The 57,671-nt window shown below is 34.2% G+C and carries 61 protein-coding genes and 2 riboswitches (2 of these 63 cut by a window edge); of the genes, 7 read left to right on the top strand and 54 right to left on the bottom strand.

Annotation, left to right across the window (positions count from 1 at the left end):
• Together BUA73_RS02105 and BUA73_RS02100 are read right to left on the bottom strand one after the other, a co-directional pair.
• Positions 1–230 carry the 5' portion of a nitroreductase family protein gene (locus BUA73_RS02105; protein ID WP_072901800.1) on the bottom strand. It extends 292 nt beyond the left edge of the window, so the window shows 230 of its 522 coding nt (coding positions 1–230); it begins with the start codon at positions 228–230; its stop codon lies off the left edge, out of view.
• A 44-nt stretch (positions 231–274) separates the two neighbouring features.
• Positions 275–1,525 (bottom strand): methyl-accepting chemotaxis protein, encoded by a 1,251-nt coding sequence (locus tag BUA73_RS02100; protein WP_072901797.1) that lies wholly within the window; start codon positions 1,523–1,525, stop codon positions 275–277.
• Between the two features lie 289 nt (positions 1,526–1,814).
• Between BUA73_RS02100 and BUA73_RS02095 the strand changes: the two genes are divergently transcribed.
• Both BUA73_RS02095 and BUA73_RS02090 read left to right on the top strand, forming a co-directional pair.
• Complete coding sequence (locus tag BUA73_RS02095; protein ID WP_072901795.1) at positions 1,815–2,288, top strand: C-GCAxxG-C-C family protein; 474 nt, start codon at positions 1,815–1,817, stop codon at positions 2,286–2,288.
• A 26-nt stretch (positions 2,289–2,314) separates the two neighbouring features.
• Positions 2,315–3,253 (top strand): TDT family transporter, encoded by a 939-nt coding sequence (locus BUA73_RS02090; RefSeq protein WP_072901793.1) that lies wholly within the window; start codon positions 2,315–2,317, stop codon positions 3,251–3,253.
• Between the two features lie 49 nt (positions 3,254–3,302).
• Here BUA73_RS02090 and BUA73_RS02085 read toward each other — a convergent pair whose 3' ends face one another.
• The 36 genes from BUA73_RS02085 to BUA73_RS01910 form a co-directional block, all read right to left on the bottom strand.
• Positions 3,303–3,770: a cupin domain-containing protein gene (locus tag BUA73_RS02085; RefSeq protein WP_072901791.1), complete on the bottom strand. Its 468-nt coding sequence runs from the start codon at positions 3,768–3,770 to the stop codon at positions 3,303–3,305.
• 38 nt (positions 3,771–3,808) lie between these two features.
• Positions 3,809–4,909 (bottom strand): ethanolamine utilization protein EutH, encoded by a 1,101-nt coding sequence (gene eutH, locus BUA73_RS02080; RefSeq protein ID WP_072901788.1) that lies wholly within the window; start codon positions 4,907–4,909, stop codon positions 3,809–3,811.
• 35 nt (positions 4,910–4,944) lie between these two features.
• On the bottom strand, positions 4,945–5,490 hold the full coding sequence (locus tag BUA73_RS02075; protein WP_072901785.1) for a BMC domain-containing protein: 546 nt from the start codon (positions 5,488–5,490) through the stop codon (positions 4,945–4,947).
• 30 nt (positions 5,491–5,520) lie between these two features.
• A complete protein-coding gene (locus BUA73_RS02070) occupies positions 5,521–5,793 on the bottom strand; it encodes a EutN/CcmL family microcompartment protein (RefSeq protein ID WP_072901782.1) in 273 nt (90 codons plus the stop codon).
• A 24-nt stretch (positions 5,794–5,817) separates the two neighbouring features.
• Positions 5,818–6,582 (bottom strand): hypothetical protein, encoded by a 765-nt coding sequence (locus BUA73_RS02065; protein WP_143146962.1) that lies wholly within the window; start codon positions 6,580–6,582, stop codon positions 5,818–5,820.
• A gap of 11 nt (positions 6,583–6,593) precedes the next feature.
• The gene (gene pduL / locus BUA73_RS02060; RefSeq protein WP_072901776.1) at positions 6,594–7,277 is read right to left on the bottom strand and encodes a phosphate propanoyltransferase; all 684 of its coding nucleotides are present in this window, start codon (positions 7,275–7,277) and stop codon (positions 6,594–6,596) included.
• A gap of 36 nt (positions 7,278–7,313) precedes the next feature.
• Positions 7,314–8,015 carry a hypothetical protein gene (locus BUA73_RS02055; RefSeq protein ID WP_072901773.1) on the bottom strand — a complete coding sequence of 234 codons (702 nt, stop codon included), beginning with the start codon at positions 8,013–8,015 and terminating at the stop codon, positions 7,314–7,316.
• Between the two features lie 123 nt (positions 8,016–8,138).
• Positions 8,139–8,423 carry an ethanolamine utilization microcompartment protein EutM gene (gene eutM, locus BUA73_RS02050; protein WP_072901771.1) on the bottom strand — a complete coding sequence of 95 codons (285 nt, stop codon included), beginning with the start codon at positions 8,421–8,423 and terminating at the stop codon, positions 8,139–8,141.
• Between the two features lie 59 nt (positions 8,424–8,482).
• A complete protein-coding gene (locus tag BUA73_RS02045; RefSeq protein WP_093426662.1) occupies positions 8,483–9,964 on the bottom strand; it encodes an acetaldehyde dehydrogenase (acetylating) in 1,482 nt (493 codons plus the stop codon).
• Between the two features lie 3 nt (positions 9,965–9,967).
• A complete protein-coding gene (locus BUA73_RS02040) occupies positions 9,968–10,516 on the bottom strand; it encodes a BMC domain-containing protein (protein ID WP_072901769.1) in 549 nt (182 codons plus the stop codon).
• An 11-nt stretch (positions 10,517–10,527) separates the two neighbouring features.
• Positions 10,528–11,184 carry an ethanolamine utilization microcompartment protein EutL gene (gene eutL, locus BUA73_RS02035; protein ID WP_072901768.1) on the bottom strand — a complete coding sequence of 219 codons (657 nt, stop codon included), beginning with the start codon at positions 11,182–11,184 and terminating at the stop codon, positions 10,528–10,530.
• Between the two features lie 40 nt (positions 11,185–11,224).
• Positions 11,225–12,106, bottom strand: a complete 882-nt coding sequence (eutC, locus tag BUA73_RS02030) for an ethanolamine ammonia-lyase subunit EutC (protein ID WP_207649856.1) — start codon at positions 12,104–12,106, stop codon at positions 11,225–11,227.
• A 24-nt stretch (positions 12,107–12,130) separates the two neighbouring features.
• Entirely contained in the window at positions 12,131–13,498 is a 1,368-nt protein-coding gene (locus BUA73_RS02025) for an ethanolamine ammonia-lyase subunit EutB (protein WP_072901764.1), read from the bottom strand.
• A gap of 26 nt (positions 13,499–13,524) precedes the next feature.
• Positions 13,525–14,955, bottom strand: coding sequence for an ethanolamine ammonia-lyase reactivating factor EutA (eutA, locus tag BUA73_RS02020; protein WP_072901761.1), 1,431 nt, complete (start codon positions 14,953–14,955; stop codon positions 13,525–13,527).
• Between the two features lie 140 nt (positions 14,956–15,095).
• Positions 15,096–16,508 (bottom strand): sensor histidine kinase, encoded by a 1,413-nt coding sequence (locus BUA73_RS02015; RefSeq protein ID WP_072901758.1) that lies wholly within the window; start codon positions 16,506–16,508, stop codon positions 15,096–15,098.
• A 2-nt stretch (positions 16,509–16,510) separates the two neighbouring features.
• Complete coding sequence (locus BUA73_RS02010) at positions 16,511–17,086, bottom strand: ANTAR domain-containing response regulator (RefSeq protein WP_072902053.1); 576 nt, start codon at positions 17,084–17,086, stop codon at positions 16,511–16,513.
• A 58-nt stretch (positions 17,087–17,144) separates the two neighbouring features.
• Positions 17,145–17,573 carry a EutP/PduV family microcompartment system protein gene (locus BUA73_RS02005; RefSeq protein WP_072901756.1) on the bottom strand — a complete coding sequence of 143 codons (429 nt, stop codon included), beginning with the start codon at positions 17,571–17,573 and terminating at the stop codon, positions 17,145–17,147.
• Between the two features lie 12 nt (positions 17,574–17,585).
• Positions 17,586–17,930, bottom strand: coding sequence for an ethanolamine utilization microcompartment protein EutS (gene eutS / locus BUA73_RS02000; protein WP_072901754.1), 345 nt, complete (start codon positions 17,928–17,930; stop codon positions 17,586–17,588).
• 192 nt (positions 17,931–18,122) lie between these two features.
• The gene (locus BUA73_RS01995; protein WP_072901752.1) at positions 18,123–19,286 is read right to left on the bottom strand and encodes a 1-propanol dehydrogenase PduQ; all 1,164 of its coding nucleotides are present in this window, start codon (positions 19,284–19,286) and stop codon (positions 18,123–18,125) included.
• Between the two features lie 159 nt (positions 19,287–19,445).
• The gene (gene thiM, locus BUA73_RS01990) at positions 19,446–20,249 is read right to left on the bottom strand and encodes a hydroxyethylthiazole kinase (protein WP_072902050.1); all 804 of its coding nucleotides are present in this window, start codon (positions 20,247–20,249) and stop codon (positions 19,446–19,448) included.
• Positions 20,250–20,253: 4 nt separating this feature from the next.
• Positions 20,254–20,796 (bottom strand): energy coupling factor transporter S component ThiW, encoded by a 543-nt coding sequence (gene thiW, locus BUA73_RS01985; protein WP_072901749.1) that lies wholly within the window; start codon positions 20,794–20,796, stop codon positions 20,254–20,256.
• Between the two features lie 270 nt (positions 20,797–21,066).
• A complete protein-coding gene (locus tag BUA73_RS01980) occupies positions 21,067–22,044 on the bottom strand; it encodes a TIM barrel protein (protein WP_072901747.1) in 978 nt (325 codons plus the stop codon).
• Between the two features lie 53 nt (positions 22,045–22,097).
• Complete coding sequence (locus tag BUA73_RS01975) at positions 22,098–22,319, bottom strand: helix-turn-helix domain-containing protein (protein WP_072901745.1); 222 nt, start codon at positions 22,317–22,319, stop codon at positions 22,098–22,100.
• Positions 22,320–22,464: 145 nt separating this feature from the next.
• The gene (locus tag BUA73_RS01970; protein ID WP_072901743.1) at positions 22,465–23,805 is read right to left on the bottom strand and encodes an ATP-binding protein; all 1,341 of its coding nucleotides are present in this window, start codon (positions 23,803–23,805) and stop codon (positions 22,465–22,467) included.
• 192 nt (positions 23,806–23,997) lie between these two features.
• Positions 23,998–25,848 (bottom strand): heavy metal translocating P-type ATPase, encoded by a 1,851-nt coding sequence (locus BUA73_RS01965; RefSeq protein ID WP_072901741.1) that lies wholly within the window; start codon positions 25,846–25,848, stop codon positions 23,998–24,000.
• 60 nt (positions 25,849–25,908) lie between these two features.
• Positions 25,909–26,130 (bottom strand): cation transporter, encoded by a 222-nt coding sequence (locus BUA73_RS01960; protein ID WP_072901739.1) that lies wholly within the window; start codon positions 26,128–26,130, stop codon positions 25,909–25,911.
• A gap of 33 nt (positions 26,131–26,163) precedes the next feature.
• Positions 26,164–26,520: an ArsR/SmtB family transcription factor gene (locus BUA73_RS01955; protein WP_072901737.1), complete on the bottom strand. Its 357-nt coding sequence runs from the start codon at positions 26,518–26,520 to the stop codon at positions 26,164–26,166.
• Between the two features lie 302 nt (positions 26,521–26,822).
• Positions 26,823–27,410 (bottom strand): hypothetical protein, encoded by a 588-nt coding sequence (locus BUA73_RS01950; protein ID WP_072901735.1) that lies wholly within the window; start codon positions 27,408–27,410, stop codon positions 26,823–26,825.
• A gap of 38 nt (positions 27,411–27,448) precedes the next feature.
• The gene (locus tag BUA73_RS01945; RefSeq protein ID WP_072901732.1) at positions 27,449–31,138 is read right to left on the bottom strand and encodes a cobaltochelatase subunit CobN; all 3,690 of its coding nucleotides are present in this window, start codon (positions 31,136–31,138) and stop codon (positions 27,449–27,451) included.
• Between the two features lie 12 nt (positions 31,139–31,150).
• On the bottom strand, positions 31,151–31,942 hold the full coding sequence (locus BUA73_RS01940) for an ABC transporter ATP-binding protein (protein WP_072901730.1): 792 nt from the start codon (positions 31,940–31,942) through the stop codon (positions 31,151–31,153).
• Between the two features lie 12 nt (positions 31,943–31,954).
• Positions 31,955–32,950, bottom strand: coding sequence for a FecCD family ABC transporter permease (locus BUA73_RS01935; protein WP_072901727.1), 996 nt, complete (start codon positions 32,948–32,950; stop codon positions 31,955–31,957).
• Entirely contained in the window at positions 32,940–34,010 is a 1,071-nt protein-coding gene (locus tag BUA73_RS01930) for an ABC transporter substrate-binding protein (protein ID WP_072901725.1), read from the bottom strand. The genes BUA73_RS01935 and BUA73_RS01930 overlap by 11 nt, the downstream gene beginning before the upstream one ends.
• Before the next feature lie 207 nt (positions 34,011–34,217).
• A riboswitch (cobalamin riboswitch) is annotated at positions 34,218–34,401 on the bottom strand.
• A 95-nt stretch (positions 34,402–34,496) separates the two neighbouring features.
• Positions 34,497–34,838 (bottom strand): CGGC domain-containing protein, encoded by a 342-nt coding sequence (locus tag BUA73_RS01925; protein ID WP_072901722.1) that lies wholly within the window; start codon positions 34,836–34,838, stop codon positions 34,497–34,499.
• Positions 34,839–34,863: 25 nt separating this feature from the next.
• Entirely contained in the window at positions 34,864–35,634 is a 771-nt protein-coding gene (locus BUA73_RS01920) for an ABC transporter ATP-binding protein (protein ID WP_072901720.1), read from the bottom strand.
• Complete coding sequence (locus BUA73_RS01915; protein ID WP_072901718.1) at positions 35,631–36,704, bottom strand: FecCD family ABC transporter permease; 1,074 nt, start codon at positions 36,702–36,704, stop codon at positions 35,631–35,633. The genes BUA73_RS01920 and BUA73_RS01915 overlap by 4 nt, the downstream gene beginning before the upstream one ends.
• A gap of 106 nt (positions 36,705–36,810) precedes the next feature.
• On the bottom strand, positions 36,811–37,836 hold the full coding sequence (locus tag BUA73_RS01910; RefSeq protein ID WP_084671968.1) for an ABC transporter substrate-binding protein: 1,026 nt from the start codon (positions 37,834–37,836) through the stop codon (positions 36,811–36,813).
• 303 nt (positions 37,837–38,139) lie between these two features.
• A riboswitch (cobalamin riboswitch) is annotated at positions 38,140–38,323 on the bottom strand.
• Between the two features lie 166 nt (positions 38,324–38,489).
• Here BUA73_RS01910 and BUA73_RS01905 point away from each other — a divergent pair.
• Both BUA73_RS01905 and pduL (BUA73_RS01900) read left to right on the top strand, forming a co-directional pair.
• A complete protein-coding gene (locus BUA73_RS01905; protein ID WP_072901716.1) occupies positions 38,490–39,476 on the top strand; it encodes a hypothetical protein in 987 nt (328 codons plus the stop codon).
• Between the two features lie 170 nt (positions 39,477–39,646).
• Positions 39,647–40,213, top strand: a complete 567-nt coding sequence (gene pduL / locus BUA73_RS01900) for a phosphate propanoyltransferase (protein ID WP_072901713.1) — start codon at positions 39,647–39,649, stop codon at positions 40,211–40,213.
• A gap of 204 nt (positions 40,214–40,417) precedes the next feature.
• On the opposite strand, the gene BUA73_RS01895 is transcribed toward pduL (BUA73_RS01900), so the two are convergent.
• Positions 40,418–40,603: a DUF896 domain-containing protein gene (locus tag BUA73_RS01895; RefSeq protein WP_423230377.1), complete on the bottom strand. Its 186-nt coding sequence runs from the start codon at positions 40,601–40,603 to the stop codon at positions 40,418–40,420.
• A 106-nt stretch (positions 40,604–40,709) separates the two neighbouring features.
• On the bottom strand, positions 40,710–41,723 hold the full coding sequence (locus BUA73_RS01890) for a phosphotransferase (protein ID WP_072901710.1): 1,014 nt from the start codon (positions 41,721–41,723) through the stop codon (positions 40,710–40,712).
• A gap of 172 nt (positions 41,724–41,895) precedes the next feature.
• On the opposite strand from BUA73_RS01890, the gene BUA73_RS01885 reads away from it, so the two are divergent.
• A complete protein-coding gene (locus BUA73_RS01885; RefSeq protein WP_084671967.1) occupies positions 41,896–42,825 on the top strand; it encodes a DMT family transporter in 930 nt (309 codons plus the stop codon).
• A 41-nt stretch (positions 42,826–42,866) separates the two neighbouring features.
• Here BUA73_RS01885 and BUA73_RS01880 read toward each other — a convergent pair whose 3' ends face one another.
• Positions 42,867–44,462: an ABC transporter substrate-binding protein gene (locus BUA73_RS01880; protein ID WP_178139201.1), complete on the bottom strand. Its 1,596-nt coding sequence runs from the start codon at positions 44,460–44,462 to the stop codon at positions 42,867–42,869.
• Positions 44,463–44,741: 279 nt separating this feature from the next.
• Here BUA73_RS01880 and uvsE point away from each other — a divergent pair, with 279 nt between their 5' ends.
• Positions 44,742–45,704: a UV DNA damage repair endonuclease UvsE gene (gene uvsE / locus BUA73_RS01875; protein ID WP_072901706.1), complete on the top strand. Its 963-nt coding sequence runs from the start codon at positions 44,742–44,744 to the stop codon at positions 45,702–45,704.
• A 68-nt stretch (positions 45,705–45,772) separates the two neighbouring features.
• Here uvsE and BUA73_RS01870 read toward each other — a convergent pair whose 3' ends face one another.
• From BUA73_RS01870 to BUA73_RS01860, 3 genes are all read right to left on the bottom strand, one after another.
• The gene (locus BUA73_RS01870; RefSeq protein WP_072901704.1) at positions 45,773–46,840 is read right to left on the bottom strand and encodes a uroporphyrinogen decarboxylase family protein; all 1,068 of its coding nucleotides are present in this window, start codon (positions 46,838–46,840) and stop codon (positions 45,773–45,775) included.
• 15 nt (positions 46,841–46,855) lie between these two features.
• Positions 46,856–48,001: a double-cubane-cluster-containing anaerobic reductase gene (locus BUA73_RS01865; RefSeq protein WP_072901702.1), complete on the bottom strand. Its 1,146-nt coding sequence runs from the start codon at positions 47,999–48,001 to the stop codon at positions 46,856–46,858.
• A gap of 121 nt (positions 48,002–48,122) precedes the next feature.
• Positions 48,123–48,488 carry a DUF134 domain-containing protein gene (locus tag BUA73_RS01860; RefSeq protein ID WP_072901700.1) on the bottom strand — a complete coding sequence of 122 codons (366 nt, stop codon included), beginning with the start codon at positions 48,486–48,488 and terminating at the stop codon, positions 48,123–48,125.
• Between the two features lie 149 nt (positions 48,489–48,637).
• Here BUA73_RS01860 and BUA73_RS01855 point away from each other — a divergent pair, with 149 nt between their 5' ends.
• Positions 48,638–49,006: a NifB/NifX family molybdenum-iron cluster-binding protein gene (locus BUA73_RS01855; RefSeq protein WP_072901697.1), complete on the top strand. Its 369-nt coding sequence runs from the start codon at positions 48,638–48,640 to the stop codon at positions 49,004–49,006.
• Positions 49,007–49,476: 470 nt separating this feature from the next.
• Here BUA73_RS01855 and BUA73_RS01845 read toward each other — a convergent pair whose 3' ends face one another.
• The 10 genes from BUA73_RS01845 to BUA73_RS01800 all read right to left on the bottom strand — a co-directional run.
• The gene (locus BUA73_RS01845) at positions 49,477–49,680 is read right to left on the bottom strand and encodes a hypothetical protein (protein ID WP_072901693.1); all 204 of its coding nucleotides are present in this window, start codon (positions 49,678–49,680) and stop codon (positions 49,477–49,479) included.
• Positions 49,681–49,701: 21 nt separating this feature from the next.
• The gene (locus BUA73_RS01840) at positions 49,702–49,887 is read right to left on the bottom strand and encodes a hypothetical protein (RefSeq protein ID WP_072901691.1); all 186 of its coding nucleotides are present in this window, start codon (positions 49,885–49,887) and stop codon (positions 49,702–49,704) included.
• A gap of 50 nt (positions 49,888–49,937) precedes the next feature.
• Complete coding sequence (locus BUA73_RS01835) at positions 49,938–50,132, bottom strand: hypothetical protein (protein WP_072901688.1); 195 nt, start codon at positions 50,130–50,132, stop codon at positions 49,938–49,940.
• 64 nt (positions 50,133–50,196) lie between these two features.
• On the bottom strand, positions 50,197–50,592 hold the full coding sequence (locus BUA73_RS01830) for an HlyD family secretion protein (RefSeq protein ID WP_072901686.1): 396 nt from the start codon (positions 50,590–50,592) through the stop codon (positions 50,197–50,199).
• Positions 50,593–50,612: 20 nt separating this feature from the next.
• Complete coding sequence (locus tag BUA73_RS01825; RefSeq protein ID WP_072901684.1) at positions 50,613–50,849, bottom strand: hypothetical protein; 237 nt, start codon at positions 50,847–50,849, stop codon at positions 50,613–50,615.
• Between the two features lie 64 nt (positions 50,850–50,913).
• On the bottom strand, positions 50,914–51,285 hold the full coding sequence (locus tag BUA73_RS01820; RefSeq protein WP_072901682.1) for a hypothetical protein: 372 nt from the start codon (positions 51,283–51,285) through the stop codon (positions 50,914–50,916).
• Positions 51,286–51,325: 40 nt separating this feature from the next.
• Positions 51,326–51,451: a hypothetical protein gene (locus BUA73_RS14455; RefSeq protein WP_278319397.1), complete on the bottom strand. Its 126-nt coding sequence runs from the start codon at positions 51,449–51,451 to the stop codon at positions 51,326–51,328.
• A gap of 92 nt (positions 51,452–51,543) precedes the next feature.
• Positions 51,544–51,975: a hypothetical protein gene (locus tag BUA73_RS01810; protein ID WP_072901678.1), complete on the bottom strand. Its 432-nt coding sequence runs from the start codon at positions 51,973–51,975 to the stop codon at positions 51,544–51,546.
• A 12-nt stretch (positions 51,976–51,987) separates the two neighbouring features.
• Positions 51,988–53,547 (bottom strand): M1 family metallopeptidase, encoded by a 1,560-nt coding sequence (locus tag BUA73_RS01805; RefSeq protein WP_072901676.1) that lies wholly within the window; start codon positions 53,545–53,547, stop codon positions 51,988–51,990.
• Between the two features lie 228 nt (positions 53,548–53,775).
• Positions 53,776–57,671 carry the 3' portion of a cell wall-binding repeat-containing protein gene (locus BUA73_RS01800; RefSeq protein WP_072901673.1) on the bottom strand. Its footprint extends 97 nt past the window's final position, so only the last 3,896 of its 3,993 coding nucleotides appear in the window; its start codon lies beyond the right edge, outside the window — the gene reads right to left on this strand; its stop codon occupies positions 53,776–53,778.

The raw sequence follows: 57,671 nt of genomic DNA, 5'->3' as shown, positions 1-57,671 counted from the left end.
TACATATTGTACTCCTTTGTCATACCAAGAGCTGCTTTCATTGTCCCTGCTAAGTGTTGTATTTTTTCTCTATCTTGAACCACAGTGAACTGCCAGCTTTGTTTATTCATGCCTGTGGGAGCGTAAATGGCTGCTGTAAGTATTTCTTCTATAGCTTGTTTACTTACAGGCTCCTCTGTAAATGCTCTGCAGCTTTTGCGCTTCATAATATTTTCTAAAATTTTGTTCATAAAAACATCCCCTTATTTATTTAAAAATTTACTTATTTAATACTCTACTTCTTTAATGTTATACTATTTATTCTATCCTTTAATAAATCAGCTTGGCTTGTAAGTTCTTCACTTGCCGCTGCTGTCTCCTCTGAGGTAGAAGAATTGGTCTGAATTGTGGCAGATAACTGATCAACACCGTTTACAAGTTCATTGATGGATGTGCTCTGATTTTGTACGGCATCGCTTATCTCGTTTACGAGAATTGAAACCTGTTGTGCAGATTCCTTTACGTTGCCGATGGAATCCACTGTGCTGTCAAGAATCAATACACCATTTTTTACTGACTGTGATGATTTTCCAATTAAATCCACTATGTTTTTTGCTGCCTCTCCACTTTGATCTGCTAATTTTCTTATTTCATCCGCTACAACGGAGAATCCTCTTCCTGCATCTCCTGCTCTTGCTGCCTCTATGGCTGCATTTAATGACAAAAGATTTGTTTGCTCTGCTATATCGTTAATGGCATTTATTATATTGGATATTTCCTTTGATTTATCCTCTATGTCAGTCATTGCATCCACAAGAAGTTTTGTATTGTCAACGGTTTTCTGCAATTCACTTGCAGCTTCCATAGTTTTTCCATTAGCCTGCTTAGAGTTACTAGCTGTAACATTTGCCTGTTCTGATATTGTACTTAGAGTAGCGACTAATTCCTCTGCAAAACCAGCTTGCTCTGTAGATGATTCTGAAAGAACTTGAGCACTCTGTGCAATCTGCTCTGAGCCATTTGCCACTTCATTGGCTGCTGAACCAATATCAGACATAACTTCTGATAGTCCAGAAGTTATGTTTTTTATAGACTGAAGAATTTCATTAAACTGACCTACATAGGCTTCTTCATTATTAGATCTAACATCAAAATTACCCTCTGCCATTTCATTTAACATATTACTGATATCACTTATTATGGTTTTAAAAGTTTGAAAACCAACATCAAAATTTCTTGCCACCTTAACGATTTCATTGTTACCTTCATAGCTAATATCTACGTCAAAAACACCTTTAACCATATTATCTGCAGCTTTTTCCACTTGTTTTAAAGGTTCCATGATGGATGTTCTTATTGCCCTAGCTGCGAATACACAAGTTACAGCGAAGATAGAAATAGCCACTCCTACAACGATAAAGGCAATGGTAGGGTTCATTTTATATAAAAACATTCCGCCAAATACCGCTATTAATCCTATTACAGAGATAAATGCAAATGTACCTACAATTTGCTTTCTGATAGTTAATTCTTTAAACTTTTTCATAGTTATTCCTCCTAGTTATCTTTATCTCACAATCATATATTACTTTATCGTCATTTACAAAAAAAAATTAATATTAAATTTTAAATTTTTACTAGATTATAATAATAATTATAATATTAATTAACTTTTAATCAACTTCTTAACATCACAAGTATGTATTGTATTTTTCAATAAAAGTTAAGCTTTCTATTTGTATTATCTATAGATGTTATATAATTTTTTATTGAATGTAGGTGTAGTATTACTTATACTGTAAGTGTACAAAATATACTATTGGAGGTAAGAAGTTATGAATATTAAAAAAGAAGTTAGCGTAGAAAAAATAAGAAAGGATGCTGAAGAATTATTTAGAGGTGGTTTCTTCTGTTCTGAGGCTGTAGTAAGTGCTATAAGAAGCAACTTCGAATTGGATATTCCAGAAGAGGTTATAGCTATGGCATCTGGTTTCCCTGTTGGTATTGGTAGATCAAAATGTCTTTGTGGCGCTGTATCCGGTGGCGTTTTAGCTCTTGGTATTTTCTTCGGACGTACAAAGCAGGGAGATCCTAAGGTAGAGAAAAACCTAGCGGTTGCAAAGGAATTACACGATTATTTCAAAGAAAATAACGGGAAAAATGCTCTATGTTGTAGAATACTTACAAAAGAATTTGATATGGGTGCTGGCGAGCACAAAGAACAGTGCATAAGATTCACTGGCATGGTTGCTGCAAAAGTAGCTGAAATAGTTATAAGAGAGCTTAGCTTAACAAATCTTGATGCATAATTTTATATAAAAATAGGAGAAATACCATGAAAAAAATTATACAAGCTATTCCAATACCTTTTGCAGGGGTTATTTTAGGCCTTGCTGCCCTCGGAAACTTACTTCAAAGCTATTCGGAGAGTTTAAGGCTTGCCTTGGGCATTATGGCAATGATTCTAGCTATAGCATACATATTTAAAATTGTTGTCTGTCCGAGCTCCATAAAGGAAGAAATGAAAAATCCTATTATGGCCAGTGTGGCAGGAACATTTCCTATGAGCCTAATGCTTATTTCTGTGTATTTAAAGCCATATATGGGTTCTTTAGCAGTGTATTTGTGGTTTTTTGCCATAGGGCTCCACTGTGCCCTTATACTTTACTTCACATGGAAGTTTATTTTGAAATTTGACATAAAAAAAGTTTTTGCTAGCTACTACATAGTCTACGTTGGTATAGCAGTAGCGGGAGTGTCTGCACCAGCATTTAAGATGCAAAATATCGGAAGAATGTCTTTTTATTTTGGACTAGCTTCTTTAATTGTTTTACTTCCTGTTGTCACATATAGGCACATGAAACTCAAGGCGATTCCAGAGCCAGCAGCACCATTATTCTGCATATTTACAGCACCTGCTAGCCTTTGCCTTGCTGCCTATACTCAATCCTTTGCAACAAAAAATATCACCATGATTTACTGTTTACTAGCACTATCACTTTTAATATATTTAGTTGTGTTAGTAAAGTTGCCAAGCTTTTTAAAGCTTAAATTTTATCCAAGCTGTGCCGCTTTCACTTTTCCATTTGTAATCAGCGCTATTTCTACAAAGCAATCTATGAAAGCTTTAGCTACTATGAAAAGTCCACTGCCAGTTTTAAAATATGTGGTACTGGTGCAAACTATTATAGCTACTGTGCTTGTTGCTTACACTTTGGTTAGATTTATCATGGCAATTTACAAAAATAGTACAATAAAAACTGTGGAAAAATAGTAAGTAAAAAGACTGTGGATATTATGTATCCACAGTCTCTTCTTTTTTTCTATTGTTGTTCCGCCCAGTTTGCTGGATATACTACGTATATGAATTTTGCATGATTAGGGGCACAGAACTTAATCTTGCTGTTTTTAGGAATCAACATTATGTCACCTTGATTTCCCACAACTCTTCTGCCATCTATCTCAATTTCAAGGGTTCCTTCGATGATGTAATCAACTTCATCATATTTAAGTGTCCAGTCAAATTCTGTTTCCTTCATTTCCATGACTCCACAGCCAAGACGTGGACTTTCTTCTGTTGAAAATACATCTTTTAGATATACTTGGTCGCTTTCTTTGCCTGTATCGAATTTCTCCACCTTTACTGTGTTTGTCCGAACTGCCATGATGCCACTTGGATCTATCTGTCTCACCATTTCATCTTGGCCTTTGCACTGTCCAGACTTGCCAAGCTTTTCTTCTATTATTCTTCTTATAATCTGTTCTAATGCCTTTTCATCTATATTCTGCATATGTTATTCACCTCACACCTTTCTACAATGTCTATTTATTAAGCTTCTGCACTAGCTTCTACCTTGGGGTTTTTAGGGGTGATAATGCTTGCCAATACTACAGCTACAATACCTGTTACAAGCTTTGCAATAATCATAGCAGAAATCATACCCTTGTCCACTCCTGCTGTAAATCCAAGATGGTCACCTAATACAAAGCTAGCACCTACTGCAAATGCCACGTTTATTACCTTTCCTCTATCATCCATATCTTTCATCATTCCGAACATTGGGATGTTGTTTGCTAGTGTTGCTATCATACCGCCTGCAGCCACATCATTGATGCCTAAAAGTCCACCAACTTTCATAAGTGGTTTGCTGAATACTTTTGTTATAACGTAAACTAGTGGAAGTGCTCCTGCAAGTACTATAGCGATATCGCCAACTACAGATATACCATCGCCGATTGGCTTCATACCTGGGATTATTACTAATCCTGTTAGTTTCTCTATTATAGCTGCGGCAAGACCCACTGTGATTATTGCTGTAACACATTTACCAAATATAATAAAACCATTTATTATTGCCTTTGGTGCTTTCCAAAGACCTAATGCTATTAGAACTGCAAAAATTATGATTGGTACTAAATTTATAAGGATAGTTCCCACTGGAAGTCCCTGTACCAGTCCTCCCACAAAACATCCTACTGGAATAGCTATCATACCTGCTAAAATACCCTTTGCAAGGAATGGGCTATCTTCTTTCTTGATTATACCAAGAGATACTGGTATACTGAACACTACTGTGGCACCCATCATACTTCCAAGAATAAGTCCTGCAAATCTTGCCACTTCTGGATTTGTACCCATAGTTTTGGCAAGCTCATATCCTCCCATGTCATTGGCAAGGATTGCCGCTGCAAACATGGCTGGATCCGCACCTAAAAACTTTGCTATAGGTGTTACCACCGGTTGTAATACATTTGCAATAACTGGTGCTAAGCATATTACACCCACCATAGCTGCTGCAAGAGCACCCATAGCCATAAGGCCCTCGTCAAATTTTTCACCTAAACCAAATTTGTTGCCTATAACTTTATCTAAAGCACCTAAGGCCATGAACACAACCATTATATAAATAATAATATCGTTAATACCCATTAAAGCTACCACCTTTCAGATCTTTACACAGATCTCTATATAGATTTTAATAATTCTTCGCTAGGAGCTGGAATTACAGATATATTTATTAGCTTATTTCTTCCTATGTTTTTTAAAGCGTAATCCACAGCTTCTTGTACATTGCTGAGTTCACTGGAGATTATAAAATAACCTTTTCCACCTACCAGGTTTCCTGGCACAAATTTTACAAGGTTTACGTTGCAATATTTCAAAATACAGTCTAAATACTTTATGGAATAAGCTACTGAAGAATGTTCAACAATACCAATGGCTTTACTAATTTTTTTCGATATATATTTTTTTGAAATGCTGTTTATTATATCTTCATGGGGGTTAGTTATAATAAAATTTGAAAGAACATGCTTATCTTCTATGTGATTTACTTCATTTAATGCCATTTCCACATCTGCCACATATCCCGTTAATGCAATAAGAAATTTACCTGGACAGATACTTTTACACATAATCACATCTAAATCAGCTATCTTTAACATTCTATCCGCGATTTCATATCCCTTTGATACGCTGCTTAACTCTACAATTGCCAAAGCATCCCTCATATAGTTCACCTCCATATGCTGTATTCTAAGTTATTCCTGTATGTCTACAGAGTCTATTATACCTACAATGGCTGCATCTAGGGGAGCTTCTCTTCTAACGGAAACTCTAGCTGCTCCGCCCGTAGCTATAAGGACTTTATCGCCAATTCCTGCACCTATTATATCTGCTGCAACTATGGCATCTGATTTGTGTATTTTGTCCTTATCTGAATCACAAGGTACAACTACCATTAACTTCAAGCCCTCAAGTTTTTCATCTTTTTTTGTAGCCCATACATTTCCAATTACCTCACCAATAAACATAACAACGCCTCCAGTTACATTAAATCATAATTTACGCAATAAAGATATTTTGTTTCTTCTCACAAAGTCCATGGCAAGTGGTGTAAAAATCGCCTTTGCATCAATGCTTACTGATTTGATACCACTATATGATGCCTTTTTAAGCTCACCTTCACATATAACTTTTTTGTCAGTAAGGTCATAAATATTATTTTCTTCTTTTGCTTCTTCTTCTATAACTTTTTTATCTTCAGTTCTCTTTTTTCCAATTTCACTCAAAAGATTACTTTCGTTTACAAAATCCACGCCAAAAGATTGAAGGACTTTTTCATAAGTTCCGTACATATTATAGAAATTGTGATTGCAAGTGTTTTTATAATCCTTATACTCAACACCTTCGTTTATCACATATATTCTTTTGCCTTTAAGTATAGCATGGGAAATATACATTTCTCTACAGTCGCTTATTATTCCCAAGGAAATATTGGCAAGTTCTTTATTGCTAAGCCCATACACAACTAAATTCTGACACTGTTCTACAGCTTCCTTGCAATGGCCACACTGTTCACAGTTAAGGTCTATATTTTCACAGCTAGTGACAACATTGAATTTCTGTAAGCAGATTTTGTCTATAAGCTCCTCTGCTTTTCTTTCTTTGTATTGTTCCCTTGGCTTAAGAAAAAACACCTTATGGTCGCAGTTGCTTTTCTTTATATTTTCATCCTTAAGGAGTTGTAATACTCTTCTCATCACTTCGTCTGTGACACTTTGTATTAACTCTTTGTTGTCTGTCAATATTTTATTTTCCACAAGATCACCCGCTATTTTACAATTTTCCCTCTCATATTCTTCAAATAACCACATCCGTTGGCTTCATCGTAATCAAGGTGCATGGCTGTATTATAATCTGGGCTTACCCTTACGATTACATTGTCAAATATAAGGCTTCTTTCCTCACATCCTACTCTCACCATGACTTTTTCCTTATCCTCTACATTAAATTTTTTAGCATCTTCAGGAGTCATGTGTATATGTCTTTTGGCAACTATAACACCTTTGGACAAGGATACCACATTTTTGCCAGCCACCAATATGGCACTTTCACTACCCTCAATATCTCCTGACATTCTAACTGGGGCTTTAAGTCCTATACCTACTGCATCTGTCAGGGAAAGTTCCACCTGAGTTTCTTTTCTTACAGGCCCAAGCACTGACACTTTACTAAGAACTCCCTTAGGTCCAATAACCGTTACTTTTTCTTCGCAAAGGTACTGTCCTGGCTGTGAAAGTTCTCTAACCTGTTTTAGTTCATATCCCTTACCAAATAGCATTTCAACGTGCTCTTTGCATAAATGAACGTGCTTACCAGAAGCCTCTACAAGAATACTGTCCTCATCTTCCTTATTATTATCACATACATGGCAATGGGACTTAGATTTTTCACCTATCCTTTTTACAAGTTCATCCACTATTAAGTCTATATTATTTTCATACTCCGATTTCATGTTTTCACCACCCTTACCTGTTGCTTAACCACTTTTTTATTTGTTTTCACTGAGAATTTTGCACATTAGAACATACACATAGCTACTAAGCCTATTCAAAGCTTTTATGATGTCCTCCCTTGCAATTTCTTCTCCATTTCTGAGTGCCATCATGGCTATAACTTCTGCTTCTCTAACCTGGGTTCTTATTTCATTTACTGCAGCGAAAATCTCTCCATATTCATAGCTTGGATACCAAATATGATCCACGCCAAAGTACTTTTTAGGATTGTGAGACATAAGCCTTATTTCATCAAAGCTATAGCCCATAACATTATTATCTTCTATAGCTTCCTTCATTATTTCAGCTATCATAATCTTTCGCTCATACTCTAAAATAGACTGCAAATCCTTTGTTATATGGCTTTTACCAGCTTTGTGCGCCATTACTTGTGCACTTAATGTCTTTGCCTGAAGTGAATCCAGCTTTCCTCGCAACTTAATAATAGGGTGATCTTTATATGCAAGTTCTGTTCCATAAAGCGCTGTCATGAATTCAGGTTTTTTAAAAGGTTTACTTTCCTTCTTCTTTACCTCCACCGAAGTGTCAGCTTTTTCACCTACTGTAAGCTTTATATTCCTCTCCTGAAGATATTGTTTTGCTGAAGGCGTTATTATTACCCCCTTCTCCACTGTAAGCTCTTTTATGTCGGAATTTTTTAGCTTTGCTCTTAAATTATATTCAGTTAACACACCCATATTTTCACATCCTATCATAAACAAAATGGACAGCAAAGTGATGACACAGTGATGTTTTACCACATTCAGCCACTAAGCTATCCACTTTAACTTAAGGTATTATTAAACTATTTTATGCAATTGTTACTCAGTTACCTTTGGTAATACTATTTCAACATCTGTATGTGGTCTTGGAATTACGTGAACTGATACTAATTCTCCAACTCTTTCAGCAGCAGCTGCACCTGCATCTGTTGCAGCCTTAACAGCTCCTACATCTCCTCTTACCATTACAGTTACAAGACCAGCACCTATTGTTTCTTTGCCGATAAGTTGTACATTTGCAGCCTTTACCATAGCGTCAGCAGCTTCTATAGCCCCTACTAATCCTTTAGTTTCAATCATTCCTAATGCATTCATGTTTGCCATTTTTTATTCCTCCTAAGAATCCATTTAAAATTTTATATATTTTTATTTGTAATCGCAAATTATTTTGCAAGTTTCTCCATTAGTTTTTCTAAAATAGCTTCAATTAATTCATCTGAGATCTTAGCTTCTGTGACAGGCTTAGAACAACTTTCCATTGTGCAAGGAGATGCCTTTCTTATATCCTCAAGTTCTCTAATACCATAGGCAACTTTTTTAATGTTTATAAGATCCATTGGACCAACGTTGGCTGATGTTGAACTTCCACCTATGGCACCGCAGCCAAGTGTTAATGCTGGAACAAGGTTTGTTGTTCCACCTATACCACCTAAAGCTCCTGGTGTATTTACAAGCATTCTAGATATTGGTTGCTTTAGTGCAAACTTTCTTATGACATCTTTATCTTCGCAATGAACAACTACAGTATGACCTTTGCCTTCATTCATTAGAATTTCAACACATCTATCACAAGCTGATTCCATATCCTTCTCCACATAAAAAGCTAATATTGGGGTAAGCTTTTCCCTGGAGTATGGATTATCTTTGCTTACAGTAGTTTCTTCAGAAATAAGCACTCTTATACCCTTTGGTATATCAAGACCTGCAAGCTTTGCCAATGTTTCTACGCTTTTTCCAACTATGGCTGGATTCATTGTTCCGTTGGCTCTTAAAATAAAGCTGCCAAGTTTCTTTGATTCTTCTCTATTTAAGAAGTAACCGCCTTGAGCTTGTACTTCTAACATTACCTTTTCTCTCATACATTCCTCAATAACAATGGATTGCTCCGATGCACAAATTACACCATTGTCAAAGGTCTTGCTATGAAAAATTCTCTTTACTGCCATCTTTACATCTGCACTTTTGTCTATATATGCAGGGCCATTGCCTGGTCCAACTCCTATGGCTGGATTTCCTGAACTATAGGCCGCCTTTACCATGGCTTCTCCACCAGTGGCAAGTATAAGGGCTGTATCCTTATGTTTCATAAGCTCTTGTGTTCCTTGCAGTGTGGCAATAGAAATACATTCTATAATGCCATCTGGTGCCCCAGCTTCTTTCGCAGCCTTTTTAAGTATCTTTACCGTTTCCAATATACATCCTTGTGCACCTGGATGAGGTGATACAACTATGGCATTACCTGATTTTAGAGAAATAAGAGTCTTGTATATGGTAGTAGAAGTTGGGTTTGTAGATGGAATTATACCAGCCACAACACCTACAGGTACTGCCACATCCATGGTGCTTTTCTCCTGATCCTCAGCTATTATGCCTACAGTTTTCATATCTTTCATGCTTTCAAATACAATTTTACTAGCAAATAAATTTTTTATAACCTTATCTTCCCATATACCAAAACCAGTTTCTTCATTGGCCATCTTTGCCAATTTTATAGCTTGGGCTTCTGCAGCCTCTGCCACAGCCTTTACTATTCTATCTACTTGTTCCTGGGAAAAGTTTTTGTATTCTTCCTGAGCTTTCTTGGCTCTTGCTATACAACTTCTTACGTCTTGTATAGACATAAGATCTTTATCTAAAGTATTCAACTATTAACACTTCCTTTCCACAACCTCAAGTATGGCTTCTATAAGCTCATCTTTCCTTGCAAATTTAATCTGCTTTTTTGTAAGATTTGTTATTACCATTCTTGCAATGGTACGAAGCTGTAAAACTTTCATACTTTGAAGGTCTTCCCTTGTATATACCGAGGATTTTTCGCAAACTTTTTGAAGATCTTTATCCTCTTGAAGCTCTTTACTTTCTTTAAGTTCTTTATTTTCCTCAGTGTCACAACACTTATCTTCTTGTAATTGCTCCTTTGCTTTGGGCATGTTGTCACTTAATATAAATTCCATATCCTCTGCAGTTTTTGCAATTACATGGGTAGCTCTAAGTGTTCCTATTCTCTCCACAGCCATCGCTGCAGTTTCTACTGCTACCCTCACAGCCTCAACTTCGCCAGTAAGTTTTACTGTCACTATACCACCGCCGATGCATTCGCAACCTATTACTTCAACATCGGCAGTTTTTAGTGCCACATCAAGACCTTCAATGGCACACACAAGTCCCACAGTCTCAATTAAACCTAGTGAATTCATATTATATTAACCTAAAAATCAGTTGGATTAGCTGCTACAAATTTTACTGCATCTGCAAAAGCATCGCATGCTGCCTTACAGGCTGACTGGCTTCCTGTTAGCAACGCTCCTCCAAAGTTTGTTTCTGATGGAGGTCCAAAGAAACATTTCATATCTACTGAAGCGGCCTTCATAGCTGCATCAAGAGCGTACATTGCTTCCATTGGTGGAGCTATAAGATATGCAATGGCTTCTCCCTCTGTTATACCGCACTGCTCTGAAAGATAAGAACCAGTTCTCGACACGCAGTAAGCATAATATGGTATTGAACCGTCTTCATTTGCCATTCTGAAAGTTGCAACTCCACTTTCAATGAAATCAACTATGGCATTTAATCCACTTCTTACTTCTGCAGGTGATGGTCCTGAAATTATACCTATAACTTCACCTGCAAGCTTTGTACTAGCATTTCCCGCACCGCCATAAAAGGATCTTGCATAAACAACTTTTACGTCAGAAGCCTTTGTAGCTTCATCCAAGGCTGTATATGTTACATCATCGCAATCAGCTGTGATCATACCAATGCTCTTATGATTTGGATCTAAATTAAACTGTTTCACCATATCAGGGTTTACATTTGGTATCATTTTAACACTTAATATATTAACTGGAATTTGTTCACCTATCATTGACTATTCCTCCTAGTGATTTTTCACATATTCTAAGAAATTAAAGCTTTAAATCTACTCCGCTTGCTTTAGCTTCTAACATCTTCTTTATTATTTCTGCTAGATGAGCTCCAGCTTCAACGGCAGGAGTACCACCCTTGTGTATATTTGACAATACTGTTCTTCTTGATTCTGGCATACCAACTGTTCCCTTGTAAGTGATGTATGCACTCATACTTTCAGCTGTCACAAGCCCTGGTCTTTCACCAATAAGTACACATGTAACATCTGCACCAGTTATTTCAGAAATCTGGTCCATAACTGCAACTCTTCCAAGTCTCACAAAGAAAGGAGTTCCTGCATCAATGCCATAAGCTTTAAGTCCCTGTAATAATGCTGGCAATACATCCTTTACATTAGCTGCAATAGCAGTGGAGCTAAGCCCGTCAGATACGTATACCTGAACTGTAGGATTCATCTTACAGTTTTCCTTAATCATCTTAACAGCTTCATCATCAAGTTTTCTTCCAAGGTCTGGTCTTGTCAAATATTCATCCTTATCCTTGCACATAGTCTGTACTGAGAAGAATCCCATTTCTTTTATCAATTCCTCTGGAACGTCTGAGAATACTGCATCCTGAGCTACTGCATGGTCAGCTCTAAATCTTATCATTGTTTCAGTCTTATATCTTCCGCCAGCTCTTCCCACACCAAGTCTCGCTGGAGTGTACTGCTTCACCTTCATATATGCATCTCTGTCTTCTGGATTTTCTACTAATAACAATTTTTTTAAATCAACTTCTAATGGATCAGGTAACACTTCATCACTTACTTCAGTTACAGAGCTCACTGCAGCTTTCACAGCTTCCTCAGTATTTCCGCCCTTTCCTGCCATCTCAACTAATACCTGTTCAACTAATTCCTTTAAGTCCTTTTCTGACAACATTTATATTCACACCCTTTTAGATTATTTGTTTAGAAATACAGATGCATCTCCAGCCTTAGCTGTCAACTTACCATTCTCGTAAATTCCCATTTTCTCTAACCACATTTCAAATTCTTTTATTGGTCTAACACCTAAAGAATCTCTAACAGCAACCATTTCATGGTATCCGCTTGACTGGTAGTTTAGCATGATGTCATCTCCGTGAGGAATACCTATAAAGTAATTACATCCTGCATTGGTAAGAAGTATAGCTAAGTTTTCTAGGTCATTTTGATCAGCTTTCATGTGGTTTGTATAACATACATCAACACCCATGGATATACCTGTAAGCTTGCCCATAAAGTGATCTTCAAGACCTGCTCTCAATACCTGTCTTGCATCGTAAAGATATTCTGGTCCTATGAATCCAACAACTGTATTAACCATAAATGGGTTATATTTTTTTGCAAAACCGTAACATCTTGCTTCCATAGTAAGCTGGTCTGAATTATGGTGTGCGTTAGAAGATAACTCGGAACCCTGTCCAGTTTCAAAATACATAACGTTTGGACCTGCTCCTGTTCCTTCCTTTAGCATTAAATCCTGTGCCTCTGAAACTATGGCTGCACTCAATCCAAAGGCTTCATTACCCTTCTGTGAACCTGCAATACTTTGGAATATCATATCCGCAGGAGCACCCTTTCTTACAGCTTCCATCTGTGTAGTAATATGTGATAACACGCATATTTGAGTTGGAATCTCAAATTTATGTTTTATTTCATCAAACTTCTTTAAAACTCTTGTAGTACTAGCTACGGAATCATCAACTGGATTCAATCCCATAAGTGCATCTCCTGCACCGTAAGATAAACCTTCAAACAATGAAGCTACAATACCATCTACATCATCTGTAGGGTGATTTGGCTGCAATCTTGAAGCTAAAATTCCTCTTCCACCTATAGTTGTGTTACAGTGAGCTGTAACTACTATTTTTCTTGCTCCAACTACAAGATCCATGTTGGACATTAACTTTGTAACAGCTGCTATAACTTCTGCAGTTAATCCTCTTCTTATTCTTGCAATATCAGCGCCTGTTGTGTTTTCATCTAGAATCCACTCTCTAAGATCTGAAATTGTCCAGTTTTTGATTTCACCATAAATTTTTTCATTTACGGCATCTTGAATTATTCTTGTTACTTCATCTTCTTCGTAAGAAACAACAGGATTATTTCTTACATCTCCCACTGTCAAATGGCTCAAAACATATTTTGCAGCAACTCTTTCTTCTGAACTACTTGCAGCAACGCCTGCTAGGATATCTCCTGATTTTTCTTCATTAGCCTTTGCTAAAACTTCTTTTACCGATTTGAATTCGTATAATTTACCACCAAATTTAGCTTTTAATATCACTTCAGTCACCTCTCTGAATATATTTTCTATGAATTGAATACCAGTGTCTTTATAACCACAGGAAGAACTTGTCCATTTGCTAGGGGCTTTCCAATGTCGATGTAGTCACCATTTTCAACTCTTATACTATCAATACAAACCACCTTTACTCTATTTTCAAGTTGTCTATGTATTGTTTGTCCCAAAACCTTTGCAATATCATTTTCCACAATGATAAACAATGGAAAATTCTTATTTATCAATTCCTCCATGCCCTCTACCAAAGACTGAGCTAACTGCTGAATCTGTAAAAAAGAGGGGCTTTTCATTCCATTTAATGCGATGGCCACACTTTGAACTTCATTTTCAAGTTGAAACCACTTAAGCTTTTCCTTTATACCATCTTTAATTCCCTGAAACCCTGCATTCTCATCCTGTGATGATAACTTAAGGATGGGAAGGTTTTTAACTGGAAAAATATCTTCAGTATAAGTTATAGTACTTCCACTTATATCCGTAGTATGAGATCCTGCCCCAACCACTGTGGCTCTTATGGTTTCAGCTGCTGGTGCGAGTTTCAATTTCTTAGTTAAAATTGAGTTTTTTATTTCCTCTCCTAAAAGAACGCCTATATCTCCATATTTAAAATAATCACTGTGCTCAGTTCCATATACATAGTCAGCAACTCCACCGGAAAAAGTTATATAATCTATATTAAAATCCTTAATACCTTTGTTGGTTATTATCATTTCATACATTTCTGTTTTTGGTAAAATACCCACTGACTCTGCCATAAGTTTAGCCATTTCTCTGGCTATTGGCCTCAACTTATTTACTTCTGCCATTTCACCTTCGCTAATCTCTATGCCTATGCTAGCTGCAAGTTTTTTAATTTTAGAAGCTATATAAGTAATTTTTTTACTATCTTTATCTATCTTTATAAGCCTTCCACCTATATCTAGACACCCTGTATCTAGTGTTTCGCCGTGTTTGAACACCACTAAATTAGATGTGCCTCCACCAATATCAATATTTACAACGGTACACATTTTTTCTTTTGATATTTTATCTGCCCCTGCTCCCTTTCCAGCAATGATTGACTCAAGGTCTGGTCCGGCAGTGGCAACTACAAAATCTCCTGCAAAACCACTTAAGGTATTTAACACCTCACTGGCATTTTCTTTTCTTGCAGTTTCTCCTGTTATAATTACAGCGCCTGTCTTTACATCCTTAGGTAAAACTCCTGCCTTTTTGTATTCTTTTTCTACTATTTCTCTTACCTTTTCACTGTCTATAGTTGTTAAATTCTTTAAGGGGGTAAAGTTAATTTCACTTCTATATATAATCTCTTTATCAACTATAAGTATCCTAGGAACAGTAAAGCTGCTCGCCGTGTTTTCAATGGTTATATTGCTAAAGACAAGTTGAGTAGTAGATGTTCCAATATCTATTCCAGCACTTAAGATCTTCTCTCTCAATGCACTCCCCTCCCAATAGGTTTTTTCTTGCTTATATTTGTAAAAAAAGCCCAGAATTAATATTGACTTTAATGAAAATCAACATTAATTCTGGGCCTCGTCGCCACATAGACAATACTACATCGTATTGAATATTTTTATTATATTTTGTTGGCAAAGTCAAAGGTAATTTTTGTCCCTTCCTGCGAAGAATCTATTTTTATTTCGCCCTTTAACTTATCTTTAACCAAGGATTTTACAATACTCAATCCTAAACTCTTAGAATTTACCTTGTTCATATCGAAACCAATTCCATCATCAATTATGGAGATAGAAGAATAAGTTTTTCCTTCCTTGATTATAATATTTATATTTCCTTCATTTTTACCTTTAAACGCGTATTTAAAAGAGTTCTGTACTAATTCATTTACGATTAAGGAGATATTAGTGGCCTTGTCGGAATTCAGGTTAAAATCATCACCGCTAATATCGATGTTAATATTTTTATCTTCTAGAACGTAGCCACTTTTTATGCCTCTCATCATTCTCTCTAGTACATTCATTATACTGACTTCATCTATGCCACTCTGGGCTAATATTTCATGAGAAGAGGCAATAGCCAGTATTCTATTTATACTATCTTCAAGTATGGGTTTTACTGCTTCATCTTTAACTCTTCTCGATTGGAGTCTTAAGAGACTTGCAATAGTTTGTAGGTTATTTTTTACTCTATGGTGTATCTCTTTTATTGCCACAGATTTGTAAATTAACTCTTTTTCTTTTTCTTTAATGTAAGTTATATTTTTTATCAGCATCTCTAAATACAAAACTTTATTTACTTGTTTTATATATCTTACTTCAAAAACTGAATCACCAACTTCAATTTCTTCTATATAAGTATCATTGAATTGACATATCTGAGAAAACTTCTTGTTTCCTAAAACTATATTGTCAAAATGCATTCCAATAAGATTTTCTTTATAGCCTAGACTCATATATAACTGCTCTGCTGAAGGATTCTTGAACCTTACTAGTCCATCAGCATCAAAGATTATAATGGAATCGTCTATATGGTAAGTTATGTGTTCAGTATCGTTTTTAAATTGTTCTAGTTCATTGGACAACTGTATATTTTCAATCTCCAAAACTTTCATTTTCTTATAGCTTCCTATATCACCTGTTAAATCTCTTTCTATTATAATCACTCCTATGGTTCTACCTTCATGATTTAAAATAGGCTCAACAGTTTGAGTGACATTTACATTTTCTTGAGTCAAAGCTTTTATATCTCTTGTGGATACACCTAAATCAAGGCTTCTGAAAACAGCTGGTTCATTTTCCCGCAAGGCAAATTTTCCTACTACATTTTCTTTGTAAAGAGATGGCGCCATATCCGGTTTTGCTTCATTTATAACTATGGCTATATCCTTATCCCTTGTTGGACAATCTATAAAAACATCTGCCTGGACAATATTTGCAATAAACTTCAAGGAGTTACACACCTCTTGAATTTTTAATATGCTTTGTTCGTCTAAATTAGAGTATTTCTTTAATAGTTCTTTTGTAGTATCCATGGCTATTCCTCATCGCTTAAAATTACCATTTCAGCGATATCTTTCATAGAGCAACTTTTATTCATACTTAAAGATCTGATTTTTTTGTATGCATCGTCTTCGTTTAAACCATACTTTTTCATTAAAATGCCCTTAGCCTTTTCCACAATCTTTCTCGACTCCAATTTATCTTTAGTTTCTTTTAAATCCTGTTTTATCTTATTAAATTCAATTCCCTTAGCTAAAGCTACTTCCACTGCCGGCAACAAGGATTTTTCATCTATTGGTTTAACTAAATACCCAATAACTCCTACATTAGTGGCTTTTTCTATAAACTCCTTGCCACTGTATGCTGTCAATAGTATTATGGCACCAGATAATTCTTCTTTTTGAATTATTTTAGAAGCGCTGAGGCCATCTAGCAAAGGCATTTTTATATCCATTATTATTAAATCCGGCTTTTCTTTTCTACATAGTTCTACTGCGTCAATTCCATCGCTTGCTTCTCCAACTACGCTATATCCTGCGTCCTCTAAGATTTCACTTAGATCCATTCTAGTTAGTGGTTCATCATCAACTATTATTATTCTTTTTTTCATCATGTATTATCTCTCCTATTGGTTTGAAGAAATTTAGTATACACAACTTTAGTGTTGTTTATTCAAGCAATTTAATTATATCCTCAACTCCATAACTCTCAATTGAACTAATCGTATAGATTTGTTTTACTCCAGCCTCTTTTAAAAATTTTTCAGATCTTTTTAGTTCTTCCTCACTGTGACACAAATCAGCCTTCGTAATAATTCCTATTACTGGTTTAGCAAATGAAGTTGCAAATCCTGGTGGGAATATGCTATGTTCATCTATTGAGGATTGTAATAAGGCAATAATATCACAATCTGCAGCAGAGACTATAAGTGCATTATAAAACCTTCGATTTTCAATGTATTCTCCTGGCGTATCTATTGCCTTGTCAAAGAATTCTATAGCTTGCGTTTTCTTATAATCGATTTTTTCGCTATGCAAAACTTGAGTCAATGTAGTTTTTCCACATCCTGTTCTGCCTATCATAATTAACTTTTTCATTTTAAATACGTCCTATGATTTAGTTATTTTACAAGGAGTAAATCCCAATATGTTCTCTAGTGTATTGATGATTTCATTTAATGCCGCTTCTACACTAGAAACATCCCCTGTTACAACTAAGGATCCGCTAAATCTATCGATGAATCCAATGTCTACTCCTGATGCTTTTGTGGCAACATCCGCTGCTATGATAGCTGCTTCACTAGGAGTAATAGTTAAAATTCCAATTGCATTTGAATTTTCTCCAACTAAACCTAATTTACTATAAACACTTGTATTGGGATGAGCTATCAAGTGCGCAAGTGTTATTTGTTTACCTGGAACAAATTCTTGAATTATTCTTTGCTTGTGTTCCATTTTTACACCCCACCATTTTAATAGTAAATTATAACTACATCGTTATAATTATTAATAAAAAAAGGCTTCATAAAGAATAAATTATCCTCTATAAAGCCCCATTGCTTTCGATATCATACACTTCTTTGTGTATATTATAATCAGATTATAACTCTTTTATTTTTTCTTGTCAACAAAAAATATATACTTTGTTTATATACCATTATATATATTAATAAATAATTTTTCTAATTCCTTAAGCTCTGGTTTTCTAGGATTAGTAGCCGTACATCCATCATTTAATGCTATTTCTGCTAAAGCTTGTACTTCTCCCATGTACTCATCCCTATTTATCCCAAGCTCTTTTATATTCCGTGGAATACCCATGGACTTTGTAAAACTCTTTATAGTATTAATAAGTGATTTTACAGCCATCTTAGTATTTCCATTATTGATGCCTAGCATCTTTGCAATATTTGCATACAATTCCGCTGTACTTTTGCTATCAGCCTTTGAATCATTTAAATTTGCATTGTATTCTATTACATAAGGTAATAAAATTGCATTGGCCCTTCCGTGAGGAATGTGGAATTTACCACCGAGAATGTGTGCCATGCTGTGGTTTATTCCCAAAGAAGCACTGTTAAATGCCATGCCAGCCATACAAGATGCATTGTGCATCTTCTCCCTTGCCACTTCATCATCACCATTTTTATAAGCCTTTGGCAAATACTCAAATACAGTTTTAATGGCCTTTTCTGCAAAAGCATCAGAAAAATCGCTGGAATTTGTTGAAACATAAGCCTCAATGGCATGGGTTAACACATCCATACCAGTGTCTGCTGTGATTTGAGCTGGCACTGATTTTACCAGTTCAGGATCTAAAATTGTAACATCTGGTATCATTTCCTCTTCAACCAATGGATACTTTATATTCTTCTCCCTATCAGTTATAACTGAAAAACTAGTGACTTCTGAGCCCGTACCACTAGTTGTTGGTATGGCTATGAACTCTGGTTCAACCATATTTTCATTGCCATGAAGACCGGTTTTAACAGTTTTTCTAAAGTAGATTATAGCTTTAGTAGCATCAATAGCAGAACCACCACCAAGAGCTACAACCACTTCAGGATTTACTTTATCCATGACTTTTATGCCCTTTGCAATTATAGCTAAAGGAGGATCAGGCACTATATCTGAAAATACAATACATTTTACACCTGCTTTTTCTAATCTCTCCAACACCTTGTTTACTACTCCAGACTTAACCATGAATGGATCTGCTACAACCAAAGCTGTTTTACTTTTAATAGTCATTAAATAATCTAGTGCATTTTCTCCAAAATGCACCCTAGGTTTCATACAAAATGAATTCATTTTTACCTCCTTAAAAATAAAAGGGCTTTATGATAAATTAAACATTTACCATAAAGCCCCATTGCTTATACACATACATCCTTGTACATGCTATTATTCTGTTTTTAAGTTATTTTAAAATTATAATTTATATAATTATATCTTTTAAAATAATATATGTCAAGATATGCATTCATGTATCTTCAAGTTTTCCCTTATGTCCTTTTCGGAAATCACATATATGTTGTCCATAAGTCCAACTCTGAAGCTGCCGGTTCCTTTTACTTTACTTGTTTTTTCTCCTGCTATGCCCATAATGGCCATGGCCAGAATTACAGATTCAGCTATATATTCTTTTTGTAGACAAGCTCCAATTAGTGCATTGACCATGCATCCTGTGCCCGTAATAAGAGGAAGCATATCACAACCATTTCTTATCTCATAAATTGTTTTCCTACTACATACTATATCAGTTTTACCAGTTACGGCAATGACAGCACCAGTTTCTTCTGAAAGCTTGGATATTTGCCTTAGTATTTTTTCATAGTTTTTACACTGAGCACAATCTTCCTCACCGGCATCTATTCCTTTAGCATTATTCTGAAGCCCACATATAGCCATAATTTCTGACATATTTCCCTTTATTACCGAAGGTTTGCACTGCTGAATGAACTCCCTTGCGTAGACCATCCTCAAGTTGCTACAAGCCACACCTACCACATCAATTACAGATGGAATATGATTTAATAATGCTGTCTTTCCTGATATCATCATGGATTCCATTCTAACATCAGTTATGTTTCCAAGATTTACTGCCAATGACTTTGACACTGCTGTAATTTCAGCTACCTCCTTAGGATGTTCAGCCATAATAGGCTTTCCCCCCACAGATAAAATTACATTGGCACAGTCATTTATTGAAATAGGATTTGTAATGCAGTGAATAAGTGGTTTTTCCTCTTTTACTTTTATCTTAATATTTATTAATTTATTTATTATTTCCTCTTCCTTTATCATACACTTTACACCCCAAACTCTTCTGAATCTTGCCTAGCATACCACTTCTACTGAGAGCACCAAGGAACAAAAATGCCACTGAACCTCCCATTATTGTTGCTGTAACAAAGGACGGAACATAGAAAAACCAACCAATACCTGGTTTGTCCATCAAAAGAGCCATAACAGGATATGACGCAATGGCCCCTATAATACCTGTACCAATTATCTCCCCTATTACAGCAAAGATAATTTTCCCCTTAAAAACTCTATACAAAATTCCAGATAAGGCAGCTCCAAAAACCGCACCTGTAAGAGCTAATGGCGGGATTCCCATCATGGTCATCCTTATAATTCCGATCAATGTAGCACACAAAAGTGAGTACCATGGTCCAAGGATTACTGAACACACAATATTTATAAAGTGTGCAGTGGGGCAAAGTCCCTCTACACGAAGAATTGGCGAGATTACAACACCAATAGCAACCATCATGGCAAGCATGATATTTCTCAATAATACTGGTTTTTTATTCATAAAAATACCTCCACAATAACATTAGTTTCCACATCACAAAGGAAATATATGCCATGAAAGAGGTGTACTTAACTCCAAATAGCCATTCCCATATGACATGGTAGTAACGGTCGAAACTTAAAAGTCTCCTCTCACCCTGAAACACAGGTTCCCTCGCTATTCGGATGTATTATTCATCCTAAATTAGTTCCAGGCGCTCCCCTGCAACCACTTTAAAGTATATCATTTTTTCTTCACAAATTCCATAAAAATTTCTATAGACCTTTGAGCTTATTTTAAACTTTCATTTTGTATTTTGATATATTTCTCTAAGGTATCACCGTCATGGGCAATAAATTCATACACAAGAAATTCTGGATTTATATAATCAAATATCTCCTTAACATGATCCTCTGTAAAGGGTTTGTGATGATCAATTTTAAATATATGATTGTAGGTATTTTTATATTGCTCTAAATATTCTTCATAGCTTGAAGGCAAAGCAAATTTAATCTGTTTCTGCTTAGTCTCCTGTACATATTCCCCAGACAAAGATACACTGAGATGAACACCTTTTATGTATTTGCATAGAGTTCCCATTCCTTTTAAAATATTTATTATGTACTCAACAGCTTCCTTTTCTGTCTTTAGATAAATGTTGGTATTCATGAGATGACCTGTATCTAGCATAAAACCCTTCTTATCATATTTTATACCCTTCAATAATTTTTCTGCGAGTTCATTATTTAGAAAAGTAAGTCCTGGCCACCATAGATTTTCCAATAAAAAATAAAAATCGTACTGCTCACCTTGAAGAACATCATTTATAAACTTTATAGTGGCATCTATAACTTGCTCATCACTATATTCATATTTGTACGTATAGCAGTCTTTCACAAGCACATGAGACACATGAAAAACCACATACTCTACCTTAAGCTCCCTTGCCAATTGAAGCTGTTCCCTATATTGTTTAATTAAATCTTCGCGATTACCATTGTAAAACCTATGACTTATATCTTCAGATCCAAAAGTTCTCTTTAGGCCCTCACTATCATCATTAAACAAGTCCATGCACATAGGATAATAGGGAAGATGAAGTCCTACAATATTATTTTTATCTATCCTTTTATAATCTATATCTCCGCATTGAATTAACTCTACTCCGTCCAAATGGTTATTTATCAAAAATTCCTCTACTTGCTTACAATTTTCCCCTAATCTATCTAAATCCCCTTGCCAATTAGATGTATTTATCAATGTTTTCATGTCCATCATCCTTTTTAGTTTAATCTACGCATCATTTTACTGTGATTATACGACTATTTCTTTGGGAATTCTTTATATTCAAGGAGGTCCCCTGGTTGACAGTCCAATGCTTCACAAAGCTTTGCAAGAGTTGAAACTTTAATAGCCTTAGCCTTGCCATTTTTTAATATGGAAATGTTGGCCATGGTAATACCCACTCTTTTTGAAAGTTCTGTAACACTCATTTTTCTCTTTGCTAACATAACATCAATATTAAAAATAATTTCTTTTTCCATGGCGTCCTCCTCTAAATTGTAAAATCACTTTGTTCCTGTAAATCAGCTGCTTTGTGGAAAAGATAACTAATGATAATACAACTCTTTATTGTCTTTGCTAAAGTAACTCTACTCATAAATCTACAACTCCCTTCAGTATATCATTCTACTTGTTAAGACGTTCTAAAGCTATACTTATAAGTTTATAAGTATAGTCTGCCATAAATAAAGGAATATTTAATAAATCATCATCTAATCTTAAGTTATTCAAAGAAAATCTAACTCTCAATTTTATCTTTTGTCCAAATTTCTCTTTATATTTTTTTAAGCTCTTAGCTTCAATGTTAGTTTCCGCCTTTACTTCAACAGGGATGATGTCATTTTCATGCTGAATTATGAAATCCACTTCATATGGTGGATTGCTTTCTGACCAATATCGTGGTATGGCCTCATACTGATTTATTAATGATTGTAGCACATAATTTTCAGATAATGCTCCTTTAAATTCTGTAAACATACGGTTACCCTCTCTAAAAGCCTCTGGTGATAGTAAGGATAATCTTCTTAACACGCCTACATCTACGAGGTATATTTTAAATGCCGATAAGTCATCATATGCTGCCATAGGGAGTCCGGGCGATGTGTTCCGATATATCTTGCTAACAAGATTAGCATCAACAAGCCACTGTAGTGCATCCTCATATTCTCTTGCACGAGCCCCGTCTTTTACTACCTTGTAAATAAATTTTTTATTCTCCCTAGCTAATTGTGATGGCGTGGATCTCCATATCATAGATATCTTAGGAAATTCTTTAACGTCAGGATGCTTAGCAAAATCTCTTTCATAGGATTCAATAATATTGGATAATGCTTTTTGCATAGCTTCAACATCGCGGTCTTCAGTCCACATAAGAACTGATTCAGGCATACCACCTGTGATATAATACATCTTTAGTTTTTCTGACAAAGGATTAAAAAAGGCATGTGGAATAGACTCAAAACTATCAATGCTCTCCATATAAGTTACTAAATTCTCATCACCGTTTGCCATTAAAAACTCCGTAAAGGTCATGGGATTAATCTGCATAAAGTCTACCTTACCCACAGGAAATGATGATGGTTTTGCAAGAGCAATACCTAGTAAAGACCCTGCACAAGCAATATGGTACTGTGGTGCATTTTCGCAAAAATATTTCATAGAATTTATAACCTTAGGACAATCTTGCACTTCATCAAAAATAATCAATGTCTTTTCGGGGACAATTTTTTGCCCACTAGCCATGACAAGATTTTGTAGTAGTCTCTGAACATCTTTGGTGGTTTCAAAAAACTCTTTGTATTCTTCATTTTCATCGAAATTGAAATAAGCTACGTTATCATAATATATTCTGCCAAGCTCTTTTAAAATCCATGTTTTTCCTACTTGACGCACACCTTTTAAAATCAAAGGCTTACGGTGTTTAGAATTCTTCCATTTCAATAGTTCATTCAAAATAAGACGTTTCATGCTACACCTTCTTTCACACTTTTATATATTTTTATGTGATTATTATCACATTATTATATATTATTATGTGTATTAATTCACATTATTATACCATTATATATTAATATAATGTAAAAATCAAATTAAGTCACACCAAAGCCCTGTAGCATTGCAAATAAGCAAGGTTACAGGGCTTCATTAGTTTTCATTATTCTATTTACTATTTTCTCCTACTTTTAAGCACCTCATAGCATTAACAATGGCAATGACGGATACTCCAACGTCAGCAAAAACTGCTTCCCACATGTTTGAAAGCCCAAAAGCACTTAAAATCAGAACTAATATTTTTACTCCTATGGCAAAATAAATATTTTGATATACTATGCCCAGTGTCTTTCTAGAAATATCTATAACCTGTGCAATTTTTGAAATTTCATCATTCATTATCACCACATCGGCTGCTTCAATGGCTGCATCGGAACCAACGCCACCCATGGCAATGCCTATATCTGCACGGGCTAATACTGGTGCATCGTTTATACCATCACCCACAAATACAAGCTTTCCTTTTGAAGACTTAGCTTCCATCAACGATTCAAGTTTATCTACTTTATCTCCTGGAAGTAATTCTGTATATACCTCATCTAAATTAAGATCTTTTCCTACATTTTCACCTACAAATCTTGCATCACCTGTAAGCATAACAGTCTTTTTTACACCACTTTTCTTAAGCCTTCTGATAGACTCTTTAGAATCTGATTTTACCCTATCTGAGATGACAATATATCCAAGGTATTCATCATTTACAGCCACATGGACTATGGTGCCTATAAGCTGTTTTTCATGGAATTTTATATTATAAAGTTTCATAAGCTTGTCATTACCAGCTAAAACTTTCTTTCCTTCCACCACTGCACTAATGCCTTTACCAGATATTTCTTGAATATCCTTTACACTTCCCTTTTCTACATGGCCTTTATAGGCTTTTTTTAGAGAATGAGCAATAGGGTGATTAGAATCTTTCTCTGCAAGGGCTGCAATTTTTATAAGCTCATCTTTGGAAATGCCTACAGGATTTACATCCTGAACCTCAAATACACCTGCAGTAAGAGTTCCTGTTTTATCAAATACAACAACCTCTGTATCTGCAAGAGCCTCTAGGTAATTGCTTCCTTTTACAAGAATCCCAGCTTTTGATGCTCCACCAATACCACCGAAAAAGCTCAATGGCACAGAGATTACTAGGGCACATGGACATGAAACTACAAGGAAGTTAAGCGCTCTGTAGAACCAGTCTGAGAATACGGCATCTTTTATTACAAGTGGAGGAATCACTGCCAATAATACAGCACAGATTACCACTATGGGAGTGTACACTGCAGCAAATTTTGTGATAAAATTTTCTGAGTTAGATTTTTTATTGCTAGCATTCTCTACAAGATCTAATATTTTTGTCACTGTGGACTCAGAAAATTCCTTTGTAACCCTTACTTTTATGGAACCATTAAGATTTATACATCCACTTAATATTTCTTTTCCTATTTTAACCGATTTTGGTACAGATTCGCCTGTAAGGGCTGAAGTATCTAGCATAGCCTGTCCCTCTTCTACAACACCATCCAAGGGTACCTTTTCACCAGGTCTAACTAAAATTATATCTCCCACCTGCACATCATAAGGATCAACTTTTTCTGTAGCCATACCTTTTACTAGATTAGCATAATCAGGCCTTATATCCATTAAATCAGCTATGGATTTTCTAGACTTGTTTACAGCATAACTTTGAAATAATTCCCCTACTTGATAGAACAGCATTACTGCCACAGCTTCTGGATATTGTTTTATAGCAATAGCCCCAATTGTAGCTATTGCCATTAAAAAATTCTCATCGAACACATGCCCTCTAACAATATTCTTAATGGCCCCCCATACCACATCTATACCTACGATAACATAACTGGCCATGAAAAGTGCCATGCTAACACCCTGCTGTGTTCCCTTCATGGTAAGTGCCAATATAAATAATATAGCAGATATAATTATACGACTTAAATCCTTTTTCATCCTTAACTCACATCCTTCATCTCCATAAATAATAATAAATTATCTTCTATCCCTTTCGTTCTACGCCCTCTTCATCTCCACATTGTTATCTACACCCTTTATAGCTTGTTCAACTTTTTTTATTATTTCATCCACATTGCTATCTTCTACTTCCATAGTTAACTTTGTAGTCATAAAATTTACAACTGCTTCCTTTACACCGTCAATGGCGTTGATCTTTCTCTCCATCTTTGCAGCACAATTTGCACAATCCAATCCTACTAATCTAAACACCTTTTTCATCTATCATTACCTCCAAAATTTTTTAATTTATATTTATTCATTTACATGCTCTAATCCTGCATGCATCATGCCTTCTACGTGTTCATCTGCCAGTGAGTAGTATACTGTCTTTCCATCCCGTCTGAATTTTACCAGGTCCGCCTTTCTAAGGCTACCTAATTGGTGTGATACTGCTGACTTTGTCATGTTTAAAAGGTTTGCAATGTCGCAAACACACATTTCTCTCTTGCTTAAGGCCCATATTATCTTAAACCTTGTTGGTTCTCCCAGGACCTTAAAAAACATGGCAGCTCTATTGTATTCATAATCTGTAAGCATAACATCCCTTACTTCATCTACAACATTTTGGTGAATCACGGTGCAATCACAGGTATATTCACTTTTCGCCATATGCTTTCTCCTTTCATTACTATTACCATAGTATATTATAATTTACTATATCATATGTTTTAATTGAACAGTTGTTCAACTGTTAATCTTATTATAGTTGAACAACTGTTCAATTGTCAATAGTATTTTTGCAAAAAAAAATGCTATGGTTTATATGTAATTATAAGCCATAGCTAGTTAATGGGAGTAATATAAAAAAGTAAAACTTAAATATAATCAAAAGGTATTATTTCAATACCCCTTGAGTATATTTGCACAGTGATACCCAAAAGGGGGTCGGTATCACCGTGCACTTTATACTATTATTTTCCCTGTACTGCCTCTTTAATTGTAGTTTTGTATTGCTCTGAATAATATTTTTCTAGAGCTTTTACATCTTCATCCATGGTGGAAACAGCCTTATCCCATCTATTAGATGATTTTGTCTTCTCTGTGGTATCTTTGTGGTCTCCATCTTCAATTCTAGCTAAAGTTTTCTTTTCTAAATCGTAGTAATAATAGAATTCAGTACCCATGGCAGCTACATATTTATGCCTTTCAACATAGTTCTTATCATAGTCAAACAAGTAATAATCTACAGTAGCTTTCCCATCCTTGTCAGTTATAATAAATTTTGCACTACCCTTTTCGCCCTTTTTTAGCTGAATTTCTAATCCACTTTCTTCAAAAGGACTGTATTTTGTATCTGTGTACACCATCATACCGTCTTTTTCTTTAAACTGCTTGTCATCGGTTTTCTCTGTGTTTTCTTTTTTATCCTGAGATACTTCTTGTGTATTGCTGTTATTACTTGAAGGAACACTGCTATCATCCTTCTTTCCGCAACCTGTACATATTGCTGTTGTCATAGTTAGTAAAAGTAAAATACTCAATAATTTTTTTGATTTCATGTTATTCTCTCCTTATAGTCTTTTTGTTTATTTTGCACCTACATTTTATCTTCTATATTGTCTTCTAGCTCCAGATATTTTTCCTTTAATTTTTTTATCTGTTCCTCCGAAGCCTGCCAATAATTTCTTTCATTGTACTCAACCATGTATTCCACAATATCCATATATGCATAAGGATTATTTTCCTTTAATCTTTCACTTAATTCCTCATCCTCTACATAACACTTATACATGTCATTGTATATCCACTGGTCTACACTGTTGGTGGTGGCAGCTAGTCCAAGTACATTCTCAAACCTATCTGCTATTTTCTGCACTCCATGATATTTATGGTTAAGCATGCCATCTATCCATTTTGGATTTAAAACTCTAGTTCTTATACCCCTAGCTATGGACTTATCCACACTTTCTGTGAATATTTTTTCTCCTGTGGTATCCGTTATATACATCTTTGCTTTCTTGCCCTTCACCATCTCTACAGATTTAGATAATCCCCCGAAAAACTCATAATAGTGGTCAAGGTCTGTAATCTCATACTCATGATTGCTTCTAGTCTGGGATACAAGGTCTACACTTTTAAGGTTTTCTTTATAAAGTTCTTTTACTTCCCGACCCCTCATATTCTTTGTGTAAACATGTTGAAGACTATTTAAAAATGCATTACCTATTTGCTCTTCACATTGCCAATTCTTCGTCTCTATAATACTAGTAATGCCAGTACCATATTCGCCTTCCTTAGGACCAAATATTCTTGACACCGCCAATTCTCTAGCCTCTTTCTCATCATAACCTTCACTGATGAGCTTCATATATATTCTCTCTGAATTTGCTTTGAAGTAATTATCCTCTGTACTCTCATCAAGTTCATAAAGTTCATTGAAAATATCCTGCAACACATCCATAAGATTAGGGAACATATCTCTAAAGAACCCACATATATTTATAGTTACATCAATCCTTGGTCTTCCCAATTCCTCCAAAGGAATGATCTCAAACTTCGCATCCCACTTATCTTTAGTTTCCACCATACGAACACCTAGATAGGATAAAATCTGTGCAAAGGTTTCTCCTTGTGTTCTAGAAGTTTCAAGCCCCCATAAAATCACCGCTGTGGATTGTGGATATGTGCCATTTTCGGATTTATAGGCCATAATCGTATTATTACATATACGCTGTCCTCTCTCATAAGCTGTTTTCGTAGGAACTAATCTTGGGTCAAATTGATACAGATTATACCCAGCTGGTAAAACCTCAGGACTTCTATATATATCTCCTGCCAAAGCTGCCTCATTAAATTTTCCTGAAAGAGTCCTTACAATTCCTCTTATCTCATAATTTTTCTGTGATTCTGTGTGTATTTTTTTCCCATACTCTAGTGTCTTTATGAATTCTTCTTTATTTTCTTCATTTACAAATTCAATTTCTTCTAAAGCACCCTTGTCCATGTAAACATTAAAAACTCTGTTACATTGTGAAAAAATATTATTTATGACTTCATAATCTAGATTTTCATTTATCAATTCATCACTATATCCTAAAGCCCTTCCCACAAGTAGCTTCAAGGAAGTTATGCCATTTCCACTATATCTCAAAATACCCTTAGCATACTCACGGGCCTCTTCTTCACTAAAACCCTTGCCGAATACATGAAGCCCTTTAGGAATGAGGCTAGTGTTCATTCTGTACAACTCACATTCTAATTCCTCTAGTTCTCTCGGCAGATTCAAGACCTCCGCCCACTTATGTATATCCTTCATGATAGCTTCACTATTCTGAGGTGCTATGGCCAAGGATTGATGGTAGTTATCCACAAGGGACATTAGTTTAGCATAATCTCCATAAAGCTCGCCTTGTACAAAAACTGGTGGCTCATAGCTGATTAAGTTTGCATTGGATCTTCTTTTTGCAATTACAGCCTCAGAAGGATTACCACAATAATAAAGATACATATGAGGTATATCGCCAAGAAGCTTATCCCCATAGCAGTCACTGCTAATGCCACATTCTTTTCCTTTCAAAAATTCAAGAGTACCATGAGTTCCTACGTGAATTATGGCATCTGCCTTGTATTCATCTCGAAGCCATTTGTAAAATCCTTGATACTGATGATGCGGTAACAGAGTTTTATCGTGGTAAGCTTTTTCAACATTCTCATGAATACCTCTGGAAGGCTGTAGACCTATAAACACATTGCCTTGTACTGTTCCAGGTATGAAAAAATTTTTATTATCTCCGACCATAACAGTCCCAGGCACTTCTCCCCATTGTTCAATCATTTCTCCATAAGTTTTATCCTTTTGAATTTCTTCTTTGTATGCCTCGCTTGAATAAAGTATCATACTATTATTTTCACCACTATAACGTCCCGAATTTACTACCCCTTCTATGGTGAATATGTGCATAAGTTCTTCTTTACTTATATCGTTTACAGTATAGCCCTGTTGTTTTAGCTCCCTTAAAATATTTTCCACTGAAGCAAAAGTGTCTAGAAAAGCCCCTCCAAAAAGATTACTCTCTCCTGGTGGATAATTGTAACATATGATGGCTACCTTCTTTTCACTATTTTTAAGTTGTCTAAGTCTTATGTGGTTTCTAACCCTTCCAACTAGACGTTCTAATCTATCCTCCATGATGCTAAGTTCGTCTGTATATACATCGTAATCTCCGTTATATTCGGGCTCCGTCATAACCGCTATAGGATAAGTTTCCATGGCTCCATCCAGTTCCGGCAACATTACCGATATCAAAGTCTCTGAAGCCGTGCACCCTTGAGCTGACTCTTCATATTCCCCTAAATGTCTTCTTGTCATGAAAAATGGATGTAAATATGGCACATTTATATCCTTTAATAAATTAATACCCGCTTGAAAATCTCCACCCATGGGACCGGCTCCCAACCTAAAAGGCATAAAATTTAACATTAAATCTACATTAAATTGTCCAGAATCCACAAGAATGTTTTTAAGCTTATCCTTGTACTCATCAAAGTTGCCACATACTGCAATAGATACTACATTAAATTCTTTACATAGCCTTTTTCTTATACTTTCCACACAAATAGAAGTATCTGTGGGATAAGTTTTTCCAGAAAAAATCATGGCTACAGTGCCCCTATCATCATACATTTCCATGGTTTCAGGATTACAAAGAAATATGTTGTCCACCACCTTTGGTTCCTGTGGCTTTGGCACATTTTTTATATTGCCATATTCTCTAAGAATGAGATACAACATATTCATCATATTTTCCTTGCTAGCTATGCTAAAGTACTTCATTATATATGAGTAGTTTCTCATATCTCTCATTTTGCCTGGAATTATTTTTCCCATGGTTTCCGCCATACTCTGCATTTTCTTCATAGTTGCCATGTCCATGGGTTTACCACTATTTTTATTTTTCTTTGAACTCATAGATTCAGCCGTAAACTTCCCTAACCTCATGTACTCTCTAGCGGAGTTTCCATATGGAACTATATGGCCCTTGGCCTTTTCAAGTCCCTTATAGACGCCTTGTACAACATTTTGTGGACTACCCATTAAATCTACAAATACAAGATCACTATCTTCTATATCCTGTACCATATTTTTAAGCTTTTCATCATGGTATTTTGAAACTGCATAGTACAATTTAAGATTCAGTACATTTCCAAATTGCTCTTTTATTTGGTTTCCAACTTCAATTAAGCTCTTTACAGCCGTAACAGATACTGTTACTATTGTAATCTTCACGTAAATTCACCCCTATACAACTCTTTTAGCGTAAAACACAGGTTTGTTATTGTCTTTATCTTTCATAATATCAGCTTCAACTTTAAATACTTCTTTCAAAACAGATGGTTCTAATATATCAAAAGGTTCACCTTGCTTATATATATGCTTGTCCTTTAAAACAACTAGCTCGTCAGAATACCTAGCTGCATGATTTATATCGTGTAAAACCATAACTATGGTTATTCCCTCTTCCTTATTTAACTTAGACACAAGCTCCATGATTTCTAATTGGTGACAAATATCAAGATATGTAGTCGGCTCATCTAGTAACAAAATCTCAGGCTTTTGAGCTATAGCCATGGCAATCCAGGCCCTCTGCCTTTCGCCCCCTGATAAATTGCTAATCTTTCTATTAGAAAAATTCAAAAGTCCTGTTTTCTCTAAAGCCCACTCCACAATTCCTTTATCTTCTTCACTAGATCCTCTCCACCATTCTTTATGAGAGTACCGTCCATACTGCACAAGATTTTTTACTGTAACATCGCTCATGGTAATATTATTTTGACACAATACTGCCATTTTCTTTGCCACATTTTTTGTCTTCATTTTGAATATGTCTTCATCATGAAGTAACACTTTACCTGATTTCGGTTTTATGCTCCTACTCATGGTGCGTACAAGGGTGGTTTTCCCGCAACCATTAGGTCCCAATATGGAGTATATTTTCCCTCTTTCTATATCCAGGTTTATATTATCAATGATTTTATGCTCCTTGTATCCTACGCTTAAATCTCTTACCTTCAATAAAACATTTTTGTTCATCTGTTTCACCACCTACTTTCTCAGCAAGTATAAAAAGAATGGTACACCTAAAACTGCCATGACTATGCCTACAGGAATCTCTGTAGGACTTAATACCGTCCTTGCAAAGGTATCACTGAACATTACCAATACAGCACCTAAAAGTGCCGACCCTGGAAACATATACTTATAATCATTCCCCATGATAAGCCTTATACTGTGTGGCACTATGAGACCTACAAATCCAAGAAGCCCCACTACACTGACGGCGCTGGCTGCCAGTAATGCTGCTAAAGCTGTAAAGCCTAGCCTTGTTAGCTCTACATTAAGCCCAAGCCCCCTTGCCACATCGTCTCCCAGGATTAAGATGTTCAATTTCTGTGCAAATATTATTACCAAAATAACCCCTATAATAGTATATGGCAAAATTGTCTGCACCTCTGGCCAACTTCTAGCCGAAAGACTTCCATTCATAAAGGTCAACGCCCCATGAACCCTGTCGCTGAAAAATACAAGAAGAGCAGATATTCCAGCACTAAACAATGCAGAAACTGCCACACCGGCAAGTACAATTCTTATGGGTTGTATTCCATTTCTCCATGCCAACATATATATGATTATAGAAGCTAGCATGGCTCCACAAAATGCTACTATTGGTACAAGGGATTGATACTGTGGGAAAACTACTAATATGATTATTCCAAAAAGACCTGCTCCACTGCTTATGCCTATGATGCCAGGATCCGCTAGCGGATTTCCCATGACACCCTGCAGTATGGCTCCCGACAAAGCAAGATTAGTTCCAACTAGTGCAGCTAGTATCATTCTTGGAAGTCTTATATTCCATATAACTAATCTTTCAGGGCTTCCATCATCATGAAATATAACGTCAAATATTCTACTTATAGGTAACTCCATAGTTCCCTTTGCATTTCCCAATATAAATCCTAGTACAAGAAGACCCATTAAAATAAAGATAACACTAAGCTTAAATTTCCTACTATCCCTCAGTTGTACCTTATTTTCCATACCATTCCTCCAACTTTCCATATACATCAGGATAAATTCCCCTAGCCATGTACTCTATAGCCTCATCATAATACGGCCCCGCATTATATAGGAAGTACTCTTGAGGTAAATATATGACTCTTCCATCACTTATAGCTTTTACACCTTTCCAAGCCGGATTGTTTTTAAACTGCTCCTCCATGGTTTCTTTTGCCTTTTTGTTGCTAGAAATCATGCTAGTAACTATAACATAATCTGGATTTTTGCCCACAATGTACTCTATATCAATAGGCGCTGATTCAGAACCTATGGTGTCCGGAGCTAAACCTGAGGATATATTGTCAATATTTAATATTCTTGCCACATCCCCTGCTATGCTATTATCTAGCTTCACTGCTAAAGATTTTGATGTTACATAAAGTATTACTGCTGATTTTTTTTCCTTTGGAAGCTTTGAAACCATTTGATTTTTTGATTCTTCCAATTTTTTTATTCTCTCTTCAGCCTTATCCTCTACACCGAGAATTTTTCCAAAAGCCCTATATGTGGCAAGTACATCATTATATCCTCTTATATGAGTACTTACTACATTGAATCCCATTTCTCTTAATTTTTTCGCTTCTTTAGACTGAGTCCCCACCTGAGCAATAATTAAGTCAGGTTTCATTTTAATAACCCCTTCCATGTCTATGGAGTAGACAGGTCCAATCTTAGGTAGATTTTTTATCTCATCTCTATGCTCTTCTACAAGTTTTATGTTTTCAGAAACGTCAGATGTGCACACAGACTTTCCGCCAAGGTCATACCATATATTTAGTGGCGTGCCAGAAAGCACTGCTACCTTTTCTGGTTTTGTCTTTATTACTGTCTCATCCTTAAGATAATCCTTTACCGTAAGTGGATAGTTTTCTCCCTTTACTTCTATGGGAAGTTCTTTGTCTGAAACTTTACTAGAACTCTTAGTATTGCTAAGCCCACCAACACTGGAAGAATTTTTCTTGTCGTGAGATCCACAGGCGATAATATTAATTGATAATAACACACACATTGCAACCGCAATTACCTCTTTAAACCTCTTCATTTTTTCTTTCTCCTCATATGTATATTTTGCAATAAAAAAGACTTTAGCTAAATCCTCTAAGGACGACGCTAAAGTCTATAATAATCAAATCGTAATTTTCCAACCAATGTTTATTGCTTGTCCTTTTTAAATTTCAGACAACACAAAACACACTTGTGAACAAAACCATTCATCAATATTATACACGCTCCATCGCTCGTAGAGTTTAACTGTGCAACTAAACAGGCAGGTCTTCTGACTTAAGCATCAACATTTTCGCATCCTTCCCAGTTTCCCAGTGGATAATTGCAAAAACTCCTCTATTACAGCGACGGGATCGTGCAGGATTTTAACCTGCTTCCCTTTTAATCGAAAGATTGAAATCTTTCAAACCTATTTACTATTTATTTAATTTGCAATATCATACTATCATATGATAAAATAATAATCAAGTTTTTAAAAAGATATTTATTAAATAATAAATACATGAACTTCAAACAGCTACTATTAATGAGTACCACTTATACACTTTATGTGACTTTCCTCTAATAAATTTATAATTTTTTCAATAGTTTCGCATCTCTTGCCATCTTTGTTCATAGTACAAATCCCCACATGAACTGCATCCGGTTTTATATCTATAATCCTTTGAAGTTTTTCTTCCATTCCCTTATCCTCTTCTAATTTTGAATGGCATCCATTGCACTGAAAAAAAGCTTCAATTTGTATCTCTTCTTCTCTATACTGTTCAAAAGTCCCTCTTCGCTGATTTACAGCTTTAAAGCACCCAGCACCAGTACACACACTACTAGCTGATTTCAAACACGTCAATATAGCTATTCTTTTCATATTCTTTATCATCTCCTTTTACATTCTACATGACATTTAGTGGTTGATATATGACATGAATTATACCGTTTCTATCCGTAATTACTTCCGATTCTACCTCATATACATCTTTAATAAGTTCTCGATTTAAAATTTTCTTTGGGCTCCCCTCTGCCACAATAACACCATTTTTAAGGACATATATGTAATCACAATACATAGCTGCCATATTCAAATCATGTATTGCAGATATGACAGTAAGATTTAATCCCTTTACAATATCTAAAAGTTGCAACTGATATTTTATATCAAGATGATTAGTTGGTTCATCTAAAATTAAGCATTGAGTTTTTTGGGCTAAAGCACGCGCCAAAATAACCCTCTGTTGTTCTCCACCTGAAAGCGTTGAAAAACTTCTCCCCTTAAAAGAATGCATTCCTACAGTTTTAAGAGCCTCATCCACAATTTTATAATCTTCAACATTATCCGATTCCATAGCCTTTTTATGTGGAGATCTCCCCATTAATACAACCTCTTCAATGGAAAAATCAAAATTATAATAATTATGTTGAGCTACCACAGCCATTTTTTTTGCGGATTCTTTTACAGTTAAATCCTGAAGTTTATCATTGCCTAACATGACTACCCCCATATCAGGTTTAAGTACACGGTACATGCACCTCAATAAAGTGGACTTTCCACTACCATTAGGCCCAAGGATTCCTATAAAACTTTTACTTTCAGCTTTTATAGACACACCTTTTAAAATATTATTATCACCTATTTTTTTCTTAACTTCTGATGCTGTTACCCTCATTGATTATTCCCTCCAAATCCATAACTTTTCTTAATCATCATATATACAAAACATGGTGCTCCAATCATAGATATCAAGATTCCAATGGGAATTTCAGTATTAGGTATAACAATTCTACACAACACATCTGCCCATACCATTAAAATAGCTCCTAATAACGCACTTAAAGGAAGTAGCATTTTGTGGTTTGTACCAAAAACGCTCCTAACAATGTGTGGCACAATTAATCCTACAAAGCCAATAGTTCCAGATGTATAAACAATAAAACCAATCATTAATGAACATACAAGAAGATACATATGTCTATATTTATTTAAATCCGTGCCTAAAGTTATGGAAGCCTCATCGCCTAACAGCATTAAATTTAATGTACGATACTGAGTCCATAAAAAAATAGAACATATTATAACGAATGGAAAAACCACAGCTATACTTTCCCATTTAGCACCTGCAAGACTACCCATAAGCCAGTAAGTTATATTTTTTATACCCTCTTTATCATTAGAAAAATACACGATAAAACTAGAAAAAGCTGAACAAACTGAGCTAAGAGCCATTCCTGATAATAATAATTTTACTGAGTTTGATCTTCCTCCAATATTGGAAATCAACATAACCATTATAGATACACCAAAAGCTCCAAGGAATCCCATTACCCCAACAAAATTACCACCAAATATTGACCCTATTCCTAGCATAATAGCCAAAGTCGCTCCAAGAGATGCTCCAGATGAAACACCTAAAATATAGGGATCGGCCAAAGGATTCTTAACTATAGCTTGCATTACAGTACCGCAAACTGCTAGTCCCATGCCTACCGCTACAGCAAGAATAAGTCTTGGAAGCCTTATAAACCATACTACATCTGGCATAGCCCCTTTTCCATATACAGTTCCGTCTCCTATGCCAAATAGCTTGTATATAACAACTCTGAAAATATCACTAGCGGAAATTTCCATAGAACCCATTGCTACTGCAAAAACTATGGATGACACTAACACAATAAGTAATATTATCATAGTAAGAAACCAAACAGGTTTCTTTGAGAAAACTTCTGTTTTTTTCTTCATTTTATTTCCTCTCGCTGAACAATTTTTAGAAAATCGAATTAATTCAAAGGACTGCAGACAGATTTTTTCCTATCCGCCTGCAGTTATGCATTTTTTTATATTCATCTTACTTAGCATTTGGATATAGATGCTCAAGGAAGAAGTCAAGTGATTCTAGAACTCTTACTCCAGGACTGTATACAAGACTTAAATCCGTAGGATACATTTTGCCATTTTTAACAGCATCAATATTGCCTAACGCAGGATTCTTTTTAAAAACATCCATACAGTTTTTATCATTAAGCGACTTGCTATTTGGTCCGAAATGAACTCCAAATATCATTTTAGGATTAAGCTTTATAAGATCTTCTGCACTTAGTCTTTTATTCTTATCTTTTGCCACTAAATTTGCCCCTACTTGCATGGCAATATCTCCACCTATGCTATTTTCACCGTATATTCTAAATACATCTCCCTCATCCTCTAGTATTACTATGTCTTCAGGAGCTTTTTCTTTTGCAAAATCTTGACCTTTTTTAACTTTATCCTTCATCTCTTTAACTATGGCCTCTGCCTTTTCTTCCACATTGAACATTTTTCCTAAATTTAATATATCATCATACTCATTTTGCAATGTTTGATTGCCAAGCCCACTGTTATAAGCCATATATGTATTGATATTTCTTTCATGCCAAAAACTAACATCCCCAAGCCTTTTATCTGAAAAACTTGAATACCATGCTAATATAAAATCTGGATTAAGCTCTATTGCTTTTTCTTTTGTGATGAACTCCTTTTGAATCTCAGGAATCTTCTTTAATCCCTCTTGATATTTAGGTAAAACATCTTCTGGCCTAGTCATGGCAAGAACTATTTTATCCTCTAATCCCAAAGCGATCATGTTTTCTACAGAATTTAGTCCGTAACAAATCACTCTTTCTGGTGCCTTGTTAAATGTAATTTCTACTTTTTCCTTTTTAAAATTATGTGTGGTAATCTTTACTGGATAATGAGAATCCGTTTTCTTTGCATCTGATGTTTCAGTTTTATTACTTTGTTGATCATTTACGTTTGCCTTTTTCTCTCCTCCACATGCTGTTAAAGTAAATGCACAAATTGTAAGCATTATAATAATAGATATCATTTTTTTCATATTCTTTATTCCTCCAAAGCCTATGTGTTTAACTTTCAATAATACTCTTAAGTATACTTTTAAAATTAGGACTTATAATATTATTATCCTTATAACCACACCCTCTCTCATAGAAATTATAGTTTCAATAAAAAAGACTTTAGCTAAATCCTCTAAGGACGACGCTAAAGTCTATAATAATCAAATCGTAATTTTTCAACCAATGTTTACTGCTTGTCCTTTTTAAATTTCAGACAACACAAAACACACTTGTGAACAAAACCATTCATCAATCTTATACACGCTCCATCGCTCGTAGAGTTTAACTGTGCAACTAAACAGGCAGGTCTTCTGACTTAAGCATCAACATTTTCGCATCCTTCCCAGTTTCCCAGTGGATAATTGCAAAAACTCCTCTATTACAGCGACGGGATCGTGCAGGATTTTAACCTGCTTCCCTTTTAATCGAAAGATTGAAATCTTTCAAACCTATTTACTATTTATTTAATTTGCAATATCATACTATCACATCACATAATAATAATCAAGCTTTTAAAAAATTTTTTCATCAACCTTTTTTTGTGAATCTTACTGCATTTTACCCTTATCGTTCTAAATAAAATCCTGTGAAAATATACTACATCATGTAGATACAATTATATGGAGGAGATTCTATGCTTGACTTAAAATATAATTTGCAAAAAGTAGCGGTAGGACAAATATTATCTTATTTAAGAAAGGATCCGGAAAAAAATCTAGACAAGGTATTACAGATTATAGCTAGTTTTGATAGTGATGGCAATTATAAGGAGCTACTTGAAGAATTAGAGAAGAACTTAAAAGATAAAAATAATACTCTAAATAAACTTATGATAAAGTTGTGTACCACAATAAATGGGAATATATTTTCTGTATTTTTCAATAACCTCATATTAAATAGTTGCATGAAGGGCGGAAAAATTATAAAAGAAAGTAGTTCTGACATAAGAAAAATAAAACCTGTGATTCCACTATCTCCATATTCTCTGTCATCAAAGTCTGCAATTCTCAGCAAAAATGATATGGATAAAGTTATCATCCAAGGAAAACTTCGCGGAATATACACTTACTTTATATGTGGAGATGAACCTTTAGAATGTTTTAATGATCTTCAGTTTATTTTCTCTAAACACAATGATTGTATATTTATTTTGTCCACCTCTGGTGTTCACCATATAAACGAAGATTTTTGTAAAAAGATGTGCCTTTTGGGCAACGTTGTGCCCCTTATAAAATTAAAGTATGAAGATGGAAATACAAGCTTAACATCTACCTATTGGCAAAATTTATTGAATACCTTGAAGCTCATGGGGAACTATAAAATTCTATTTGGCTTCCAAGCCCTGGTTACCTCTTACAATTTCAAAATGATAACTTCAGAAAACTTTATAGATGCGGTGGTTTATAGTGGAGCATATTTTTCCATTTACTACTGTACAGTGCCTAAGAATCTTAAAAATGCTTCAGAAATTAAAATCAGTAACGATGAGAAAGAAATTTTAAAGGAAACCCTTATACAGTGGAGAAAAGATAAAATGATCTTAAATATAAACTTGGAAGAGGATGCAAAGCTTTTAAATATTGATTTAGACTATATAGACAGTTGGATTCCTATATATTAATTTTTCTACCAAACCTTCTCTAGCATGGACTATTCACATAAATTTTCTTCCATTGATTTCATTTATTACATTTTTTTATACTTGAACTTTTTTCTCTCAATGATAAAATATAACTTGAATAAGTAAAATTCTTTTAATTCATTATAGATTCGTTATGGGAGGACTATTTTATGTCAATTTTAATTGAAACATCTGCTAGACACATCCATTTATCACAAAAAGATTTAGAAACTTTATTCGGATCTGGATATGCATTAACAAAGAAAAAAGACTTATCCCAGCCTGGACAGTTTGCCTGTGAAGAACGTGTTACCGTAGTTGGACCAAAGAAAGAACTTGCAAGGGTATCTATACTTGGACCTGTAAGAAAAGATACTCAAGTTGAACTTTCTGCTACAGATGCACGTAGTATAGGTCTTGATGCTGTAGTGCGTGAGAGTGGTAACATATCTGGAACACCAGGATGTAAGTTAATCGGACCTGCTGGTGAAGTAGAACTATCTGAGGGTGTTATAGTTGCAAAACGTCATATCCATATGACCCCTGCCGATGCAGAAGCTGCTGGCGTAAAGGATAAGGAAATTGTAAGTGTAAAATGTGGAGCTGAAGGTCGTTCATTAGTCTTCGGAGATGTAGTAATTCGTGTAAGTAAAAATTACGCAACAGCTATGCACATAGACACTGATGAAGCAAATGCTGCTGGTGGAGCAGTTAAATGCGGTGAAATTGTAAAATAATAATTTAGCTTTTAATTCTAATTACAATAAAATAACCAGTAATCTTTTATTTTGAAGACTACTGGTTATTTTATTCTTAGTTGAGAGGTTTATCTGATGGCTAGCCGTTGTAACACCCCCCTCTTATAGGAGGGTGATGACATCGGACACGCCCCTAGATAACGACTTCTAACCTTAATGTGGAGTTAAAAACTCCACGTTAAGCTAAGAATTCTGTTTATAGCCACTAATCTGTTGTTTTACATTTCCTTTTATTACTCTTATATAATACTCTCTAATCTCTTTTTGTTCTGACTTTTCCTCTTCAGTGAGCTCCCTTTCTTGACTTAACTTATAAAGCTCATTTATTCTTTCTATAACTTTTTTGAACTCCATTTTGCTGTAATCCATAACACTTACTTCTCCTAACATATATAATCCATTATACTCTAAAACGATTTAATAATATTATATCATATATTTAGGCTGAATAATCCATAAAAAACACTGTAATTTATCACATAGAAAGGTTACAAAGAATTTCTAACATCTCAATAACCTTCTCCTCATTTTTATGCTCCTTTATAAGATAAATCCACATCTGTACATTGGGATAAAAAGATGCATAAGTTATCCATTTATAATCATTCATTATCAATTTTTCAAGCTCAGACAATTCATAATTTTTAAGGATAACAGCCATAAGTTCCTTCTGCTTTTGCTCCATCTTTTCCATAATTTCTTTTGCCGTCAACTCTTCAAAATCTTCTTCTGTCAGATAATACATTGCTTCGTTTAAAAAACAGTTTATATTCACTTCAGTTCCAAACATATTGAAGTCCACAAGACCTTTAAAGTGATTATTTTCGTCTACCAACATATTAGATGGATTTAAATCTCCTTGGTACACACACCTAGGTAATTTTTCTAAATATTTCTTTATGTTGTTCCTATGTAAAATATCCAAATTCTCAATCTTGTTACTTAATTCTACATAGCTATTTTCCCTTAAACTGCTAATCAATTCGTATAAATTTTCTTGCTTTTCATCTATATCCGTATCAAAAGGTGACAATTCAATTATGGTCCACATGGTTCTCGTAGGAACTAGATACTGGTTTGAATATCGTGATGCCATAATACCCACATGATGTAACATTTCCATTTTAAACTCATAAAAATCACTTACAGTTTCATCATAGAATTTATATTTTGCATATTCCTCAAGATAGCACACGTAGCTTGTACCCTCTTTCTGAAAACTGTAAAGATACTTATTGTGCTTGTTTTTATACAATGAAGGACAGTATATGCCTATGGCTCTGTAACGCTCCATAACATCATTCATATCTGATATAAACTCTTCGGTAACTGCCTTATGATTATTAATCTTTAAAACATATTTTTGGTCTATTTTATAGTTAAACCTTAGGTCATCGTCCCCATGTGATGTATCAATTACATCACATATTTCCATTGATTCCACATTGTAAATTTTACACAACTCTTGTATTTCTTCTTTTTTGAACATTTGTACCCCCCCAATTTTTATCTCAAATCTTCCACAAAATATAAATATTATTACATATACTAATAACATTATAACTAATTTTCTATTAATTATCATTAGTATTTATAAATTATATATGTTAAAATGATTACGGTCTTTATATTATTTACTATACATCAATTAGGAGGAATATATGAAAGTTAAAAATATGCAACACAAAAATAGCATAGGAAGTGTGAAGTTTTTTTCTTCTCTTTATATCATCCTTGCCGGCATTTGTTGGGGAATCATAGGAATCTTTTCAAAAAAACTTTCCTTGCAAGGATTTAATTCTATTGAAATTACCTTCTTAAGGAGCATTATAACCGCTATAATTTTATTAATCTACGTAATTATTTTTGATATATCAAAGCTTAAAATTAAGTTAAAAGACCTATGGCTCTTTATTGGTACAGGAATTTTGAGCATAGTGTTCTTTAATGTAATGTACTTCATAACCATAAAACTCACAACTCTATCCATGGCAGCTATACTTCTATACACTGCTCCCTGCTTTGTAATGATAATGTCCTCTATATTCTTTGGTGAGCATATAACAAAGCAAAAAATAACGGCTCTTGTGCTTTCATTAATTGGATGTTTGTTTACCACTGGTATCCTTGGTAGCATTTTTAAACCTGATGGATTTAGCAATATATCCACCCTAGGTATACTCACTGGTATAGGTTCTGGAATTGGATATGCCTTATATACAATTTTCGGCAATGTGGCTTTAAAAAAATATGATTCTATTACAGTGACTTCATACACTTTTTTCGTTGCTTCACTTTTTTTAATACCATTTTGTGTTAAAGCTGATTTTTTTGTGAGACTTCAATCATCATCATCCATTATAAACTCACTATCCATTGGCATAATTTCAACACTATTGCCTTTTCTTTTATATACCTTAGGATTAAAAAACACCGAACCTGGCAAAGCTTCTGTCATGGCCTTTGTTGAACCTATGGTGGCAACAATAGTAGGTATTATAGTTTTTCAAGAATCCATTACTTTAACAGGAATAATTGGAATACTTCTTATATTTAGTTCAATTTGCATATTAAATGTAAACAAGTCATAAGAAAAGCAGGTTACCTAGTCTTCAAGGTAACCTGCTCTTTGTTATTCAGTAAAATATAGTTTTGATAAATCTTCAAACATATAGATTGGCACAAGCTTTGCGTCCTCTACACCACCTAGGTTTTTGGGAGCAATAATGTGGGATATTTCATACTCTATAGGGTATATAACAGCATCCTCTGCAATAGTCTGCTGAATTTTTTTATACATCTGTTCTCGTTTTTTGTTGCTTATTTCTTTATCAGCTTCAATGAACATATTGTCTACTTCTCTGCTGCCATAATTAAATACATTAAATATAGCTCCTGTCATATACACATCTTTATAAGAGCTTGGTTCTGACCCCATAGCATAAGTGTTAGTCATAAGATCAAAGTTTTTGTTATTAAAAGCAGTAAAAATTTCAATATAAGTTTCCCTATCTATAGGGGTAAGATCAACAGATATACCAACTTCACTTAGTTGTTTTCTAACATTGTAAGCAATTTTAGTAGCTTGTTCGTTATCTTTTATATAATTAAAATCAATTTTTATATCATTTAAACCCTCTTTTTTTAGCAACTCTTTAGCTTTATCAACATTTGTAGTATACTTTTCAATGTCATTGGAATAATACAAGGTCCTTGGTGAAAATACCGAATATGCCTCTTTACATAAACTATGCTCTATATGACTTTCTTTTATAATTTTATCCCTGTTTAAGGCATAACAAATGGCTTTCCTTACGTTCTTATTGGCCAAAACAGCATTATTTTTTGTGTTGATCATAATATAATTTAGCATACCCTCATCAAAACTATATAAATTATATCGCTTATCATCTTTATACTGAATGCATTGTTTTTCCGACACATAGCTAGCTATAGGTTTTCCATTGTTTAACTCTATATCTATTACACTACTGTCTATCATTTTACAATACACAATCTCATCTATATGTGCTGGAGTTTGATAATATTGAGAGAACTTTTTTACCACTATAGTCTCTCCACTTTTCCAAGATTTCAGAGCATAAGGTCCTGAACCAATTGTATTGTCTATAGAAGATGCAATACTACCTAGTTCAGTTTTATCTTGAAAAATATGTTTAGGAATCACAATAAGATGACTTAAATTCTGTTTAAAAGGAATATATACTTGTGGTAATTTAAATTCCACAGTAAGATTGTCAATTTTCCTTATCTGAACAGGTTTCTTATAAACTAAGAAATTACTTTTTAAATGTATGTTTTCCCTTTCATCTAATATTTTTTCCACAGTAAATATAAGATCATCTGCATTAATAGGCATACCATCGTGCCACTTTAAATTATTTCTAAGTTCTATGGTGTACGTGAGCATATCTTCTGACACACTTAGACTATTGGCTAAGTAATACCTGATTTCCTCCCCATCTAATACGAATAATGGATCATATAAAGCATTAGTCACCATGTAAGTAGTTTTATCGCGACTGAAAAGAGGATTTAAACTTGATGGCTCTGATGATATTGGAATAACAAGGGTACCTCCATCTACAGATTTTGAGGATTTATTATAATCTTCATCGGGATTTACATTATTATTTTTACTTATGCATCCACTAAAACAAAATAGAATCATACATAATAAAACAATTAATTTCACTACTTTTTTCACGCTATTCCTCCACCTTTTCTTCATTATATATGGAATGATACACTAGTGAAGAAATCACTTCAATTTTATTTTTAACATATATGGTTTTTTAATACACACTGTTTTGCATTTTAAGGACTTTTAGCTTTTAATTAAGTTAACTTTTTGTTAATTGCCAAGTTTTCAGTGAAAAAATATTCATTTTATTTTGGATTTTTTAATACACTTGCTTTCTTTTACGATTCTTTGTTATTATTTAGTTAAACTTATTATAATTTTGTTTATAACATGGAGGAATATATGAAGATAAGACTTGGCTACGTTGCCATATCAAACAAGCTAGGAAGGAAAGTCACCAGTTCAAGTACAGTCACCTATACAAATTACTGTAAATTAAAAACTCCAGAAGAAAAATTAAAAAAGCTTACCGACGTAACACTTTCAAACTTATCGGATCTCATAAAACTACTAGAGTACAATATAGAAAATAACATTCACTTTTACAGAATAACGTCTTCCCTTATTCCCCTAGTAACTCACCCTGAAGTTGGCTACTGGGGGCATAGGGAGATATTTAAAAATGACTTTAAGTATATTGGAAAAATAATAAAGAATTCCTCCATGCGTGTAGATACTCATCCAGATCAATTCAATGTTCTAAATAGCACAAATCCATTAGTGGTTAAAAATACTATAGTAAATCTTATGAGGCAAGCAGAATGGTTTCAAGACATGGGGTATAAAGATTGGAAAATGGTTTTACACATTGGTGGCGCACCAGACGGAAAGGAAAATGGACTGGAAAGATTTGCGGTGGCATTCAAAGCCCTTCCACAAATACTAAAGGGAAATATTATAGTGGAGAATGATGATAAAATTTATAATGCTGTGGATACGCTTAAGCTTTGCAAGGCTTTGAGTATACCCATGGTGCTAGATGTTCACCACCACAACTGCAACAATGATGGAATCCCCTTGGAAAGCTTTTTAGATGAAATTTTCACCACATGGCAGAAACAAAAACTACCTCCAAAGTTTCATTTTTCCTCTCCTTTAAATGGAGAAAAAGTTAGAAAACATGCAGATTTCATTGTAGCCGAAGACTTTATCAATTTCATAGAAAAAACTCGTTCTATCAACAAAGATTTTGACGTCATGTTAGAGTGTAAAGAAAAAGATGTGGCTCTATTTAAACTTGTTGAAGATATAAAGTTAATTAAACCGCAATATAAATGGATAGATGAAACAACCTTCATCATATAATCAGAATTCTACTAATCAGATAACAACAGACTATGCATTTTCAGCAATAGTCTGTTTTTTATATCATATTAATATGCGCCAAAATCTGATGTAGCTTGTATCATAGCTTGGAGATTTTCAGCTGGTGTTAGTGGTGATATTCCACAGTCAGGCATAAAAATAAAACCGCCTTCCCTGTATTTCATGCCGCTAATTATCTTGCCACTTTCCGCATAAACCTCCTTTTCAGAACTAATTTGTAGCACTGATGTAGGAAGATTCCCAGCTATTATATATTGACTTCCTAAATAACCTCCTGTTTTTTGTAGATCCATATCTCTTCCAATACTAATGACTGTTCTTGGCAAAGGGTTTATATCCCTTTTAAAATACTCAAGGTTATCATTATGCTTTCCGCAAAGATGAAAATTCCATGCCTTAACACCACGATTCACAAAATGATCATACAACTCCTTAATATATGGAAGGCTAAATTCTTGAAACATCTTTGGTGATATTATTTCATTAGATTCCATAGGGAATGGCATAAAGCCTCCACACCTATCAGCGCCATACTTATCAACATAGTAATCTCCAACTTTTATAAGGTACTTTTGAACCTTTTGTATTAATTTATGAAGCATATTTGGCTCTGTTTTCATCCATTTAAGCATTTTATCTACACTTACTAATTCCTGAGTTGTAGTAAAAGCTGTCCCACCAAATATCCCAACTCCGCCACCTTTTTTTACTACATAATCAGTATAATCAGCAGCTTTTTTTATACAGGGAGCATTTACTCCGTCTGGTATCTGCAACAATTCAATATCATGAAGATCATTCACTACTTTTTTTACCAAAGTAGGGTTCTGAAATTTAATTCTATCACTAAACCTATATGTTCCCCCAAAAGCAGCCCCATATCCACCAGGCATAGCAAAACCCGTAAAGCCGTCTTGTTGGAAAACTTCATCACATTTTACATTCATTTTAAATATATCTTCAATGGATGTATTTTCAAAATATGTTTTAAAGTCCACACCTGCCAGTACCGCTGGGTAGGACCCTAGCATCAAATTCACTGGCACTCTGTCAATGGCATCACCCATTACTAAACCATTCATTCTTTCAGCTGAGGTCATTTTATTTATTAACATTTTTTTCACCATCCTTTATAGCATCTCTATAAAGGCAGCAATTCTTGTAGTAAGTCCACCAATATCTTCTTGAGAATATGTAGTTTCAAGGCTCATGTATGGAACACCCTTTTCATTGGTCTTTTTCTTAATTCTATTAGTCTCCACATTATATGTGTGACATGTTTGTAGAATAACATCTATTACACCATCTATTTTATATTCGTCTATATAATGGTCTATCATATTCAATCTATTCGTGTTTGGACTCATACATGCACAAGCAGTTTTAAGATACCTTTCAGCCAATGCATCATATGGATTTTTTGTCTCATCCACAAGATCGTCAATGCTCTTTGTAGAACTACAATTTTCAAAACATACAATAACTCCACCATTGTCTTCAATGGTCTCTAGAATCTTTTCTGTGGCATCCCCTAATGGACATCCTGTCACAAGAATTCTCTTTGCATCTTTTGATACTGTAGTTCCTTCACTTTCATATCTTTCTTTTACAAGCCTTGTTATGTTTTTTATATTTTCAATTTCTTTTTCCTTATCACCTATGTACTGCGTAGATCCTAAAACCTTCCTCATTTCAATACCTGTAAGTGGTGGTGGACAAAGTTTTCCTAACTCATAAAACTCTCTTAAAGCCTTTCTCTCTGAATTTCTTAATTTAATTTTTTCACTTATGGCCTCTTCAGTTATCTTAACTCCTAAATTCTTTTCTACCTCATCCTTCAATATAAGCAGCTCATCTTTGTAATACTCAAGAGAACTTTCTCTGTGAAGATTTTGTGGTAATGACATGATATGCATTGGCTTCATGGTACCGAGATATTCATACATCTTCTTTTTACCATCGCAAGTGGTCTCTCCAATCAGCATATCTGAAAAATAATAGTAAGGACATTTTCCGGTAATGGCAAAACCATAGGATGATTTTATAAGAGGACATATGTTCCTTGGCAATTCTTTTTCTGCATCGGAAATAGGTTCCTCACTCATGCCACAAAGCCATGCTACCATAGCCCCAGAAGCTGCTAATAATTCATAGGGTGCAAAACCACAATATACACCTATAACCTGTTTCCCCGATTCCTTGATTTCCTTTACTTCTACAAATCCATTTCGCCTTGCATTGGCGAAATTCTCTAGTAACATATCTAGCTCTTTCATTTTATACTTTCCCCCATTTGTTTAAAACATAACTTCATAGTTTTATTTTAAACTCTATGGAAATATTCATCTAATACGTTTTTTCTATGACCTTAGCTATATTTATTCAGTTTCTAAATAGTTATTCTTTTTTCTCTTCACATTTACACCTACATTTACATGGGCATTGCACTCCATCACATAAATGAGATTTACTACATAACCTAAAATCTCCCCCTTGGATTTTAAGAAATTGACCCTTTACTAGGGCCAAAGCTATCTTCTTTCGAGCATCATTATAAATTCTTTGAACTGTAGTTCTAGCAACTTGCATCTGCTCAGCACACTGCTCTTGCGTCATAGACTCCATGTCCATAAGCCTTATGGTCTCATATTCATCCACAGTCATAAATATGGTGTTTTCATCATTTCGTGGATCACACAATGGTCCAAAAATATTGCTTTGAGGTAAACCGCACACTCGCCTGCACTTCCTTGGTCTTGGCATACTCACAAGCCTCCCTGTATAAATATTTTCATTAATATGCTATTGAATTCCTTCAAAATTATTGACATATGTCCACAACAGTAATATTATACTATATATATGACATATGTTCATAACATTGTCAAGAAAGATATGTGGAGGTTGATAAAATGAAAATTGCATTACCATCAAGAAATAATAATATAGACGATCACTTCGGACACTGTGAATACTTTTCCGTACTTACTGTAGATACTGAAAAGAAAACCATATTAGAAACTGAAAAGGTGGACTCACCAGAAGGTTGTGGCTGCAAATCTAATATTTCCTCTGTATTAGCAGATATGGGTGTTGAACTGATGCTAGCAGGAAACATGGGAGATGGCGCAGTACATGTCCTAAACAATGCCGGTATAAAAGTTATTCGTGGATGCTCAGGATCTATAGCTGATGTAGCACAGAAATGGCTTAATGGAGAACTAAAGGACTCTGGCATCGCATGCCATGCTCATGAGCATGAATGCCATCACGAAGACTAGAAAAAAACACCTTACAAAGCTAAATTTCAACTTTGTAAGGTGTTTTAATATTATTTTTCTTTTCTCACTTTAAAAAACTTATAAAGTAAGATTTTCACTGAAATTATACGTTATTTAACTGATATCATATAAACAGTTATGCAACAGATAACCGTTTCTAATATTTGTCTTAATGGTATTTTAAAACTTAAAAAATGTATGATTATTATACTTATAGCTCCGAATATGAAAATAACTATATTTATATATTTTTCACATTTAAATGTATTTGCAATATATTTTTTTATATTTTCAATTGACCTGTTCTTTTTGTTTATATAATCCAACACTAAGGAAAATAAACAATATACCATAATAACAATATATATATATTCACTTATTTACCTCCTCGATTAAATCTAAATATACCGCTTTAAATCCACCTGCAACAGTACCTACTGTCACTCCTATGAGTCCACCTAATAACGCTACTAATTCTCCTCTATGTTCTTCTCATAACTGAGAAATATATTTATATCAAAACCACCTTCGTACAGTATGCGCCCCATATTAATCAGCTGCTTAATTGAATGTGTAGTAGTTATTCTAAGACCTACAGCTTCTATTTTCCATTTAAAATATACTTCCTCCCAACAATGACCCATGTTATTGAATTCATTGTGGGAGGAAATCATTTTCATTCACCACTTACAAAATTATTTTTTATCTACATAAAGTGATATTTCACCACATTTTGGGCATACTGAAACAAAAATCTTTTCCGTATTTTTATAAATTTTTTTGCAATCTTCATTAGATAAGTTTACTCCGTATAGTTTTCCCTCTACATTTAGTAAATACCCATCTACCATATCCTCATTACATCTTATACATTTTCTCATATATACCCTCCTTAAGAATATAATTCATATTATTATTCTAAACCTACAATTTATCTTACAGCATCATACCAATACCATCCAGCTGCTGCTAGTGCTGCTCCTCCAGCTAACGGACCAGTTACAATAGTAGCTCCTACACAACAGACAGTTGCACATGCGTATCCTAAATTACGCCCAAAATCGCCACCATCAACCATCTCCATCTCGTCCTGTGTCATTTCACAAAATCCATTATTTAAAACCATTTACATATTTCAAATCCTCCTATATGTTTTTCTCATCACTGAAAAATATATTTATTTGTTATCTCTAATCCAGAATATCTATCTTCTCTAGGAAATACCTGAAGTATGATGCCCTTCTGTTTATAATTTTTGCTTGTTCCATCATGCCACTTTTTATCTTTGCATCTACACTTATATTCTTAAGCTTGGATTTAAGATATCCATACTCTCTTCCTGGCAAAGACAATAGTTCTATACTTACTTCTTGATTTTCCTTTATCTCGCCTAAATTCTCATTAGGAATGTATATTTCTATATTAAAGCTCTCATTTCTTTCTGGTACTATGCTTATTACAGGCGTACCGCTCTGCACGTAATCCCCTTCCTTTATTCTGGAGATTATATTCATTACCCCATCACAGGGTGATTTTATTGTTGTAAGCTTTACATTTTCCTCTGCTACCTTAAGATTCATTTCCATTTCTGTTCACGTAAGCAAAGCTAAATTTCTTCTGGTTTTGTTACTTCCTTTAAAGTTACAATATACATAGATGTTATTGGTATAAGCTTGTTTTCTGCAATATACTTTTGTATTTCCATTACAGCATTATTGAACCCCTGTGGATTCCCCTTGTATGAATCCTTCAGGCAGTTCATAAGTTGTATTTCTGGTTTGAACTTATATTCCTCTGTTTCATTAAACTCATGATCTATGGGAACTAAAATCTCTACATCCATAGTTTGTACCATCGCTTGTTATATTGAATATGTAGTAGTTATTTTAGGACCTACAGCTTCTATATTATTTTTCTTTTCTCACTTTAAAAAACTTATAAAGACTTATGATTAAAACTATCATTATAGGGGCAATCATCATAACTCCTAACCCGCTAAATATACTGTCAACATTTTTAGTTATAATATGAAAATAGTAATCTACTATTTCAAGTATAGATATATAATAAACCGTAAAAATGCCCCAATTCACTATATAACCATACATAGTTTTAGCTTTATTTACTTCTGGGCTTGCATTATAGATACCTTTTAACCACACGCCTAGGCTAATATATAGTATAAATGCTGATATTATTGAATCATTTTCTTTTAGTAGAAAACCATATATCCCCATAATAATGCATCCAATCAAAAATACATTCTGTTTTTTAAGCATTTCCTTTAAATCTCCCTAAGTTAAAACTTTAGATATTAATTCATATTTTAATTATTATATGTGCTCCAACAAGTAAACCTATTATTGTACCAATAATTAAACAGTATTTAACTGTAGTGCTCCATTCCATAGTTCCAATTTTAAAATATTTCATTAACTTTTTCACTTTAACCACTCCTTTATGGTTGATATTACACTGGCTTCTTTTTAAGGCAACACCTATTAAACACATACTAATCTCTAAAAATATCAATACCTTTACTGCTTATACTCCATACTCTCTACTATTTGGGGCCAAATTTCAAAATCTCTCTTACCATCAGCATAAACATTAACAACTTTCGCAGTATTACCCCCCATTACTTGAAATTCTACCTCAACTTGAATTTTCTTTGTTCCATGCTTATACTCTCCTTGCACACTCACCATGTTCTTTTCATTTTTTCTTTCATAGTCCCAAGTAATATTTTTAAGACAAGTATTGAAATTTTCTTCCAATGTTCCTTTAATAATACCACCATTAAATTTCATTGCCTTTAATTCGTCTATGTTGTTCTTTTTGTCAATCTTGTATGATACATAAAATAAACTAAGAATAATTATTCCAATGGAAAGAAGAAAAATAATTATATTCCGTATGGTCTTTTTTATTTTAGTTTTTTTTCTCTTTACTGCTGCTGTTTCGTCCAAAATATCATCCCCTTATTCATGAAATTTATTAACATCGTATTCTACACCATTGATAGCATTATTGAAATCCTTTGCCTTTTCTTCTCCACATACATCTTTCACACATTTCTCAAAATCCGTCACAGTGGCATTGGTAAATTTAAACTTTTCATAGTAAAGTCTAAATATTTCAATAAATTTCTCATCACCACACTGTCGTCGTAAATCTTCTAATGACATTGGAGCCATCAGATATATTACAATATCGTATTCCTGAGGTTCACTGAATGAACTTACATTTCTATTCATAGGCAAAAGTGATTTAAAAAACACATAATTCGATAGTATACTTGTCATGGTAAATTTATTGCTTCTACCATAAAATTTTTCAAAGTAAAGACTTGTCCAATAGCAAGTAAATGATTCATCTAAAATAGGCTCTTCATATTCATTATTGCCTACCACCCCAAACCACCACTGATGTACCAGTTCATGTATGACAATCTGATCCGTACTGTTTAAATATTTTTCTTCAATCTCCGCCGAACTGCTCTCATTTTCATATGAATACATTTGTATTATGCCTGGGTATTCCATAGCTCCACCCTTTAATCTGCTCTCTACTATGTCAAGTTCCTTGTAGGGGTAACTGCCTATAACATTATTATAAAAATGCATGGCTTGTTTTACCTCATTAAGCAATCTCTTAGCTGCACCTGATTTATCACCAAAATAATAACTATTTATTGTTATGCCATCTATGCCGTCAGATATAACCTTGTAACCCGAAGATATATACATGGCAAAATCCTTAACATTTTTTTCTTCAGCAATCACAATTTTCCTGCCATTTCCTTTTACATTTTCTTTACATACACCAGTGGCAACCATTACCATATCATTAGGTATTTCCATATTTACTTTATAATCTGAGTAATCCGCAAAATTTGATTCACCTATATTGTGGAATGAGTTTTTGTCCCATTGGCCACTTAGTTCATCGTACATGGACACTATAGGATACCAGTTTGTAAAACTGTAATCATTTTCTATAAATCCAAATCTGCCATTAGATTTTGGAATTTTAAGCTCAAATTCAATATAGAGACTTATCTCCTTATCTGGCATAAGCGTCTGTGGCAGTTCAAAATGAAGAACTTCATCATTTTGAGTAAATTCCACAGTTTTGCTATCCGCCTTTACACACTTTACACATATATCACCTAAATAATTCTTGTCAAAAATGTCCCCACCAAATCCTTTGGGCATGGTATCTTCATTTCCGTAAGCATCAGCATATAAATGTAAAACCATATCCTTCAGTTGGCTTTTATATCTATTTGTATATACTATAGTTTCCTTTGCATGAACACTTTTACTATTATTATCAAAAACTCCTTCAATACTATAATTGTTTCTCTTTGAACTTGGAATTTCATATTTTTTCGCAGGCTGAAGCTTAGCCACTACTTCACTAAAGCCCTTTTCTTTTATACTATCTTTCCCTATATCATCATATTGTTTTTTTGAACAGGCTGTTATGCAAAAAAAACATATACTGCAAAGCAATATAATAATGCTTCTTTTTTTCACTATTTCAACTTACCTCCAATCTACTTTGTCAACATAAACATATTTTATATTTCAATTATTTTGGTGAAATACCTTTGTGGAACCATGACCTGATTTTATACAAAGCATTGTTGCTAATTTTCCATTTAAAATATACTTCCTCCCAAAATGGCCCATGTTATTGAATCCATTGTGGGAGGAAGGTTTTTTATGCGATTTACATAAAATTATCACTAATTGAAAATGATGTTATTTAAAATGTTCTACTAATGTTTCATTGCTAACTGCACCCTCTGATCCAATTATAATCAAAAATTGTGTATTAGAAAGTACATTCTTTAAATACTCCTTAGTTGAATCCTCAACTTTTTTATTCATAAATACAACTGGTGCATTGGTTTTTGCTGCAACAGCTGCTGCACATAAGGCATCAGCAAAATCCTCTCCATTAACGACAAATACATTTTCGTAATTCATGCTATCTTTGAAGTTATTTAATATTTCAATATTCTCACTGTACCTATTGTCATTGAAAATTCTCTTTCCATGTGGAATTACGCTGAGAATGTTTTTTCCTATGGTTTTATCATTTCCAGCATAATATATCTCACTTACCTTTTGAGCTTTAATATATTCTGACATTTCGATACTCATATCGTCATTATCAACAAGCAATACAGCCATATTGTGGTTAGCAGCATAGGTTGCCATTGATAAACCTGAAACATAATCCTTTCCAGTTGTAAGAACTATTCCATGGATTTCACCTAGTTTTTCTGCCACCTTTAATGATGTTTCGTATCTATCCTTACCAAATATTCTCTCCGTGCTTAGTCCCATACTAGTTAAGCTTTTTTCCACCTCACTAGATACTACACCTTCTCCACCAATGATAATAGCATTTCTAACCTTTAGATTTTCTAAAGCTTTCTTTGTACTATCATCTAACTTTTCAGTTTTTGTAAGCAATATAGGGGCATCATATTTTTTTGATAGAGATATTGCCGAAAGTGCATCAGCATAATTCTCTCCATAACAGATAATTGCTGTATCAGCCTGTTGCCATACTTGGGATGAGATATTAGATGCAGTTTCATATCTATCTGTGCCATTTATTCTCATGGCTTTTTTCTGCAATTCTTCCATTAGGTTTTCAGTATTATTGTTTTCCGAACTGCTTAAATCCACAACCTTACTGAACAACTCCTTATTTTCCAATATTTTTTCCTTATTTCCTGAAACAGAGTAATTATTTTCAGAAAGAACCTTTTCCAATACTTCTCCAAATTTTCTTATATCCTCAGGTTTTGTATTTACAATTTCGTCTCTAATAATTTGAAGGTAATTATCATCCATTTTTATAAGATAATTATTGTCCATCTGTGACATCATAATGCTTGGTTGCTCAATCATAACCATTAATTGATCTATTGCATTTAGAGTAACACTGATGTATTTATTCAGTTCTTCCTGGGACATTTTTAGATTTTTTAAATAATCTGCTGTTGCATCATAATAGTCAAGAGTTTCCTTAATGTTAGGATCATTTAAAGAACACATAACTATGTTACCATACAAATCTGGCAAACAATATACAGTGTATGCTCCACCCTTTACTCTTACAGTATTAATTAAATACTCATTTATTATAGAAGCAGTAACCATTGTGCTACCATTGTAGGTGCCACCATGTTTTAAGAAATTGCCACCTTTTACGACACTAAGACCCTTGTCATTATTTATATAGGCCATATTTTTTTCTGTAGATGCAAATTCATATTTTTCCTTTACAAAAGGCTTGTCTCCTAATGCATCAATAAATACCTTACAATTGTCTTCTAATATTTGTACTTTTTCAGCATCACAGGTCATACTAACCATAGTATTGTCTTTGTTGAAAATCTTTTTTTCTACTTCTTTTATTTCTTTTACTGTTTTAGGCCATTCCTCTGAAAAGTTTTCTACAATATTTTTAAGAAATTCTTTATATTGAAGTGTCTTCTCTATACTATCGTGTTTATTCACATCTGAGAATGTAGAAAGTATGGATTGTCTTGGAATAGCTTCAGAGTTAACAGTGGTTAGTTTATCTAAAAATGATATCTGATCATTTATAGCCTGCTCTATATTTTTTTTGTCTCCATAATCTATGTCCATCATCATATCTTTCATTGCTGAAATAGCTTTGCTTGTCTTGTCTATTTTAAATGATCCATTCAGTTGTATCATTGGAATAAAATCACCTGTAGTTGAAACTAAAGGAACATTCATCTCTATAGCTACAAGGTTTATTTCTTCATCATTACACAATTTTTCAAAATCTTCTTTTGATGCATTGTGTAAATTGGTAGCTCCATTTAATAAGGTATACAATTTTAAATAATTAAGCTTATCTTGTGGAACATTATTAGTATTAAAGTGCACATTCATATATACATCATCATCTGTTTTACAAGGATAATATAATACCTTTACACCATCTATATTTTTTTCTTTTCTCTCTTGCTTTTTATATTCTACCTTGTCATCATTCTTTTCAGCTGTAGGTATTGTTGCAATTTGTTCCTTAGTTAGTGGAGTATCATTCCATTTTTTAAATTCCGCAGTTTTACCTACAATCTCATCAAGTTTTTCTGGGGTAAGAGATGCTTTAAATTCATCTAGCTTTTTCTTTAAATTCTGTCCCCTTACCTCTTCTAACCCTGGCTTTGGATTTATCATAATCAATGAACAGTGTTTATTATTTATGATTTTATCCTGAATGTATTTTTCAAAGTATTTATCACCCTTTGAGATAGCGTTCTTTATATTTTCCTCAATATCGCTGGCGTCCACATACTTTGCACAATCAAGATCATATTTTAAAAACTGTTGTGCTACTATAAAATACTTATTCCATGGTATATATATTCCAATGTCTTTATCATCTTTATCATCCTTTGGTTCTTTAAAATACTCATTTACTAGTTCTTTATCAAAACCATCATCCACTATTTTTGCAAGTGTATCCTTTATGATTTTTTCATATTTTCCCTTTTCACTCTTATCTATATCTCTAAGTATAATGCTGAGTACAGGTTGGAAATTGCCAATTACTACAGATTCCATATTCCCCTTATATCCTGCGTCTTTTAAAGCTTTTGCTAATGGAGATTTTGAGGTATCTCCTAAAATAGATGATAGCTTGTCAAGTGCAAACAAAGATTCCCTATCCTTCACAGTATCTACCACATAGTTTAGTAACATTATGCTCTTATTCTCAGTTGACACATTCTTAGAAATGCTATATTCTGTTTCAACTTCTGCCATTTTATCAAAAGGCTTCTGAAGTTCTATTTTTGAATCCACTGTTTCCTTATTAAATTTACTTAAATGATTATCATTGATAAACTTAAGGGTTTCTAATATGTCCATCTTGCCACATAAAACTATATTTGCATTAGAAGGAGTATAGTACTTCTTATATGTTTCCTTAAACTGTTCATAAGATAACTCAGGTATATTGTCTGGATGCCCACCACTTTCATATTTATAAATGGTGTCAGGGAATAATGATTTTAGTATTTCATGCTGCATAAAAATCCCTTCTGTCTGCGAATAATACCCCTTCATCTCATTGTAAACTATACCATTTATTTTAAGCTCATCATCTTTTGAATTAAGCTCATATCTCCAACCTTCTCTTCTAAATATATTTTCATCTCTAAGTAGATTGGGATTAAAAACCATGTCAAGATAAACATCCATAAGTGCTCTGAAATCCTTGTCATACTTACTTGCCACTGGATATATAGTTGCGTCATTACTTGTGAATGCATTCATAAATAAGCAACGAAGTGATGAAGGAAGTCTTGACAAAAGATCTTTAACTGGAAATTTTTCAGAACCACCAAATACAGAGTGCTCTATAATATGGTTTACACCTGTATTATCTTCAGGCAATGTCTTAAATCCAATAGAAAATTCCTTATTTTCATCATCATTTTCAAAGTAGGTAAGTCTAGCTCCTGTTTTTTCATGTAAAAAAGTTTTTATCACTACATCATCTAAAGGCTTTTCATCAACTAATTTGAACCCTGAGTAGACCTGTCCTACCTTAATTTCTACACTACTTTCTGCACTAGTAGTTATAGCCTGAACTTCAT

This window comes from Hathewaya proteolytica DSM 3090, from assembly GCF_900142225.1.
GTDB classification, from domain to species: Bacteria; Bacillota; Clostridia; order Clostridiales; family Clostridiaceae; genus Hathewaya; species Hathewaya proteolytica.
This window is presented reverse-complemented; position numbering and strand designations above follow the sequence as displayed.

Coding starts and splice junctions, on each gene's coding strand:
- BUA73_RS02090 (WP_072901793.1), top strand. CDS start 2,315: ATGAAAAAAATTATACAAGCTATTCCAATACCTTTTGCAGGGGTTATT.
- thiW (WP_072901749.1), bottom strand. CDS start 20,796: ATGAATAAAAAACCAGTATTATTGAGAAATATCATGCTTGCCATGATG.
- BUA73_RS01905 (WP_072901716.1), top strand. CDS start 38,490: ATGCTTGACTTAAAATATAATTTGCAAAAAGTAGCGGTAGGACAAATA.
- BUA73_RS01915 (WP_072901718.1), bottom strand. CDS start 36,704: ATGAAGAAAAAAACAGAAGTTTTCTCAAAGAAACCTGTTTGGTTTCTT.
- BUA73_RS01865 (WP_072901702.1), bottom strand. CDS start 48,001: ATGAAAGAGCTAGATATGTTACTAGAGAATTTCGCCAATGCAAGGCGA.
- eutH (WP_072901788.1), bottom strand. CDS start 4,909: ATGGGTATTAACGATATTATTATTTATATAATGGTTGTGTTCATGGCC.
- BUA73_RS01830 (WP_072901686.1), bottom strand. CDS start 50,592: ATGGAAATGAATCTTAAGGTAGCAGAGGAAAATGTAAAGCTTACAACA.
- BUA73_RS02085 (WP_072901791.1), bottom strand. CDS start 3,770: ATGCAGAATATAGATGAAAAGGCATTAGAACAGATTATAAGAAGAATA.
- BUA73_RS02070 (WP_072901782.1), bottom strand. CDS start 5,793: ATGTTTATTGGTGAGGTAATTGGAAATGTATGGGCTACAAAAAAAGAT.
- BUA73_RS01855 (WP_072901697.1), top strand. CDS start 48,638: ATGAAAATTGCATTACCATCAAGAAATAATAATATAGACGATCACTTC.
- BUA73_RS01980 (WP_072901747.1), bottom strand. CDS start 22,044: ATGAAAACATTGATAAATACATCTAATTGGCAAGGGGATTTAGATAGA.
- BUA73_RS01940 (WP_072901730.1), bottom strand. CDS start 31,942: ATGAACAAAAATGTTTTATTGAAGGTAAGAGATTTAAGCGTAGGATAC.
- BUA73_RS01960 (WP_072901739.1), bottom strand. CDS start 26,130: ATGAAAAAGGTGTTTAGATTAGTAGGATTGGATTGTGCAAATTGTGCT.
- BUA73_RS01845 (WP_072901693.1), bottom strand. CDS start 49,680: ATGATTTCCTCCCACAATGAATTCAATAACATGGGTCATTGTTGGGAG.
- BUA73_RS01835 (WP_072901688.1), bottom strand. CDS start 50,132: ATGGTTTTAAATAATGGATTTTGTGAAATGACACAGGACGAGATGGAG.
- pduL (WP_072901713.1), top strand. CDS start 39,647: ATGTCAATTTTAATTGAAACATCTGCTAGACACATCCATTTATCACAA.
- BUA73_RS01995 (WP_072901752.1), bottom strand. CDS start 19,286: ATGAATTCATTTTGTATGAAACCTAGGGTGCATTTTGGAGAAAATGCA.
- BUA73_RS02010 (WP_072902053.1), bottom strand. CDS start 17,086: ATGAAAAAAAGAATAATAATAGTTGATGATGAACCACTAACTAGAATG.
- pduL (WP_072901776.1), bottom strand. CDS start 7,277: ATGAAATCGGAGTATGAAAATAATATAGACTTAATAGTGGATGAACTT.
- BUA73_RS02095 (WP_072901795.1), top strand. CDS start 1,815: ATGAATATTAAAAAAGAAGTTAGCGTAGAAAAAATAAGAAAGGATGCT.
- eutS (WP_072901754.1), bottom strand. CDS start 17,930: ATGGAACACAAGCAAAGAATAATTCAAGAATTTGTTCCAGGTAAACAA.
- BUA73_RS01950 (WP_072901735.1), bottom strand. CDS start 27,410: ATGAAATCAAAAAAATTATTGAGTATTTTACTTTTACTAACTATGACA.
- BUA73_RS01825 (WP_072901684.1), bottom strand. CDS start 50,849: ATGGATGTAGAGATTTTAGTTCCCATAGATCATGAGTTTAATGAAACA.
- BUA73_RS01920 (WP_072901720.1), bottom strand. CDS start 35,634: ATGAGGGTAACAGCATCAGAAGTTAAGAAAAAAATAGGTGATAATAAT.
- BUA73_RS02100 (WP_072901797.1), bottom strand. CDS start 1,525: ATGAAAAAGTTTAAAGAATTAACTATCAGAAAGCAAATTGTAGGTACA.
- BUA73_RS01910 (WP_084671968.1), bottom strand. CDS start 37,836: ATGAAAAAAATGATATCTATTATTATAATGCTTACAATTTGTGCATTT.
- BUA73_RS01895 (WP_423230377.1), bottom strand. CDS start 40,603: ATGGATTACAGCAAAATGGAGTTCAAAAAAGTTATAGAAAGAATAAAT.
- BUA73_RS01975 (WP_072901745.1), bottom strand. CDS start 22,319: ATGGAAAAAGAAATTATTTTTAATATTGATGTTATGTTAGCAAAGAGA.
- BUA73_RS02015 (WP_072901758.1), bottom strand. CDS start 16,508: ATGGATACTACAAAAGAACTATTAAAGAAATACTCTAATTTAGACGAA.
- BUA73_RS02005 (WP_072901756.1), bottom strand. CDS start 17,573: ATGAAAAAGTTAATTATGATAGGCAGAACAGGATGTGGAAAAACTACA.
- BUA73_RS01925 (WP_072901722.1), bottom strand. CDS start 34,838: ATGAAAAGAATAGCTATATTGACGTGTTTGAAATCAGCTAGTAGTGTG.
- BUA73_RS01955 (WP_072901737.1), bottom strand. CDS start 26,520: ATGGCGAAAAGTGAATATACCTGTGATTGCACCGTGATTCACCAAAAT.
- BUA73_RS01860 (WP_072901700.1), bottom strand. CDS start 48,488: ATGCCAAGACCAAGGAAGTGCAGGCGAGTGTGCGGTTTACCTCAAAGC.
- BUA73_RS01935 (WP_072901727.1), bottom strand. CDS start 32,950: ATGGAAAATAAGGTACAACTGAGGGATAGTAGGAAATTTAAGCTTAGT.
- uvsE (WP_072901706.1), top strand. CDS start 44,742: ATGAAGATAAGACTTGGCTACGTTGCCATATCAAACAAGCTAGGAAGG.
- eutM (WP_072901771.1), bottom strand. CDS start 8,423: ATGGCAAACATGAATGCATTAGGAATGATTGAAACTAAAGGATTAGTA.
- BUA73_RS02040 (WP_072901769.1), bottom strand. CDS start 10,516: ATGAATTCACTAGGTTTAATTGAGACTGTGGGACTTGTGTGTGCCATT.
- BUA73_RS01885 (WP_084671967.1), top strand. CDS start 41,896: ATGAAAGTTAAAAATATGCAACACAAAAATAGCATAGGAAGTGTGAAG.
- BUA73_RS02075 (WP_072901785.1), bottom strand. CDS start 5,490: ATGAGGGATGCTTTGGCAATTGTAGAGTTAAGCAGCGTATCAAAGGGA.
- BUA73_RS02055 (WP_072901773.1), bottom strand. CDS start 8,015: ATGGGTGTGTTAACTGAATATAATTTAAGAGCAAAGCTAAAAAATTCC.
- BUA73_RS01820 (WP_072901682.1), bottom strand. CDS start 51,285: ATGCTTAAAAAACAGAATGTATTTTTGATTGGATGCATTATTATGGGG.
- BUA73_RS01970 (WP_072901743.1), bottom strand. CDS start 23,805: ATGAAACGTCTTATTTTGAATGAACTATTGAAATGGAAGAATTCTAAA.
- BUA73_RS01965 (WP_072901741.1), bottom strand. CDS start 25,848: ATGAAAAAGGATTTAAGTCGTATAATTATATCTGCTATATTATTTATA.
- BUA73_RS01890 (WP_072901710.1), bottom strand. CDS start 41,723: ATGTTCAAAAAAGAAGAAATACAAGAGTTGTGTAAAATTTACAATGTG.
- BUA73_RS01930 (WP_072901725.1), bottom strand. CDS start 34,010: ATGAAGAGGTTTAAAGAGGTAATTGCGGTTGCAATGTGTGTGTTATTA.
- BUA73_RS01870 (WP_072901704.1), bottom strand. CDS start 46,840: ATGTTAATAAATAAAATGACCTCAGCTGAAAGAATGAATGGTTTAGTA.
- eutL (WP_072901768.1), bottom strand. CDS start 11,184: ATGATAGGTGAACAAATTCCAGTTAATATATTAAGTGTTAAAATGATA.
- BUA73_RS01840 (WP_072901691.1), bottom strand. CDS start 49,887: ATGAGAAAATGTATAAGATGTAATGAGGATATGGTAGATGGGTATTTA.